At 62.4% G+C, this 57,671-nt stretch carries 51 protein-coding genes and 1 pseudogene (2 of these 52 only partly in view); 22 read left to right on the forward strand and 30 right to left on the reverse strand.

What is annotated here, in order from left to right; all coding sequences use genetic code 11:
• The 4 genes from NKH19_RS03275 to NKH19_RS03290 form a co-directional block, all read left to right on the forward strand.
• Positions 1-1,691: the 3' portion of a serine/threonine-protein kinase gene (locus NKH19_RS03275; RefSeq protein WP_352981787.1), read on the forward strand. 784 nt of this gene lie to the left of the window's left edge; only the last 1,691 of its 2,475 coding nucleotides appear in the window; its start codon lies off the left edge, out of view; the stop codon is at positions 1,689-1,691.
• A 12-nt stretch (positions 1,692-1,703) separates the two neighbouring features.
• Entirely contained in the window at positions 1,704-2,207 is a 504-nt protein-coding gene (locus tag NKH19_RS03280; protein ID WP_502910872.1) for a DUF1036 domain-containing protein, read from the forward strand.
• Entirely contained in the window at positions 2,204-4,573 is a 2,370-nt protein-coding gene (locus NKH19_RS03285; protein ID WP_352981789.1) for a M23 family metallopeptidase, read from the forward strand. Before NKH19_RS03280 ends, NKH19_RS03285 begins: the two co-directional genes overlap by 4 nt.
• A 210-nt stretch (positions 4,574-4,783) precedes the next feature.
• A complete protein-coding gene (locus NKH19_RS03290) occupies positions 4,784-6,412 on the forward strand; it encodes a caspase family protein (RefSeq protein WP_352981790.1) in 1,629 nt (542 codons plus the stop codon).
• A 53-nt stretch (positions 6,413-6,465) separates the two neighbouring features.
• Here NKH19_RS03290 and NKH19_RS03295 read toward each other — a convergent pair whose 3' ends face one another.
• Complete coding sequence (locus NKH19_RS03295) at positions 6,466-6,996, reverse strand: OmpA family protein (RefSeq protein WP_352981791.1); 531 nt, start codon at positions 6,994-6,996, stop codon at positions 6,466-6,468.
• Positions 6,997-7,229: 233 nt separating this feature from the next.
• Here NKH19_RS03295 and NKH19_RS03300 point away from each other — a divergent pair, with 233 nt between their 5' ends.
• Positions 7,230-7,763, forward strand: coding sequence for a DUF6931 family protein (locus NKH19_RS03300; protein WP_352981792.1), 534 nt, complete (start codon positions 7,230-7,232; stop codon positions 7,761-7,763).
• A gap of 52 nt (positions 7,764-7,815) precedes the next feature.
• Here NKH19_RS03300 and NKH19_RS03305 read toward each other — a convergent pair whose 3' ends face one another.
• A complete protein-coding gene (locus NKH19_RS03305; protein WP_352981793.1) occupies positions 7,816-9,060 on the reverse strand; it encodes a caspase family protein in 1,245 nt (414 codons plus the stop codon).
• Positions 9,061-9,067: 7 nt separating this feature from the next.
• Positions 9,068-10,168: an OmpA family protein gene (locus tag NKH19_RS03310; RefSeq protein WP_352981794.1), complete on the reverse strand. Its 1,101-nt coding sequence runs from the start codon at positions 10,166-10,168 to the stop codon at positions 9,068-9,070.
• A 212-nt stretch (positions 10,169-10,380) separates the two neighbouring features.
• Between NKH19_RS03310 and NKH19_RS03315 the strand changes: the two genes are divergently transcribed.
• Positions 10,381-10,707, forward strand: a complete 327-nt coding sequence (locus NKH19_RS03315; RefSeq protein ID WP_352981795.1) for a hypothetical protein — start codon at positions 10,381-10,383, stop codon at positions 10,705-10,707.
• A gap of 347 nt (positions 10,708-11,054) precedes the next feature.
• On the opposite strand, the gene NKH19_RS03320 is transcribed toward NKH19_RS03315, so the two are convergent.
• The 5 genes from NKH19_RS03320 to NKH19_RS03340 form a co-directional block, all read right to left on the reverse strand.
• The gene (locus tag NKH19_RS03320; protein WP_352981796.1) at positions 11,055-12,365 is read right to left on the reverse strand and encodes an HlyD family type I secretion periplasmic adaptor subunit; all 1,311 of its coding nucleotides are present in this window, start codon (positions 12,363-12,365) and stop codon (positions 11,055-11,057) included.
• Positions 12,365-14,110, reverse strand: coding sequence for a type I secretion system permease/ATPase (locus tag NKH19_RS03325; protein ID WP_352981878.1), 1,746 nt, complete (start codon positions 14,108-14,110; stop codon positions 12,365-12,367). The genes NKH19_RS03320 and NKH19_RS03325 overlap by 1 nt, the downstream gene beginning before the upstream one ends.
• Positions 14,111-14,890: 780 nt before the next feature.
• Positions 14,891-15,400, reverse strand: coding sequence for a hypothetical protein (locus NKH19_RS03330; RefSeq protein ID WP_352981797.1), 510 nt, complete (start codon positions 15,398-15,400; stop codon positions 14,891-14,893).
• Positions 15,401-15,982: 582 nt separating this feature from the next.
• Positions 15,983-16,576, reverse strand: coding sequence for a DJ-1/PfpI family protein (locus NKH19_RS03335; protein WP_352981798.1), 594 nt, complete (start codon positions 16,574-16,576; stop codon positions 15,983-15,985).
• A gap of 162 nt (positions 16,577-16,738) precedes the next feature.
• On the reverse strand, positions 16,739-17,437 hold the full coding sequence (locus tag NKH19_RS03340; protein WP_352981799.1) for a GntR family transcriptional regulator: 699 nt from the start codon (positions 17,435-17,437) through the stop codon (positions 16,739-16,741).
• A 176-nt stretch (positions 17,438-17,613) separates the two neighbouring features.
• Here NKH19_RS03340 and NKH19_RS03345 point away from each other — a divergent pair, with 176 nt between their 5' ends.
• The 3 genes from NKH19_RS03345 to NKH19_RS03355 are packed head-to-tail and all read left to right on the forward strand — an operon-like array spanning position 17,614 to position 21,174.
• Complete coding sequence (locus tag NKH19_RS03345) at positions 17,614-18,837, forward strand: iron-containing alcohol dehydrogenase (protein ID WP_352981800.1); 1,224 nt, start codon at positions 17,614-17,616, stop codon at positions 18,835-18,837.
• Positions 18,838-18,856: 19 nt separating this feature from the next.
• Complete coding sequence (locus NKH19_RS03350) at positions 18,857-20,344, forward strand: NAD-dependent succinate-semialdehyde dehydrogenase (protein ID WP_352981801.1); 1,488 nt, start codon at positions 18,857-18,859, stop codon at positions 20,342-20,344.
• Positions 20,341-21,174, forward strand: coding sequence for an alpha/beta hydrolase (locus NKH19_RS03355; protein ID WP_352981802.1), 834 nt, complete (start codon positions 20,341-20,343; stop codon positions 21,172-21,174). Before NKH19_RS03350 ends, NKH19_RS03355 begins: the two co-directional genes overlap by 4 nt.
• Positions 21,175-21,244: 70 nt before the next feature.
• On the opposite strand, the gene NKH19_RS03360 is transcribed toward NKH19_RS03355, so the two are convergent.
• From NKH19_RS03360 to uxuA, 20 genes are all read right to left on the reverse strand, one after another.
• A complete protein-coding gene (locus NKH19_RS03360; protein WP_352981803.1) occupies positions 21,245-21,535 on the reverse strand; it encodes a TOBE domain-containing protein in 291 nt (96 codons plus the stop codon).
• Positions 21,536-21,835: 300 nt separating this feature from the next.
• Positions 21,836-23,149, reverse strand: a complete 1,314-nt coding sequence (locus NKH19_RS03365; RefSeq protein WP_352981879.1) for an ABC transporter substrate-binding protein — start codon at positions 23,147-23,149, stop codon at positions 21,836-21,838.
• Between the two features lie 99 nt (positions 23,150-23,248).
• Positions 23,249-24,097 carry a carbohydrate ABC transporter permease gene (locus NKH19_RS03370; protein WP_352981804.1) on the reverse strand — a complete coding sequence of 283 codons (849 nt, stop codon included), beginning with the start codon at positions 24,095-24,097 and terminating at the stop codon, positions 23,249-23,251.
• Positions 24,094-25,017 carry a carbohydrate ABC transporter permease gene (locus NKH19_RS03375; RefSeq protein WP_502910874.1) on the reverse strand — a complete coding sequence of 308 codons (924 nt, stop codon included), beginning with the start codon at positions 25,015-25,017 and terminating at the stop codon, positions 24,094-24,096. The genes NKH19_RS03370 and NKH19_RS03375 overlap by 4 nt, the downstream gene beginning before the upstream one ends.
• A 13-nt stretch (positions 25,018-25,030) precedes the next feature.
• The gene (locus tag NKH19_RS03380; protein ID WP_352981806.1) at positions 25,031-26,122 is read right to left on the reverse strand and encodes an ABC transporter ATP-binding protein; all 1,092 of its coding nucleotides are present in this window, start codon (positions 26,120-26,122) and stop codon (positions 25,031-25,033) included.
• Positions 26,123-26,170: 48 nt separating this feature from the next.
• Complete coding sequence (gene arfA / locus NKH19_RS03385) at positions 26,171-27,682, reverse strand: arabinosylfuranosidase ArfA (RefSeq protein ID WP_352981807.1); 1,512 nt, start codon at positions 27,680-27,682, stop codon at positions 26,171-26,173.
• Between the two features lie 181 nt (positions 27,683-27,863).
• Positions 27,864-28,790, reverse strand: a complete 927-nt coding sequence (locus NKH19_RS03390) for an ArsR/SmtB family transcription factor (RefSeq protein WP_352981808.1) — start codon at positions 28,788-28,790, stop codon at positions 27,864-27,866.
• Between the two features lie 226 nt (positions 28,791-29,016).
• Positions 29,017-29,853, reverse strand: a complete 837-nt coding sequence (locus tag NKH19_RS03395) for an SMP-30/gluconolactonase/LRE family protein (protein ID WP_352981809.1) — start codon at positions 29,851-29,853, stop codon at positions 29,017-29,019.
• A gap of 7 nt (positions 29,854-29,860) precedes the next feature.
• The gene (locus NKH19_RS03400) at positions 29,861-31,630 is read right to left on the reverse strand and encodes a CoA-transferase (RefSeq protein ID WP_352981810.1); all 1,770 of its coding nucleotides are present in this window, start codon (positions 31,628-31,630) and stop codon (positions 29,861-29,863) included.
• Positions 31,631-31,644: 14 nt separating this feature from the next.
• Positions 31,645-32,661, reverse strand: coding sequence for an aldose epimerase family protein (locus NKH19_RS03405; RefSeq protein WP_352981811.1), 1,017 nt, complete (start codon positions 32,659-32,661; stop codon positions 31,645-31,647).
• Entirely contained in the window at positions 32,658-33,446 is a 789-nt protein-coding gene (locus NKH19_RS03410; RefSeq protein ID WP_352981812.1) for an enoyl-CoA hydratase/isomerase family protein, read from the reverse strand. Before NKH19_RS03410 ends, NKH19_RS03405 begins: the two co-directional genes overlap by 4 nt.
• Before the next feature lie 2 nt (positions 33,447-33,448).
• Positions 33,449-34,654, reverse strand: coding sequence for a CaiB/BaiF CoA transferase family protein (locus NKH19_RS03415; RefSeq protein ID WP_352981813.1), 1,206 nt, complete (start codon positions 34,652-34,654; stop codon positions 33,449-33,451).
• Between the two features lie 21 nt (positions 34,655-34,675).
• Positions 34,676-35,461: an SDR family NAD(P)-dependent oxidoreductase gene (locus tag NKH19_RS03420; protein ID WP_352981814.1), complete on the reverse strand. Its 786-nt coding sequence runs from the start codon at positions 35,459-35,461 to the stop codon at positions 34,676-34,678.
• A gap of 1 nt (position 35,462) precedes the next feature.
• Entirely contained in the window at positions 35,463-36,458 is a 996-nt protein-coding gene (locus tag NKH19_RS03425; RefSeq protein WP_352981815.1) for an ABC transporter permease, read from the reverse strand.
• Between the two features lie 45 nt (positions 36,459-36,503).
• Positions 36,504-38,036: a sugar ABC transporter ATP-binding protein gene (locus NKH19_RS03430; protein WP_352981816.1), complete on the reverse strand. Its 1,533-nt coding sequence runs from the start codon at positions 38,034-38,036 to the stop codon at positions 36,504-36,506.
• Positions 38,026-39,009: an ABC transporter permease gene (locus NKH19_RS03435; protein ID WP_352981817.1), complete on the reverse strand. Its 984-nt coding sequence runs from the start codon at positions 39,007-39,009 to the stop codon at positions 38,026-38,028. Before NKH19_RS03435 ends, NKH19_RS03430 begins: the two co-directional genes overlap by 11 nt.
• Before the next feature lie 71 nt (positions 39,010-39,080).
• Positions 39,081-40,112, reverse strand: coding sequence for a sugar ABC transporter substrate-binding protein (locus NKH19_RS03440; RefSeq protein ID WP_352981818.1), 1,032 nt, complete (start codon positions 40,110-40,112; stop codon positions 39,081-39,083).
• A gap of 26 nt (positions 40,113-40,138) precedes the next feature.
• On the reverse strand, positions 40,139-40,990 hold the full coding sequence (locus tag NKH19_RS03445; RefSeq protein WP_352830887.1) for an IclR family transcriptional regulator: 852 nt from the start codon (positions 40,988-40,990) through the stop codon (positions 40,139-40,141).
• Positions 40,990-42,132 (reverse strand): ABC transporter substrate-binding protein, encoded by a 1,143-nt coding sequence (locus NKH19_RS03450; RefSeq protein ID WP_352981819.1) that lies wholly within the window; start codon positions 42,130-42,132, stop codon positions 40,990-40,992. Before NKH19_RS03450 ends, NKH19_RS03445 begins: the two co-directional genes overlap by 1 nt.
• Before the next feature lie 117 nt (positions 42,133-42,249).
• Positions 42,250-43,434 (reverse strand): mannonate dehydratase, encoded by a 1,185-nt coding sequence (gene uxuA, locus NKH19_RS03455; RefSeq protein WP_352981820.1) that lies wholly within the window; start codon positions 43,432-43,434, stop codon positions 42,250-42,252.
• 166 nt (positions 43,435-43,600) lie between these two features.
• On the opposite strand from uxuA, the gene NKH19_RS03460 reads away from it, so the two are divergent.
• From NKH19_RS03460 to NKH19_RS03470, 3 genes are read left to right on the forward strand one after another with little or no spacing between them, the layout of a single operon-like run.
• Positions 43,601-44,365: a FadR/GntR family transcriptional regulator gene (locus NKH19_RS03460; RefSeq protein ID WP_352981821.1), complete on the forward strand. Its 765-nt coding sequence runs from the start codon at positions 43,601-43,603 to the stop codon at positions 44,363-44,365.
• Complete coding sequence (locus tag NKH19_RS03465; RefSeq protein ID WP_352981822.1) at positions 44,358-45,143, forward strand: SDR family NAD(P)-dependent oxidoreductase; 786 nt, start codon at positions 44,358-44,360, stop codon at positions 45,141-45,143. Before NKH19_RS03460 ends, NKH19_RS03465 begins: the two co-directional genes overlap by 8 nt.
• A 4-nt stretch (positions 45,144-45,147) precedes the next feature.
• The gene (locus NKH19_RS03470) at positions 45,148-46,266 is read left to right on the forward strand and encodes a mannonate dehydratase (protein ID WP_352981823.1); all 1,119 of its coding nucleotides are present in this window, start codon (positions 45,148-45,150) and stop codon (positions 46,264-46,266) included.
• A gap of 259 nt (positions 46,267-46,525) precedes the next feature.
• Here the strand turns inward: NKH19_RS03470 and NKH19_RS03475 are convergent, their stop codons facing one another.
• Complete coding sequence (locus NKH19_RS03475) at positions 46,526-47,422, reverse strand: LysR family transcriptional regulator (protein ID WP_352981824.1); 897 nt, start codon at positions 47,420-47,422, stop codon at positions 46,526-46,528.
• Between the two features lie 268 nt (positions 47,423-47,690).
• On the opposite strand from NKH19_RS03475, the gene NKH19_RS03480 reads away from it, so the two are divergent.
• Both NKH19_RS03480 and NKH19_RS03485 read left to right on the forward strand, forming a co-directional pair.
• The gene (locus NKH19_RS03480; RefSeq protein ID WP_352981825.1) at positions 47,691-48,425 is read left to right on the forward strand and encodes an SDR family NAD(P)-dependent oxidoreductase; all 735 of its coding nucleotides are present in this window, start codon (positions 47,691-47,693) and stop codon (positions 48,423-48,425) included.
• Between the two features lie 148 nt (positions 48,426-48,573).
• A pseudogene (locus NKH19_RS03485) lies at positions 48,574-49,172 on the forward strand (NADPH-dependent F420 reductase).
• Between the two features lie 147 nt (positions 49,173-49,319).
• Here NKH19_RS03485 and NKH19_RS03490 read toward each other — a convergent pair.
• Entirely contained in the window at positions 49,320-49,976 is a 657-nt protein-coding gene (locus NKH19_RS03490; RefSeq protein ID WP_502910875.1) for a GntR family transcriptional regulator, read from the reverse strand.
• A 335-nt stretch (positions 49,977-50,311) separates the two neighbouring features.
• Between NKH19_RS03490 and NKH19_RS03495 the strand changes: the two genes are divergently transcribed.
• The 8 genes in view from NKH19_RS03495 to atzF are tightly spaced (at most 45 nt apart) and all read left to right on the forward strand, a layout consistent with a single transcriptional unit that may run on beyond the window.
• Entirely contained in the window at positions 50,312-51,439 is a 1,128-nt protein-coding gene (locus NKH19_RS03495; protein WP_352879467.1) for a BMP family ABC transporter substrate-binding protein, read from the forward strand.
• 45 nt (positions 51,440-51,484) lie between these two features.
• Positions 51,485-52,582 carry an ABC transporter permease gene (locus NKH19_RS03500; protein ID WP_352981880.1) on the forward strand — a complete coding sequence of 366 codons (1,098 nt, stop codon included), beginning with the start codon at positions 51,485-51,487 and terminating at the stop codon, positions 52,580-52,582.
• Complete coding sequence (locus tag NKH19_RS03505) at positions 52,582-53,508, forward strand: ABC transporter permease (RefSeq protein ID WP_352981826.1); 927 nt, start codon at positions 52,582-52,584, stop codon at positions 53,506-53,508. The genes NKH19_RS03500 and NKH19_RS03505 overlap by 1 nt, the downstream gene beginning before the upstream one ends.
• Positions 53,509-53,524: 16 nt before the next feature.
• Positions 53,525-54,226, forward strand: coding sequence for a biuret amidohydrolase (biuH, locus tag NKH19_RS03510; protein WP_352981827.1), 702 nt, complete (start codon positions 53,525-53,527; stop codon positions 54,224-54,226).
• A gap of 10 nt (positions 54,227-54,236) precedes the next feature.
• Positions 54,237-55,769 carry an ABC transporter ATP-binding protein gene (locus tag NKH19_RS03515; protein WP_352981828.1) on the forward strand — a complete coding sequence of 511 codons (1,533 nt, stop codon included), beginning with the start codon at positions 54,237-54,239 and terminating at the stop codon, positions 55,767-55,769.
• Positions 55,769-56,437, forward strand: coding sequence for a cysteine hydrolase family protein (locus NKH19_RS03520; RefSeq protein WP_352879473.1), 669 nt, complete (start codon positions 55,769-55,771; stop codon positions 56,435-56,437). Before NKH19_RS03515 ends, NKH19_RS03520 begins: the two co-directional genes overlap by 1 nt.
• The gene (locus tag NKH19_RS03525) at positions 56,430-56,780 is read left to right on the forward strand and encodes a cupin domain-containing protein (protein WP_352968728.1); all 351 of its coding nucleotides are present in this window, start codon (positions 56,430-56,432) and stop codon (positions 56,778-56,780) included. The genes NKH19_RS03520 and NKH19_RS03525 overlap by 8 nt, the downstream gene beginning before the upstream one ends.
• Positions 56,777-57,671: the start of an allophanate hydrolase gene (gene atzF, locus NKH19_RS03530; protein ID WP_352981829.1), read on the forward strand. Its footprint extends 923 nt past the window's final position; 895 of the gene's 1,818 nt are visible here — the first part of the coding sequence; the start codon lies at positions 56,777-56,779; its stop codon lies off the right edge, out of view. The genes NKH19_RS03525 and atzF overlap by 4 nt, the downstream gene beginning before the upstream one ends.

Genomic DNA, 57,671 nt, shown 5'->3' on the forward strand with positions numbered 1-57,671 from the left:
CCATGCTGCAACCGGATCCGCGAGACCGGCCAGTCAGCATGGCGGACATCGCCAGAATGACACGTGGCGAAGACGAAGGAACGATGCCGCCGACGTCCAGGATACCCCGGGACCGGCCGGCTTTGCCGCCAGCCGGGCAAACCCTTGCTCCTGATCCCCAGGGCCAGCCCCAGCCGTCCAATGTCGCGGGACACAAGGCGCCGACGGCAACAGGCCCGGGCGAGCAGCGCTTCGTCCCGCATGTCCGGCCCGCGCATTTGTCCGACCCGCGGCCCTCGCCGGTCGCCGGTCCTCCACGCGCGGTCACGGCGGATGTTCCCGGAAAATCCACGAGGACCCGAACCATCGCGATCGCTGCCTTGGCGACGCTGGCTGTCGCCTCAAGCGCGGGCCTGTATCTGAGCGGCTTCATGACGCCTGCTACGCCAACTGTCGGCAAGACATCGCTTTCCGCGCCCGAACCAACAAAGCCTGTACCGGAAACGTCGAAGCCAGCTCCCACGGACAAAGTCGCGAACGCCCCTGAGCCTGCAAAGGCAGTTCCGCCCGCGCAGCCGGAGGCCAGCGTACCGCCGGCTGAAGATCAGCCAGACGCCGCGGCGGCTCAAAAGCCGCAACCGGCCAAGCCCGCCGAAGTCCCTTCGAAGACCGAGGAACCCGCGAAGCCGCCGGCAATGGAAGCGCAATCGCAAACAGAGGCGAATCCGCCGCCGGCTGGAAGCCAGGCAGATGCCAAGGCTGTGCAAACGCCGGAGCTGGCGAAGTCCACTGTCCCCGCGCAAACTAAGGAACCTCCGAAGTCATCGGCAACGGACGCCCAGCAGCCGTTCGAAAAGACACCGCCGGCCCAGCCAGCGGTTGTGGAGAGCCCAAAGCCCGAACCACGGATCAGCCAGCCGGCAGTGCCCAAGATGACCGCGCCGACGCCCAAATCCACTGCAAGCCAGACGGATGCCGCGAACGCAGAGAACCAAAAGGCGATGTCGCCGGAAACCAAACAGCCGAACCCTGTCGTCGCATTGAATGTGCCCAAACCAGCGATCCCCCCGGTCGTCGACGACATCGCGCAACGAGTCTCCTGGGTTCGCGACTTCAGCGGTGGCGACTGTTTCTACGCGACCATGACGTCGGCAACCGACAACGCCGCCGCGATCGAAGGATTTGGAACGGCGGTCCAGCCGTTCGAACAGATGCTGGGCGATTTCCAGGCAAAATTCCATGTCGAGCCGGACATCAGCGTCCGCCTCATTGAGCCGAGCCAATGCGAGGTCACCAATTTTCTGCGCTTTCTGGGGCAGACCGCGGCCGACAAGCCGCGGCTTGTTCTCGACCGGACGTCGGTGCCGAACGGTACGCCGATCAGCGGCACGCTGGTGACGCGTGGCGGCCTCATTTCCAGCGTGCTGCTGATTGATCACAAAGGCATGGCGTTCAGTCTAGACGACCGCATCGTCGCACAATCGGACAAGGCTACCTTCAGCATCCCGATTGGTCTCGGCGCCGCCGACAAGGCCGCGGGAAAGGTCGTGCCGCAGATCATAATGGTGATCACGGGGCCGCAGGATATTCAGGCGGCTGCGTTCTCCACGCCGACGCCAGCCTCGGTGCTGCTGCCCAAAATTCTCGAGGAAATCGAGACCAACGGATCTCAGTTCTCAGCCACTGCCAAGTATTTCCGACTCGGCGGATAGCATGGGCGCCCGATGGAACTTCGCTCGTGTTTGCCCCACTCGTCCGCCGACCTGCCCATAGAGCAGCGTAGTCCGGTTCGAGCCCTGCTTGCGCTCGCGGGCCGCATGAAGCTTGCGGTCATCTCGGGCGCCGCGCTGCTGGCCGTGCTGTCATCTAGCGAAGCGCGCGCCGAATTCACGGTCTGCAATCAGACTCTCGACGTCGTCAATCTCGCGGTCGGCCAGAAGATCGACAATGCGGACCAGACCGACGGCTGGTGGACTATCGGCGCAAATCAATGCGTGAATGTCATCCGGGAGGAACTGACGAACCGCTACATCTACATCTATGCAACGGACGTCTTCGGCCACGCGATCCTGACAGGGTCGACCGAGATGTGCATCGAACGGCGACGTTTCTCCATCCGCGGCATCGACGAATGCTGGCAGCGCGGCCATATCGCCGCGCAATTCCTCGAAGTCGACACGCTTGAGCAGGTGCGGTGGACGTTCTTCCTGACCGGAAGCAACCCGTGACGCACAGTATCGACACGAGCTTCAGGCAGAAGAAGCAGGCCCGCCTTGCCCTTCGAAGACGCAAGTTCTGGCGCCGGCTGCTTGCCGGTCTTGCCGCGATTGTCCTGCTGTTGATCGCCTTGGGCTTCTACTTGACCGCGGACTATTGGTCTTTCGGCGACGAAGACGAAGAACTGCACGCGGTCGAAGGGGTGGACGACGTGCCGGCCGATGCCTCGGTCTATGTGCCTGCCATCATAGACCTTGCCGGGGACCCGATGTGGATTACCCTTGCCCCCGATGCCGACACCACGTCGAAAGGCCATTCGATCGCGAGGCCGGCGGATCTCGATCAGGCCGGGGTTTCTCCGCGGATCGAAATCCTGTCGGATGTGATGCTCAGCGCCAGCGAAAAATTCATGACGACGATACCGTCGACGCAGGAGGACTTCGCATTCTTCCAGGCACAACGGCAGACCGCCTCGCCACCGTCCGACGATCCGCAGGACGATCTTCAGCCACCGGCGGGGGACCTGCAGAACGATCTTCAGCCCTCGCCTGCTCCTAACGAGACCCCGTCTGTCCCGGGACAGCAGATGGACACCGACGATCCCGAAGCAGGCTGGGGTGAAACAATTGATGCAGGCGAGGCAGCCCTTCCCGCATTCCAGAAAACACAGATCGAAAACAACACGAGTGTCGCAACCGTCGCGAATGAATACCAGCGGTTCGAGGCAACAGAAGACACGTTCGTGAAAATCCTCAACGACCGCAGTTTGGATAGTGTCGCGCTCGATGCCCATTTTTCGGCCGACGACGCCAAGCTGGCGGGGGAAGCGATGAAGGCGCTTTTCAACCGGGAAGGCCTGGAACCGGGTTATGTCGTCGCCATGCGCGGTTTCAGGCCGACGCGCGAGACGACATCGATGTCGCTCATGCAGGTGTCGATCTACGCCAAGAACGTCTTTGTCGGCACGCTGACGCGCAATGCAGCGGGCGTTTTCGTATCGGGTGTCGATCCTTGGGTCCGGGAAGATCTGTTCAACTATTCGGGCGCGCCGGAGGAAGGCACGCACAAGCGGCAGTATCGCCTCCTCGACGCAATCTATTCGACGGCGGCACGCAACAAGGTTCCGACCGGCGTAATCGGCGAAGCGATCATGTACCTGTCGAGAGGACAGGATCTGGACGCCTTCGCCAGCGAGGACCAGCGCCTCGTCCTGATCTATTCGCAAACGCCGCGCGGCAAAAGCGAGACCGACGGACGCGTGCTGTATGTCGGTGTGCAGGGTACTGAAAAGAGCCTCGAATGCTTTGTCTTCCAGCAGAGTGACGGTCAGTTTGCATGCGTTACCGGCGATGATCAGGTTCGCTCGCTGACGGTCACCAATGGCATGGTCACGCCGGTCAACGGGGTCATGACATCCACCTTCGGCCCACGCAAGCACCCAATTCTGGGCGTGGTTCGCATCCACAAGGGCGTCGATTGGGCGGCCCCCGTCGGCACGCCGATCGCAGCCGCCTTCGACGGCGAGATCACCTTCCAGGGCGACGGCGGCGGTTACGGCAATTTGGTGAAGATTGCGCATGCCAACGGGCGCGAGACGCGGTACGCGCATATGCAGAAATTCGCAATCGCAAGCGGTGTCGGCACGAAGGTGAAGGCCGGTGACATCATTGGCTATATCGGCACCACCGGCCTGTCGACCGGGCCGCATCTGCATTTCGAACTCTATCTGAACGGCGAGGCGATCGATCCGCTGGGCACGGTGACGGCCGTCGCGGTCGCAACGAACGATACCGCCGTCGAAACGCTGACCGACCGTATCGTTCATGTCGAAAGCGGTGGCAGCGCCCGCGCCAAGAACCCAAATTCTTCAGCAACCGGCGCCGGCCAATTCATAACAAAGACCTGGATCCGGATGATGAACACCTACCGCCCTGAACTTGCACGAACGCTGTCGACGGCCGACCTGCTCGCTCTGCGCTACGACGCCACGATCTCGCGCGAGATGGTGCGAAATCTGGCGCGGGAAGGCGAAGCCTATCTTCGGGCACGCGGCCATCAGATCACAGCCGGCCGGCTCTATCTCTGCCATTTCCTGGGAATGGAAGGCGCGCATCAGGTGCTGTCGGCGTCGGGTGCGGCGCAACTGAGTGCCGTGCTCGGGTCCGCCGTCATTCAAGCCAACCCCTTTCTTACGGGCAAGACCGCCGGCTATGTCGTCGATTGGGCCGAAAGGAAAATGGGCCAAAAAATTGCTCGGGTCACGACTGACGCCAGTCCTCGGACAACGATAACGGAAATCCGCCAGACATCGCCTGAGTTCGAAAAATACAAGCAGGCCGTCACAGCCCTCATAAGCTCAATTCAGAATACGATCTGAGCCGCGCCGTCGCGGCACGGGCCTCTCAGACTATTGGTGCTCCCGTTGCCAAGTGTTAATATAGGCAACTTTTTTGGGCTTTGTGAACCAAAACGGTGGCCGGGGTCACATATGCCCAAGAGCCATTTTTGGCATAAGCGACCTTGTCGCTGACGAAATTTAGCATGCGCAGACATCAATAGTGCGCCCTGGTGGGCGGAGGGTTGGTCCATGAAAGCGTTCGCTGTCTTTCTGAGCGGGATTATCCTGTTTTTCCTTGCCGCGTTCGGCGCCCAGGCTGCCACGCCTGACGCCAAACGCGTCGCGCTGGTGATCGGCAACAGCAAATACGTTCATGCTGTTACCTTGCCCAACCCCGCCAACGATGCCCACCTCATCGCATCGACGTTGCGCAATGCCGGGTTCGAGGTGATCGAGGGGGTCGATCAGGACAATGCAGGCATGCACAGCCTCATCAGCCGGTTCACCGAACAATCCTACGATGCGGACCTCGCGGTCATTTTCTATGCCGGTCACGGCATGCAGGTCGACGGCAAGAACTACATGATACCGGTCGACGCCGAATTGACTTCGCCGGCCTATCTCAAGACCCGTACGATCCAGATCGACGATTTCATGGCCGCGTTGCCGCCGGACCCGGCAATTGGCGTCATCATACTCGATGCCTGCCGCGACAATCCGCTGGCAAGGACACTGGCGGCCTCGCTGCCGAAAAGCCGCTCCACCTCGTTGGGCACCGGCCTGGCGCCAGTCGAAGCAAAATCGGACGGCATTGGAACCGGCGGCCTGCTGATTGCCTATGCAACGGATCCGGGCGCCATCGCATTCGACGGCAACGGGGTCGACAGTCCTTACTCAACGGCGCTTGCCAGGCATCTGACCGAACCCGGCGTGGAAATCCAGAGCGCGCTGACGCGCGTGCGCGGCGAGGTGACCGAAACCACGCAAGGTCGCCAGAGGCCGTGGCACAACGCATCGCTGGGACGCGAGGTTTTCCTGGGAAAGCCCGCCGCGGCAGCGGCGCCTGCTACAAATCCAGTGGCCGACGCGTCGAACGCCGCGGCGGCATCGACACCTGCCCCTGTTGCCAGTGATCCTCCCTCCTGGGAAGTCGAGCAACGCCTTTGGGATGAGGCTTCTAAGCGCAATTCAATTCCGTTCTACGAGGCCTATCTCGACCAGTTTCCCAACGGCCGCTTCGCCACCGTGGCACGGCTGAACATCGACGAATTGAACGACCCGAAAGCTCAAAACCGGCAGGTCGCTGCGCTCGATACGGACCAGGCGAACGCCAGTTCCGGCTCTGCCGTGCGCACCTCGGTGGGCGTTTCGGACGAGATAAAACAAACTCCGGGTACCGAGTTGACGGAAGGTGCGATCGGCCTTGATCGCCAAGGACGTATCGACCTGCAATTGCGCATTGAAGCGTTGGGCAACGAGCTTGGCCGCATCGACGGAAACATAGGCCCGCAGACCCGCGAGGCGATCGGCATCTGGCAAGCAAAGAACGGTTTGCCGCAGACCACCTATCTGACGCGCGAGCAGCTTGCATTCCTCGTGATCCAGACAGATCCGATGATGGAAGCGGTGCGCGCCAGATATGCTGCCGATCAGGCCCGTGCGACGCAGCCGAAGCAGCAGGTGGTAAAGAAGGTCCGCACGCAGAGACAGGTGGCACAGAAACCCCGCAAGCAACAGCAGGTCGTTCAGAGGCGGCGCAATCGCGACACCGTGGTGCGGCAGGATGATCCTCCGCCGCCACAGGACAATAACGACTTCCTGACCAAGGCGCTGATCTTCGGCACCGGTGTGGCTGTGGGCGGCGTGCTCAAGAACTGACTGCCGGCGTACCAAACCCATTGGCACGGTTTCTGGCGGTACTCAGCAGCGCGCTATTGCGTCTTTATCCGCATTTCCACGCGGCGGTTGGCCGGATCGTACGGGTTAGGGCTTCGCGGATTTTTTTCGCCCATGCCGATCGGGTTGATGCGGGTGGCTTCGATACCGCTGGCCGTCAGGTAGGCTGCCACCGATTGCGCCCGTCGTTGCGACAGGCCTTCGTTGTAATGCACCGTGCCGGTGGCGTCGGTGTAACCCTCGACGACGAAACTGAAGGTGCTTAGCCGTTGGTCCTTCAGGGCCGTGGCGAACTGGTCGAGTTCACTACGCGCTGTCGCGTTGAGTTCCGCCGAATCCAGCCCGAAATTGATCAGCATATCGAGGCTGGATTTTTCTGCCGGCGCGTCTTTCGCCTTGCTCTTGCACTCCTCCTCGGTGCCGACACAAATTCCACGCGACTTGCCGAGGTCGGCGGCACCAGCAAAAAACTTCACGATGTCTTCTGATTTCTGAACCGGGTCGGCGTAAGCGTGGGTCGAGAAAAACACGACCGCCAACACAAAGGCTGAACTGCCCCACTGCATAGCGGTTACTCCTGTTTGAGCATCCGATTTCGATGGTCGTGATCATACCAAACTCCGGGGCAATTGTCTGTCGATAAACGCCAGGGGACACGGCGGTGCCGGCAGTTGTTGCAGCGTCACCGGTTGAGACTTGACCCGCGCCGCGCCTGGGGCTTGAGTGGCCAAAGCTCCTCGATGAAAGCGCGGCGGTCATGGCCAACGGGCTCCGATTCAAAACGGCACGGGATCTCTTCATGGCTTGTCCCGCTGTTGCCCGGGACATGGGAACCCTTCCAACCGAACAGCATTCGGTCGCGTTTTGCCGCGACCTGCTCGCCGGGCGCGTTCCCGAGGAAGCGATTACGTTCTGTGCCTACCTGCTTCCCGAGCGGGCCGCGGTCTGGTGGGCGCATGAATGCCTGAGCCACCTGACGGACCTGCTCCATGAGGCCGATCACGAATTGCTTGCGCATGTTCGTGACTGGGTGGGTGAACCGGACAGTCCACATCATCGGGCGACAATCGGCGTAGCCGCGGCGACACCGCCAACGACCCCGGTCGGCTGGATCGCTTTGGCCGCGGGATGGCGTGACAATGGCTCGGCCATGGCGCCGACGATAGTATCGGCCTTGCAGCCATTTCCTGCCGCCCATGCGGTCAATGCCGGTGTTCTTGCCGGGCTGGCGCGTGTCGCACTGGCGGACCGCTTTGCGGTTCTTTCCGCGTTTGTCGAAATGGGCATCCAGATGGCCGAGATCGAGGCGCTGCGCCAATCAGCGGATGCATAATAGATCAGATCATCCCGATAAACCGGATCGAGGATGCCATCACCTTACAGCCCTACTTGCAGCCACCCTGAGCCCATCTGGCGAGCGCCACCTTGAAGCGTGTTCCAAGCGGATGTTGCAGGCGCAAAACAGAGACATCGTTGGCGGCGAAATTTTTCGCCTGATCGCACAGCCGGGCCTCGTTCCATTCATGGCAGCCGTCGCAGTGCTTGCCCTCCCAAACCGACTTGTCCAATCCCTCGACCGGGCTGAACAGGGGCTTGCCCTTGATCAGCTGGGCAATGCTCTTGCCGTCGATTGCCGGATCGCCGAAATCGATCGGATGGTCGAAAAGGATCGGTGCATCCGATGCCAGTTTGGGGATTTTCTGACGCAACACGTCGAGCGCAAGCTGATCGTCGCTCTGACCTGACGCACTTGCCGCGCCGGTGTTGCGCGCGTCGGATCCGCCTTCGGTCTGAGGCGCATTCGCCTCGCCCACGATCAATGGTGCATCGAGATCAACCTTGTGCAGGACGACTTCCCTGGTCAGCGAAAGGTTGATCCAGGGACGCTGCTTGCCGGCGGTTGCATTGAAGACGTCGCTGGCAACTCTGTTCATCGCTTCGGTAATGGTGACATTGGGTGCGCCGATATGCCGGAGCAGCGCCGAGGTGAAAGGCGAATGTTCGCCCGATCCGTCAAACGCCAGTTGATTGGGACTGGCGGCGAAAACGACGAGGGTGCCGGCGCCACCATTCTCGATAGGAATCTCCGCAAGGCCGCTGCTTGCACCGTTGACGCCCCCGGTCTTGGCCAGCACCTCGGCGAGGGGATTGTCGCGGCATGCGTCGAGAAACACCAGCCTTATGCTGGTCTCGCGCGACATCTGGAGCAAGACGAAATCAACCGGCACGGCCTCGAAGTCGAGGGAGGTCTCGTCCTCCAACGCGGCGTCGACCGGAAGCAGGTAGTTCTTGCCCGAAACCTGCAAGCCGTGACCGGCGTAGAAGAACAGCGCGATATCGGCACCACGCACCTGTTTTGCGAACTGGGCGATCGTCGCCTGCGTCCGCGGCTTGGTCAGGTCGAAGCCGGAAACCACCTCGAAGTCGAGCTTCTTTAGGCGCTCGGCCATGGCCTGGGCGTCGCGCACAGGGTTGGCGAGCGGCGGCGCGTGCTCGTACTGGGAGTTGCCGAGGACAAGTGCTACGCGGCGCTCGGCACTGGCGGCCGTCAAAGTCAAAAGCAAGGCGAGCGCCGCAAGGCCGGCGGCGCGAAAGAGGCCACCGCAACGGGCGATCCGATCGCAGCTCACCGGAACCTCAGAGCTTGTTAGCGGAAAACTCGATCCGCCGATTGAGCGCCTTGTTCTTGGACGTATCATTGGCGGCAACCGGCCGCTCCTCGCCATAGCCGGTCGCTGTGATCTGGCTGCGCGGAATGCCCGCGGCAACAATGGCGTCGGCAACCGCCTGGGCCCTCCGCTCCGACAACTGCTTGTTCGCCTCCGGCGATCCATCGGAATCGGTATAACCGGAAACCTCGACCTTGAGGCTTGGGCATTTGCCGACGACACCTTCGACCTCTTCAAGCAGCGGTCGGCTCTTCGCATCGAGCCGCGCGCTGGCCGGCCGGAAGTAGATGGCGCCGGTGCGCGAAAGCACGGCGAACCTGTTCAGGCATTCCTCGTCGCTGAAGTTCGCCTTGGCGGCGTCGGTGGTGACGGGCCCCACTTCGGCCGAAGTCGCCGCGGCGGCCTGGGTGGCGGCCGGCTTGCTGCCGTCGGCGGTGAAGACGAAATCGAACGACACCGACGCGGTCGGCACGATGTTGGTCACATTGGCCGCCTGCTGTAGCTTGTCGACGTTGGGCAGCAGGCCGAAATCCTCCACATGGACAGCGACCGGAGCCTCCGAAGCGACCGACACCATGTTGTCGCTGATCATGGTGACGACGATGCTGGCCTCGAGGTCCTTGTCGACGCCGTGCAGATTGAGACGGAAAGGCAGCGTCGACTTCACCCTGCGCTTTGTCGCGAGATCGGCGAATGCGGCCGGATCCACCTTCGCCGTCAGCTCGGCCGTCGGGTACTTGAATGTCTCGAAGAACAGGAAGCGCATGCGGACATTGCGCAGATCGACACCGGTATCGACCGAATTGAGGTCGAACGTAACCTTGGCATCACCCGCCGAGCTGAGCGTGCCGGTGATGTTCCTGATCTTGTTGGTCTCGACGATCGTGTTCTTCTTGACCGACTGGTAGGTGATGACTGAAGCTGTGGGATCAAGCGTCCAGTTCGGCGCGGCGTTGGCGGCTTGCGATCCGAGCAGCAGCAAGCCGGAAAGCGCGACGATAAGGCCAAGACCTCGTGCGGCGGGGCCTTTCAGCCTCGTCTTCCACCAGAATGCGACGACTTCGAACATGGAACGCCCCTGCCCAGGACCACCGTATCGACACGACACCAAGCAGCAGCATAGAGCACTTGCGATTGCTTGGCGAGCACTCCCGAAGTCCTGGGAATGCTGGAGAACCGGCAAGGACTGGTGTCTGCCACATCGTGGCATGCTGCTCTCAACCGCAGCGGGACCTGGGCATTATGAAACAGTGTGGAAGTCAGCACTGCTATGACCAGAACATGGTCGTAGCTACCGCCAGTACTCGATGCTTGGTCAACCTCCCCAACCGCCGCTGCTGCCGCCGCCGCTGCCACTTCGAAGCCGGCCAGCCGGAACGTCTTGGATACGTCGTCGGCATCCTTGTCGGGATTCTTGAGAGCAGGGATTTCGCGATACTAAGAATTGCCGATCACCAGGGCGACCCGTCGATCGGCCGACGCGTCGAAGGTCGCAAAGGCCGCTACGAGGAAGACCGCGATAAACCCGCAAAGCCGGAGCATGGCAACTGCCTCAATTCGCTACCCGACGACCACAAGCCCCCAGGTTGCGGTATCAAGGTCCGTTGAAGAACTCACAATCCGCCGAGACGACAACAGAGTGAAAAGCCGTCGCCACAGCAGGCACCTTTCCATCCGATTGGGTCTAAATTACCTCAGAGCCGAACCATCCGCAATGAGTGTCAAACTGCGTCCGGGTCCGACGCACTTGCGTATCTTCATTCAGTGAGTCGGAAGGCCTCGTCTTGGAATTGCAAAAGACAGGACGAGCGGCGATTCTATGCCGAACCGCCGGGAACGAGAACGTCGGGGAACAATTCGTCGGCCTGGACATCGGTCCAGACTGACCTGCGGCATAGCAAACAGGCGTCGATGCCACTTCTCCGATGCCCTCGCCCTGAGCCACCCTACGACCGTCACTCTTCCCTGAAAGCCCGCTGGATCTGATCGGCCAGCGGCTTTACGAGGTAGGAAAGCATGGTGCGGCTGCCGGTCGAAAAGAACACTTCGACCGGCATTCCAGGTGCCAGGGTCAGCCCTTTCAGCCTGGTGAGCTCCGTGCGCGGCAGGATGACATGCACGGTATAGAAACCCACGCCGCTTCGCTCGTCGATGCTGAGGTCCGCGGCGATCTTGCTGACCGTGCCATTCAGTTCCGGCGTTACGCGCTGATTGAATGCCGACAGCCGCAGGGTCGCGCTCTGTCCGGGCATCAGTTGATCGATGTCCTGGGGCGCCACGCGCGCTTCGACCGTCAACGCGTCCGCCACCGGGACAATCAGCGTGACCAACTCGCCCGGGGAGATAACGCCGCCGACCGTGTGCACACCGAGCTGATGGACCACGCCAGTCTGCGGGCTGCGTATGTCGATGCGCTTCAGCTGATCTTCGGCCGAGACCTTGCGCTCGACGAATTCGGAAATCTTTCCCTGAACGTCACGCAGCTCGGTGGCAACCTCGCTGCGCAAATCCTGGTCGACCTGGATGATCTGCAGCCGGGTTTCCGCAATGCGGCCCTTGGCCTGGGCGATGGATGCGGTCAGTTGTCCGTGTTCGCCTTCGAGCCGGACCGCGTCACGCTCCAGCGCCGTCATGCGGTCGATCGAGACGAGCTTCTTGAGCCAGAGCGTCCGAATGCTTTCGAGTTCGGTGCCGATCAGCTTGATTTCCTGGCTCTTGGCCGCCCGCTGCTCGGTCAGACCGGACGACTCTTCGGAAAGCTGCGCGATGCGCTCTTCCAGCTGGGCCTTCTGGCCGGCGCGTGCCTGCCGGCGAAATTCGAACAGCGACTCCTCGCCGGCCATGGCGCGCGCGACGACGGCGTCATCCTGCCGTGAGATCAGCGAGGACGGAAAGACGATGCTGTCGTGGCCGTCGCGCTCGGCTTCGAGCCGGGTCAGGCGCGCGTCGAATTCGTCAAGCCCCTTGGTGACGATCGCCAGATTGGCCCGGGTCACGGTCTCGTCCAGACGGACCAGAACCTGGCCTGCTCGCACGAGGTCGCCTTCCCGCACCAGGATTTCGCCGACGACGCCACCGGTTGGATGCTGGACCTTCTTGACGTTGGAATCGACAACCAGCTTTCCCGAAGCAATGACGGCTCCCGAAAGCTCGGTGACGGCGGCCAGGCTTCCTGCGCCTCCGACAAGAAGAATGCAGGCCGCAACGCCGCCAAGCAGGTAGCGTCGAATGGTCCGGTCAATCGTGAATGCCGTGCCCTGCGCCATCAGGATGCAGTCTCCTCAGGCCCGGACACGACCTTCAAGGGAACTCCGCTCGAACGGGTTACCTTGTTCAGGACTTCGCTCTTCGGTCCGAAGGCCTGGACGCGGCCGTTTGCCATCACCAGCACCTGATCGAGGCTTGCGAGAGCGCTCGGCCGATGCGCCACGACCACGGCGATGCCGCCGCGCGCGCGAACCCCCTGGATGGCTTCCGTCAGCGCCGCTTCGCCCTCGGCATCGAGATTGGAATTAGGCTCGTCGAGGATGACGAGGAAGGGATCGCCATAGAGAGCCCGCGCGAGCGCTACCCTCTGCCTCTGACCAGCCGACAGCGCCGACCCGGCCTCGCCGATCCGTGTCTCGTAGCCCTCCGGCAAATGCACGACGAGATCGTGAACACCGGCCGCCCGGGCCGCCGCCAGTATCTTGTCCGAAGCGGCCCGAGGCTCGAAACGCGCGATGTTTTCGGCGATGGTGCCATCGAACAGCTGCACATCCTGCGGCAGATAGCCGATATGACTGCCCAGCTCTTCCGGCGACCACTGGTCGAGCGTTGCTCCGTCCAGCCTGACGGTCCCACGCATGGGCAGCCATATGCCAGCAATCGCGCGCACCAGCGACGACTTGCCCGAAGCGCTCGGGCCGACGATGCCGAGCCCGGCGCCCTTCTCAAGCGCGAAGCTGGCGTCCTGGACGACAAAGCGGCGTTCCCCCGGCGGCGTGACGCTGATGGCTTCGACCTTAAGAGCGGAGGTCGGCGCCGGCAGGTCTACGCTGGTTGCGGTTTCGGGAAGCAGTGCCAACAACTGGGTCAGCCTGGCCCAGGCCTGGCGGGCATTGACGAAGCCTTTCCAGTGCGCGATCGCCAATTCGATCGGCGCCAGCGCCCGGCCCATCATGATCGAGCTGGCGATCATGATGCCGCCCGTCGCCTCCTGATGGATGACGAGCCAGGCGCCGATCGCCAGTATGCCCGATTGCAGCATCATGCGCAGGATCTTCGAGACCGTTCCCAGCGTGCCGGCCAGATCGCTGGCTTTCGCGTTGGTGCTGAGATAGTCGGCGTTGATACCGGACCAGCGCTCGGCGATGCGTGAGCCAAAACCCATCGCCTGCAGAACCTCGACATTGCGGCGCGTCGCCTCCGCAAGTGTGTTGCGCGCGGCCGCCTGGCTGTTGGCTTTTTTGGCGGGCTCGCGCGTGCGGGCCTCGGCAAACAAGGTCAGGCCGAACAGAATGACGGCGCCGGCCAGAGCCGTCATCCCGATCCAGAAATGGAACAGGAAACATATGCCGAGGTAGAGCGGCATCCACGGCAGGTCGAAAAGAGCCGTCGGTCCGACGCTCGACAGAAACGACCGCACCTGGTCGAGATCGCGCAGCGACTGCAAGCCGTCGCCCGCCAGCTTGGTGCGCAAAGGCAAGCGCATGAGGGCGGCATAGATCTGGCCGCTCATGCGCGCGTCGAGTGCCATGCCGATGCGCACCAGCAGGCGCGACCGGATGAGCTCGAGCACGCCCTGGAAGACGAACAGCGTGCCGGCAAACACCACAAGCCCGACGAGCGTCGGCACGCTGCGGCCGGGAATGACGCGATCATAGACCTGCAGCATGAAGAACGAGCCGGTCAGCGCCAGGATGTTGACGACGCCGCTCATCACCGCGATGCCGGAAAAGGCGCGGCGAAACGAAGCCAGAACCGCCGCGAGGGTCGTTCGCGGCGGCTCTGATGGAGGGGACTGCGGCATCGCGTTCAAGTGCATTCCAGTTCGGACATCAAGCTGCGATGGACTGGAAATCGTCCTGGTGCAGGTTCGCCAAAAGCGACGTTCATCAGGGTTCGAGCAAACGGCACGCCAGTTCCGGCCCGCTCAACCCTGACACAGATAAGATCAACACTGCCAAGCGTGGCGCGCCCGATACCATGAGATTCCCCGCCGCTTTTCTGGGTTGAGGCGATCGCCGCACTACCCCCGCAAGCAAAATCGCTAACACGTCCTTGATGGCCTGTTAAGAGCCCGCGAAGAAACGGGTTAAGAAAGTCTTCGCTCTATTCATAAGAAGAATCTTATTTACACTTTTATGTATTGTACATGTATGGACAAGACTCATTTCGGCACGATCAAACCAGACAACCCCCAACCGAGCCAAGTATTATGCCGCCTGCCGTCCGCACGGCTATTGGCGACCCCAAGGGCAGCGGTCTGCCGGATGTTCATGCCGAAGGCTGCAGGGCGACTCCAACCTGCCTGGCAGTGGTGACCGAACTTGGCGAACGGCTGCAGGCCCTCAAGACAACAAAAGCTGTGACGAATCGGCCTGCCGCGCCTTCGCGAATATCCGCATCACCTCGGCATTGTAGAAAGCCTCGGCCGAGAATCAGCCGGGGTGGCGGGAGGCTGGTTGTGACGGCACTCAACGCGCAGGTTCTGGATTTCTTCGACTGGTGGCTCGATGAACTGCGAGGGGTCTGGATTCGGCTTGCCAGCTTGCCACAAACGACCAGTTAGATTTAGATGATTCTTTGATCATTGCTTAATGAACGTGCCGGTGTAGGTCTGGTCGGCAAGCGTAACGGTTCCGGCCAAGGTTCCCTCCGGCAGCATAACAAGACTGACGTCCGCGCCATTCGGTAGGCGCCCAAGTTTCAATGTCCTGCCCAATATTTTTCCAGCGCCGGCTGCCTCCCCCGGATTGTTGTCGCCCAGATTTCCCCACGCAAAGGTGACTGTCACTTGGCCATTCGGAGAAATCGTCTGCACAGCGACTTTGGCTTCAGACGTCCCCTCCAATCGTCCAGCCCACATGCCCGAAAATGCAGCGTACTTTGTCGGAACGCTCTTCGCAGGGGGAGTGATCGTCACGGATTGATCCACGATTGCCGAGTCAGGAGGAACCGTGCCGGGATCCAAGGCGGGTAGAGGAGGAACGGTAACAGCATCCGACGCAGGCTCGAGAGTGGCGGATTGGGGCACTGCGGGAGCCGACTGGCAAGCGGCCAGGGCAAGAGCCAGGAAACCCAGCATCATGTTCCGCATCAAGTTCTCCACCTCGTTCCCAAGCTATCGGTGGCGCCCAGACCCACCGAATTGCACGTCATTCCACGCCACAGCCCGAGGGGATACCGCCGAGTATTCGTTATTGCTCGCAGGCCTCTCACTCACGCTCGACGTTTCAATCCATGATAACCAATTGATTTCGAAAGGCGATCTATTTTCGTTCGGCACAGATACCGCCGAACATACCGTAAAAGTCCCGTCAATCCGGCAACCACTCGACAGCGCCCCTCCTTGGAATTCACGGGCAAAGCGGCATGACCTCGGGCATTTACCCAAACGTCCAAGATGAGAAATCCCGTGTAGCAGCCGCCTGCTAACAGCGACCCGAATTTCGGCGCTATGTGATATGGAGGACATGCAGGTCAAAAGACTCGGGCAGAACCGCTCGACCATCGTTCGCCTTGCCGACCAGATCAGTGGCGGCGGCTATTCGGCTTCCAGGAAGCCACGCCAGCAACCCAAAGGCGCAAGGCCTGACATCCATGTTGGCGGCAGCGCGGCAAGCGTGGCCGAAGCGAGGCCACCGACGCGCCCCCTCTGGAATGCGTCGGGATCAAAGACTTACGCGTGGCGGATTTCCGTTCCCAGCACCTTCAGGCATTCGCGGATGAACGCCGCAAGTGCCGTCCACCCCTTGGCTGAAACCATCGTCCCGTCCACATAGGCATCGGTGGGAGACAGATCGATGTAGGTGCCACCGGCAAGCGTCACCTCCGGCTCACAAGCCGCGAGCGCAGCCACCTTCTTGCCACGAACGACGCCGTCGACCGCGATCAAAATCTGAACGCCGTGGCAGATCGTGAAGATCGGCTTCTTGGTCTCGTGGAAATGACGCACCATCGCCTGCACGCGCTTGTCGGTGCGGATGTATTCGGGGCCACGGCCGCCGGCGCAGTACACAGCGTCGTATTGGCTCAACTGCTTCTCAGCGTCGGAAAAGGTCTTGTTGATCAGCGCATTGTGACCGGGCTTTTCGGTATAGGTCTGATCGCCCTCAAAATCATGCAGCGATGTCTTGATCATGTCTCCGGCGTTTTTGTCGGGGCACACGACATGAACGGTGTGCCCCACCGCTTCCATCGCCTGCTGATAGACGAAGATTTCATATTCTTCGGTGAACTCACCGGTCAGCATCAGGATCTTCTTGCTTGGCATGGCTCTTCCTCTCGGCTTGTCTGGGGGCGAGGTGCACTTCGCGCCTCGCCTCCTCGGGATCGAAATCGGGTCAGAACGGGGAGTCGGGGAAACATTCCTTGGCGTTGGCCTCGATAATCAGCGGCGCGTCGAGCTTGACGGTGCTCAGGCGACTCGCAATGGCTACTCGAATGCAGGCAGGAGCCGGTCCCGCGAATTCTCGATGTGGGCGCGCATGGCTTTTTCGGCGGCGTCCGGATCGCCCGCGGAGAAGGCAGCGAGAATAGCCTCGTGCTCGTCGAGCGCCTCTTCGGTCACCCGCGAGTGATACATCAAGCGGAAGATATGGAAGTGGGTATGCTGATGGTTCAGCGTCTCGCGAATGAGCTCGTTCTGGGCGAACTCGGCGATCTTGTCGTGGAAGATCGCGTCCTGACGGGCGAAGTTCGAATAGCGCAGGCGTTCGTCTTTCCCCACCCGCCGGGCCATGACGCCTGCCGTCTCCCGCAGCACGGCAAGGCGCTCGTCGTCCAGTGTGGCGGTGGCCTTGGCCGCGGCGGCAGGCTCAAGCAGAAGGCGGAGCTCGTAGAGCTCGTCAAAGCGCCGCCGGGTGATTTGCGAGGCGGCCCGATAGCCGATCAGATGGGTCTTCAACACCAGGCCCTCACCCTCCAACCGGCCAAGCGCTTCACGAATGGGGGTATGCGAAACGTTGAATTCCTTGACGAGATTGTCGACGGTGATCCGCGATCCCGGAGCAATTCTCAAAGACATCAGTTGCGCGAAGATTGCCTCGTAGACGTCGCCAGCCAGGCTGTTGGCGCGCTGGATGCGGCCGGTCGCGCGGGCCTCATTGTCGACCGTCAGGTCCGTGTTCTGCATTGTTTTGCCCCTTGACAGAAGCACTCACTAACACGATGCTCCGCACAATTCAATACTATATCCTATACGATTTTATATGAGGGACATCGCATGAGAATGACCCGTAGCGTCGAGGCCGGTCTCTGGAACGAAGCTGATCCTCTTGGCTCCCAATCCATCTTCGAAGGATCATGCGCATGAGCTTGTTCGCAGCGGCACGCTTGCCGCGCGAGATCCTGTTCGGCAAAGGCCAGCGCCATGCGCTGCCTGCCGTTGCCGCCAAATATGGGCGGCGCGCATTCGTCTGTACCGATGAGCGTTTCGCGGCGACATCGCAGTTCGCCGAAATTCTTGCTGGCTTGCACAGCGCGGCGATAGACACGCTGGTCTACGACCGAACGCTGCCGGATGTGCCCCGCGACAGCGTCGCCGCCTGCATTGCGGAGGCGAAGGATTTCAAGCCGGACATGGTAATCGGAATCGGCGGCGGCAGCTGCCTCGACATGGCCAAGTGCGCCGCGCTTCTGCTCAGCCATGGCGGCAGGCTCGAGGATTACTATGGCGAGTTCAAGGTACCGGGCCCTGCCCTTCCCGTGATCGCAGTGCCGACAACGGCCGGGACAGGCTCCGAGGTGACCCCCGTCGCCGTGATCTCCGATCCGGATCGGACGCTGAAAGTGGGCATTGCGAGTCCTCATCTCATCGCCGCCGTGGCGCTTTGCGATCCGGACCTGACGGCGACCTGTCCACCGTCCCTGACGGCGATCGCCGGCGCCGACGCGCTGACGCATGCAATCGAGGCTTTCACGGCGGCCAAACGTGGTGTCGATCCCAATTTGCCGCAACAGCACGTCTTCATCGGCAAGAGCGCTCTGACCGATCATTTCGCGCTTCTGGCTATCAGGCTGCTGGGCCGCGGTCTGGAAAAGACATATCGGGACGGATCGGACGAGACGGCGCGCGCCGACGTCATGATGGGAGCGCTGGCCGCCGGTTGCGCCTTCGGCACGGCGGGAACGGCGGCCGCCCATGCGGTGCAGTATCCCGTCGGCGCGCTCACCCACACTCCGCATGGCCTGGGCGTCGCCACCATGCTGCCATATGTGATGAGCTACAACCTTCCCGCCGCGGCCGCGGAGATTGCCGAAGTCGGCACCGCTCTCGGCCTTTCCCACCAGGGCGATGCCGACGCATTGGCGCACGCCACCATCCGGGAGGTGAGCCGGCTGTTTGGCGCCATCGGCATCACACCGACACTGGCCGAACTGGGTCTTCCAGAAGACAAGATCGACTGGACGGCTGAGCAGGCGCTCGGCATCGACCGGTTGATCAAGAACAATCCGCGTCCCTTCGACCTCGCCACGATGCGACGACTGGTCAGGGCGGCTTATGACGGCGACATGTCCGCCACTATGATGTGATCGACCAGGAGCTGATCCAATGAACATTGCCGCAGGCATATCCGACGAGGATCAAGATATGTTCGATTACGCCACGTTCTCGCACGGTCTCTACATTGGCGGGCGTTGGCGGCCCTCGTCGGAGGGCCGTGTGATCGAAGTGATCGATCCATCGACCGAGGCCGTGATCGCCGCGGTTCCCGATGCCACGCTCGCCGACGCGGCCTCCGCCGTCGACGCGGCCGCGAAGGCAGCGGCCGGCTGGCGGACAACGTCCCCCCGAAAGCGTTCCGAAATCCTCCGACGCTGCTTCGAACTGATAACCGAACGGGCGGAGACGTTGGCTGCGCTGATCTCGCTGGAGAACGGCAAGGCGCTGCGCGATGCGCGCGGTGAAGTCGCCTACGCCGCGGAGTTTTTTCGCTGGAACGCCGAGGAGGCGGTCCGCATCAGCGGCGAGTTCGGCCTTGCGCCCTCGGGCGCGAACCGGATCATTGTCGACTACGAGCCTGTCGGCATTTGCGTGCTCATCACGCCATGGAATTTCCCGGCCGCCATGGCGACACGCAAAATCGCGCCGGCGCTTGCGGCCGGCTGCACGGTGATCCTTAAGCCCGCCAGCGAGACACCGCTGACGGCCTACGCGCTTGCAGCGCTCTACGAGGAAGCCGGCGTACCGCCCGGCGTCGTGAACGTGCTGACGACCTCGACCCCCGGACCGGTGACGGCGGCGATGCTGGCCGATCCACGAGTACGAAAACTGTCATTCACCGGCTCGACCGGCATCGGCCGCGTGCTCCTTGCCGAGGCCGCAAAACACGTCGTCTCCTGTTCCATGGAGCTTGGCGGCAACGCACCGTTCATTGTCTTCGACGACGCCGACCTCGAAGCAGCGCTCGACGGTGCGATGGTAGCCAAGATGCGCAACGCCGGCGAAGCCTGCACCGCCGCCAATCGGCTTTACGTGCAGGCCGGCATCCATGATGCCTTCACCGATGGGTTGAGCAAGCGCATGGCCGCCCTCGCCATAGGCCCTGGCACACACTCGGAAACCGAATGCGGCCCGATGATCACCAGGAAGGCCGTGAACAAGATCGACCGGCTCGTCCAGGACGCGGTTGCCCGTGGCGCCAAGGTTCTGTGCGGAGGGGCGATCGCCGAAGGCAAAGGGTACTTTTACCCGCCGACGGTGCTTCGCGACGTGTCCGCTGACGCCGCAATGGTACATGAAGAGATATTCGGTCCGGTGGCTCCGATCATGCGCTTCGACAGCGAGGCGGATGCCATCGCAAAGGCCAACGACACCGAATACGGTCTGGCGGCCTACATCTACACGCGTGACCTGGCCAAAGGGATGCGTGTGGCATCGAAGATCGAGTCGGGCATGATCGCCCTGAACCGCGGCCTGATGTCGGATCCGGCGGCTCCTTTTGGCGGGGTCAAGCACAGCGGGCTGGGCCGCGAAGGCGGCCAGAAGCACGGCGTTGCCGAGTTCATGGAGGCGAAATACATCGCCGTGACCCTGTGAGCGGACATCACGCCAAAGATCCGTTTCGCATTCGCGATCATGTGGTCGAGTTCGACGACATCGTCGCCGACATCGTTCACAGAAGCGAGAATACCAGGGCGGAGGTTCCAATGGTCGCCGATGTCGCCTACGGCGCCGACGCCACCGAGACTGTCGATCTGTTCTTTCCGGAAGGCAAGCGAGACCGCCTGCCGGTGCACATGTTTGTCCATGGCGGCTACTGGAGAATGTTCTCCAAGCGCGATTACTCATACGTCGCGACGACGATCACCAAGGCCGGGGGCATTGCCGTGATCCTCGATTATGCTTTGATGCCCAAGGTCAGAATGGCGACGATCGTCGACCAGGTGCGCCGCGCCAAGCAGTGGGTTATGGCCAACATCGCCGACCATGGCGGGAACCCGGCAGAGCTGACCGTCAGTGGTCATTCGGCTGGAGCCCATCTTGCAACGTTTCTGTTCAACGGCGAGCACACCCCCTCGAATGTGAGAGCCGCCCTTCTGCTCGGTGGGCTCTACGATTTGAAACCGCTCCAGGATTCCTTTCTCGCCAACGAGATTGGCATCACCGACGAGGAAGTCGCCACGTTTACACCGCTCACCTACCGCCATGATGCTCAAACCAAGGCAACGATCTTGGTCGGTGCCAATGAGACGCCGCCTTTCCATCATCAAGCCGATCGGTTCAAAGCGTGGTTGCTGCGGCACGGCTCGCCGTTAACGTCGCTCGTTCTTGCGAACCGCAACCACATGGACAGCGTCCGAGATCTAGGCGTGCCAGGAACCCAGGCTGGCGATTGCCTGGCGGAACTGATTGCAAACAACCGCTGAGCTATCTGCCGACATGTCGGCGTGACCATCGCGGAACCCTGTGCCACTCCGCTGTCTCTCGGCGTCCGCCTCAAATGTCGATGCGCCGTTCGCTGCCAGGATCGAACAGGTTGACGCTCGCCGGATCGACGGCAAGGAATATTGGCTCTTCTCGCCGGCCTGCAAACCGCGGTGGCAGGCGCGCGATGATCGACTGCTCGCCAACCTGCACCGTCACCATGGTTTCAGGCCCGGTAGGCTCCACCACATCGATGATCCCCGTGACCGAAGCTTCATCGCGCGCAACTGCCTTTAATTCTTCAGGCCTTATGCCCAGGATCACCGGGCGGTCGAAATCGACCTGCCGCTTGCCGGCCGGCATTGCGATCGGCCACGTCACGACCGCCTTCGAGAATCTGAAGCACATCATCCAGCGGCACGAGAATGCCGTCGTCTGGGGACGCTAGCCAGCATTCGCGGCAATTCTCTCATTTCGCGCGGGGCGGACGAATTCCTGCTCTTGCCAACAGGGAATTATTTGGCGACCAGCAGGGAAGTGCTGGATAGAGCAGTCAACGTTTGACCATCTTGGACAAAAAGCAGTGCTGCTTCCATTTGGCAAAAAGCCCCGCGACTGTCTCCAGTCGCGGGGCGTTGGGAGAGTTCTCTGGGAACCCTGTGGTCAAATGTTGGCGAGCAACTCGTTGACGCGGCTTTCCATGTCGGCAAGCGCGGCATCGACGTCCTTCTGGCCAGTGATCGCAGCGCTCATCTCTTCGCCGACAATGTCCTGGATCGCAAACTGACGCTGCACCGCTGACGGCAGCGGCCTGCCTAGATCGGCGACAGCGGCGATCGTGTTGCGATGCGGCAGCGCCTTGAAGGCGTCCGAGGTGATGATGGCCTTGTATGCCGGCAGGTGGCCGGTGCGCGACCATTCGAAATCGTTGTCGGCGAAGAACTTCAGGAACTTGCCGATGGCCGCGGTCTGTTCAGGCGTGCGGTCCTTCTGCGAGACTGCCCAGGTGTGGCCATCGGCATATTGCGCATGGGCGCCGCCAAAAAGCTGCGGATAAGGGTAAACCGCGTAGCCGCCCTTGTTGAGCGCCGTGCCCTTGGTTTCGGACTGGGCGTTGTTGTCGCCGACGACCCATGTGCCGTTGAGCTGAACGCCACCGTCACCGGCAAGAAAAGCGTTGATCGCGCCGCCGTAATCGAGATCCTTGGTGGTGTAGCCCTTGTCGAAGATCGCCTTGTACATCTCGACGACCTTCTTGGCTTCCGGCGTATTCAGCTTCACATGCTTCGGATCGGCAAAGAAGTCGGAATCCTGTTGAAAGAGATAGGTGTAGAGATTGCGCGTGTAGAGTGCCGTCTCATTGGCCAGGTTCTGAACGAAGTAGGGCTTGCCGGTCTTCTGCTTGAACTGTTCGGCCTGGGCGAGCAATTCCTCGGGCGACTTCGGAAGCATCGGCGTGCCGTCGGCATTGACGAGGCCGGCCTGTTTGAAGAGATCCATGTTGATGTGATAGAGCATCGTCCAGCTGTCGATCGGCAGGCCGTAGATCTTGCCATCTTTGGTGGCGCCGTTGCGCGCTGCATCCGTGAAGGCTTCAGGTGTGACGCCGACGGACTTCAAGAGATCGTCGAGCGGCATCAGCAGCCCCTTGGACTGGTAGTCCGACAGCGCGGATTCATGGATGGTGACGATGTCCGGAGCATCACCCGAAGCGAATTGCGCGGTCAGCTGATCGTAGCCCGGCCATTCCACGGTGCTGACGCTGACATGCACGTCGGGATTGTCGGCGTTGAACTTGTTGATCAGCGAGGTGATGATGCCGCATTCACCAACAGCCTTGGTGACATCGGTGTTGGTGCCGAAATCGGCATCGCAGGCACCGAAAAAGCGCTGTACCGTCAGCTCCGTTGCTGCAAAGCCTGGGCTTGCGAGCATCATTACCCCCGCGGAGACCGCGGCAAACAGTATTTTCTTCATTTTCATGTCAGTTCCTCCTACTGAGTTTCCGCCACTCCACACTGGATTGGCGTCATGCTTTCCATCGCTGCGGCGCACTCCCCCGCCCTGCAATTTGCGTTATCGGACCGCCGCGCCAGAGACGGCGGTGACGATGTATTTCTGGAAAAAGAGGTAGACGATCAGGATCGGCGCGCCGGCGAACACCGCCTGCGCCATCAGGAAGCCGATGCCTTCGGACTGGGCGAAATTGGTCTGTGTCGAGGCCATGCCGACGGTCAGCGTGTACATGTCCTTCCTGGTTGCCGAGATCAGCGGCCACAAATAGTCGTTCCAGGCGCCGAGGAAGGTGAAGATGCCGAGGGTTGCCTGTGCCGGCACCGTGAGTGGCAGAAGCACCTTCCAGAAGGTCCGGAACCGGCTGGCATTGTCCAGCATGGCGGCTTCGTCCAGCTCCTTCGGGATGGCCTTGAAATATTGGGTCATCAGGAAGACGCCGAACGAAGCCGACAGGCCGGGGAGAATGAGCCCGTGATAGGTGTTGTGGAACTTCAACATGCTGAAGATCTGGTGGCGGGCGACGAGCACGGCCTGTTCCGGCACCGCCAGACCGAAGAGCACGATCACGAACAGGATGTTTTTGCCGGGGAAATTCAGACGTGCAAACCCGTAGCCGGCGAGCGACGACAGGATCAGCGTACCGAGTGTCAGCCCGCCCGAGACGATGATGCTGTTGAGCACCCAGAGAAATACCGAAGAGGTGCCGATGGTGTTGATGTAGTTCTTGAGCGTGTAGGGTGCGCGAAAAACCGAATTCGGATCGGCCATCAGCTCGGCATTTTCCTTGAGCGACAGGCCGATGACCCACAGAACCGGCGCGATCATGGCGATCGAAAGCAGGATGACGAGGGCCAGCAACACGCGGTCGCCAAATGCGCGTCCTCTGATGGAACTGGCTGGCGAGCTCATGCCTGATCCGCCTTGTTGCGTGCGACGAGGTACTGGGCCATGGCCGCGATCAGGATAAGAATGAACAGAATTTCCGATGCCGCGGCGCCCATGCCCAGATCCCAACGACGGAATGCGGTGTCATAGATGTAGAGCACGATCGGCTTGGTGAGATTGTTCGGGCCGCCGCGCGTCATCAGCCAAGCCTGGCCGAACAGCTGAAATTGCAGCACGATCTGGATAATGATCACCAGGATGAAAGTGCGTTTGATCGACGGCAGCGTAATCGAGCGCAGCGTCTGCCAGCGATTGGCATTGTCCAGGGCTGCGGCTTCGTAAATATCCTGCGGAATCTGCTGCAGGGCCGAGAGAAACAGCATCATCGGCAAGCCGATGCACCACCAGACAGTGGCAATGGCGATACCGATCATCGCGAGGCTGGGGTCGGAAATGAAAGCCGGGGCGGTTGCGCCGAACCATCCGTAGATCGTCGACAGAAGGCCAACATTCGGAATGAACACGATGCGCCAGATCAGTGTGACGATTGTGACCGACAGCACCGAGGACGAAAAGAAGAGGGTCCGCAGCACAGCGGCGGTACGCGTGCGGCGGTTGAGGCAAAGCGCGAGAAAAAGGCCGATCAGCGCCAGCGTCGGCACTGTCAGAAGCACGAAGTAGAAGGTGTTCCAGACCGATTGCAGGAAGACCTTGTCGTGAAACAGCCTGACATAATTGCCGAGACCGACAAAATTTCCGGACGAGAACGTGTCGGCCTTGTGGAAGCTCAGCCACATTCCCCAGAGGAGCGGAAAGATGAGCAGCGTCGTGAAGAAGAACAGGAACGGCGCGACGAAAACGAAGTTTCGCCATTGCGGCGCATAGATATCGACGCTTGGAGCCCTGACGCTCACGGCCGGCGTCGCGGTCCGCGGCATCGTCATCCGGTCGGCCATATCAAGCCTCCCTCGCGTGCCAGGCGCGGCCGGCCGCGTTGAACAGATGCGACTTCTGGCCGTCGAAGGCGAGCCCTACCTTGTGGCCGACAGCGACGCGGCTGTTGCCGACATCCGAGCCGACGATCTGCTGGCCATCGCCGAGACTAATGTAGATCAAGGTGCGCTCGCCAAGCCGCTCGAGCACATCGACCACGCCATCGGCATTGCCCTGTCCGGCAGGAACGATGCGGACATCTTCCGAACGGATGCCGAAGCTATACTTGTCGTCGGTCAACAGGTCGGAAGAAATCGCGGTCCGAACCGATATACCGTCCGAAAACTTGACCGTGGCGTTGCCACCCGATCTGTCGAGTATCGCCTCGACAAAATTCATCGCCGGTGCGCCGACGAAGCCGGCAACGAATCTGGTCGCGGGGCGCTCGTAGATTTCCATAGGAGAGCCGATCTGCTCGATCCTGCGATTGTTCATGACGACGATGCGGTCGGCGAGCGTCATAGCCTCGACCTGATCGTGGGTGACGAAGATCATCGTCGATTGCAGGCGCTGGTGAAGCTGGGCAAGTTCGAGGCGGGTGCGGGTGCGCAGGGCCGCATCGAGATTGGAGAGCGGCTCGTCGAACAGGAAGGCCTTCGGCTCTTTCACGATCGCACGGCCGATGGCGACACGCTGGCGCTGGCCGCCCGAGAGCTGGCCCGGTTTGCGTTCGAGCAAATGCGGCATTTCGAGGATGCGGGCGGCTTCGTTGATCCGCGCGTCAATGACCTCGCGCGACATGCCGATATTCCCAAGCCCGAAGGCCATGTTGTCGCGTACGGTCATATGCGGATAGAGCGCATACGACTGGAACACCATGGCAATGCCGCGCTTGCCCGGCGGCAGGTGATCGATGCGCTCCTTGTTGATGGCGATTTCGCCGCTATCAACAGTTTCGAGGCCTGCGATCATTCGCAAAAGCGTCGATTTCCCGCATCCGGATGGACCGAGAAACACGATGAATTCGCGTGCCTTGATGGAGAGCGACAGATCCTCCAGCACCGACATGGCACCGAAGTGCTTGCTCACATTCCTGATTTCGATATCGGCCGTCACTTCGACGCTCCTCCTCAGCGCATGCACTTTCCGACAACACGCCCGAGGTCAGAGCTTCAGGCGTATCATCTGGTAGGAATAGGCCGGCAGCGACAGGCTCAATCTGCCGTCAGTCACCCAGGCGCCCACTCCCTTCCTGGGGCCTACATTGCCGGGATTCCCGGCTGAATTGACGGCTTTCAGATCCGCGTGCGTCATCAACTGGTGATCAACGATGTCAGCCGCGCCGAAACCGGTGATGTCGATCACGGTTTCGATCGCCTCGCTCGAATGGCGGTTGACGGCGAAGAAGGTGACATGGCCGGTTTTGGTGTCGTGCACGCCGGCCACATCGACATAGGAAACGTCGCCAGCGACGGTGGACTTGTAGGTCGGGCATTCCACCTTGAGATCCAGCGCATTGCCGCGGCCGTAGATCGAAGCATAGAGATAGGGATAGTAGATCGTCTGGCGCCATGCCGGGCCGTTGGGAACGGTCATGATCGGTGCGATGACGTTGACCAGTTGCGCCAAGCAGGCGATCTTGACCACATCGGAACGACGGATGAAGGTGTTGAGGATCAAGCCGACCTGCAGCACGTCCTCGAAATTGTAGATGTCCTCGAGCAGCGGCGGGGCGAAGGGCCAGCCGTCATTGCCGCCGAGGATCTTCTTGTCCTGCTCCTTGGAATGGTACCAGACGTTCCATTCGTCGAACGAGATGTAGACCTGCTTGCTGGAGCGCTTCTTGGCCTTGATGTAGTCGATGACGCCGGCGACCGAGGCGATGTAGTCGTCGAGCTTCTCGCTCATGGCGAGATAGTTCGGCGCGTCATTGGCTTCGTTGTCGAAATACATGTGCAGCGAGATGTAGTCGACCTCGTTGTAGGTGTGGTCGAGAACGGTCGCTTCCCACTCGGGATAGGTCGGCATCTTGGCATTCGAAGAACCGCAGACCACCAGTTCGAGCGACTTGGAAAAGGCGCGCATGGCCTTGGCGGTCTCATGGGCCAGGCGGCCGTACTCATCGGCGGTCTTGTGGCCGATCTGCCAGGGGCCGTCCATTTCGTTGCCGAGGCACCACAGCTTGACGTCGAAGGGCTCCTTGCGGCCGTTGGCGATACGCTTGTCGCTCCACTCACTTCCACCTGGATGATTGGTGTATTCGAGAAAGTTGCGGGCTTCATCGAGGCCACGCGAGCCGAGATTGACGGCAAGCATCATCTCGGTGTTGGCGGATGCGCACCAGTTGGCAAATTCATGCAGGCCGACTTCGTTGCTTTCCGACGTATGCCAGGCGAGGTCGAGGCGCACCGGGCGTTCTCCCTTGGGGCCGACACCGTCCTCCCAATTGTAAGCGGACACAAAATTGCCGCCGGGATAGCGGACGATCGGAACGTTGAGTTCCCTGACCAGATCGATAACGTCTTGACGCATGCCATTGGCATCCGCTGTCGGGTGGCCCGGCTCATAGATGCCGGTGTAAACTGCCCGCCCCAGATGCTCGATAAAGGATCCATACAGCCTCGGATCGATTTCCGAGACAACATAACGCGGATGCGCCGTAACGGCTGCCTGCATGCATTCCTCCCACAATATCACAAATGATGATTTAAATCACCTTACCCGATATCAAAGGCGACTTGGCAGCCTTCGTCAAGTCAAAATAGCCAAAAGTCTGACAATTGAACGATGATTCCGGCTATAAGTGATTTCATATGATTGAAATTGCTGAGTTATTTTAAAACCCGGTTTGATGATATCAACCGGTTTTGATCCTAAGCAGGATGTCCTGGTCGTAATTTCCAAACCCCTTGCCAAAAATATTGATCCCACCGGGACGCTTGGCGTCGTCCTTGACGCCAATACGGACGCGGATTGAATGATGGCTCTTGAGGTCGAGCGCGGAGAGGCTGGTTTCGGAAATCCTGAGGCCATCGACATAGGTGCCGTCTGTGGAAATTCGCCAGTTCTTCAGCTTGCCATATTGCGAGCCCTTGAGCTTCCACCAGGAGGGCGTGAAAACGCCACGCTTGTCGCCGAAATCGCCGGGTGACGTCCAGGTGCCGACATCGACGCCATTGATGGTCAACGTGATGTCGGAGGGCCAGTCGGCGCTGGTGCCCGGCACCTCCGAGGACAGTTCCATTGCCACTTCGAGTTCGGTGATCTCGGCGTTAGCGAGCTTGGCATTGTTGGGGAACTGATATTCGACAAAGCCGCGCGTGAACCACAGCAGCCCGGCTTTCATACGGTCCGGATCGAGGAACGTGTTCGGCACATCGAGCAGACCGATGATGCCATCCGGAGAACACAGGCCGCAGGGCGCCGTGACCTCGAAACCGCTGTAAAGCCCGATCGGCATCGACACTTCGATCGCGTTGTTCCTGACCGCGCGATATTCGCTCTTGAATACCACGAGCACTTCCTCGGCGGTCGGATAACAGATCTTCTGGCTGCCTTTCTTCGCCTTCTGGTTCTCGGTGCGGATCAGGCCAGCATCCTCGAGCACCTGGATATTGGTCGAGACCGTCGATTGCGGCAGCGACAGCACGGCGGCGATGTCATTGACATTCATCGGCCCCTTCTCATGCAGCAATTTCAGCATGGAGATGCGTGCCAAAGAGGCCAGCCCCTTGAGGACGGCAATGTCCTTCTCGGGTTCGATCACAAGAAAATTGCGACTCATGAATTTGCCAGCCCTGTGCGAAATCTATATCCGAAATCACCTTGTATATCGGGATAATTGATTTAATCAATGCGCTGGCCGGCTCCATTTCTGCTCAAACCGCGGAGGAGGGCTGACCAACATGCCGAGCCGCACGTGGAGACCGCGCGGTACTGGCGACAATCCACCCACAAGGTCTGGTCGAATTTGCACATGTCACCACGAGCATTTGAAGCCGTGCGTCGGTTTATCGACCGACCAAGGTCAAATCGATCTCGGTAATGTGCCAGCGGCCGAGATTGGCGGTGTAGAGTTTGTTACCCTTGAACGCGATATTGGTGGGATGCGCGAGCGTCGTCGCGGCCGAATCCTCGATCAATGTCTCGAGTCCTCGGTCCTTGCGCCAGCAGTAGATCCGGCTGGGCTCATAGCATGAAATGAACAACGAGCCGTCCGGAGCGAAAGCTAGGCCATCCGGGACGTTATGCACGCCTTCGACAACGACCCGTCGCGGCCCAGCCGCACCGTCGGCAAGGATCGGCACGTAGCTGACACACGACGCATTGCTTTCCACCACATAAAGCCCGCTTCCCTCTGGCGCCATGGCCATGCCATTGGCGAAGGACATCGCCTCTCGGCACCACAGACGACCCTCGCCCGTCTTGAGATCATAGCGGAAGATGCCGGAGCGATTGTCCTCGCCAACGCTATCCGACACGTAAAGCCAGCCTCTCGCCTCGTCGACGATGGGATAATTCGGCACGCGGATGCCGGACGACGCGAAGCGCTCCATGCGCCCTGTCGCGGCATCCCATCGAAAGATCGCGGCGTGCTTCAGGTCACAGGCAAAACAGTTGCCGGCGCTGTCGAAGGCAATGCCCAGCAGAAAGCCATCCGTGCCGCCCATGCGTTCGACCGAGCCGCCGTCGGCGGCAAGCCGCAGGAGGTCACCGGTTTCGGTGCCGCACCAGATCGATCCGTCACAGTGGACGGCCAGGCCCTCCGGGTGCGCGACGCGAGGGCTGGTGAAGATCCCGTCGAAGAAAACGCGCGCGGCGGACATGTCGAGCAACGGCTTTACCATGGGGTCCTCAGCTTGCGATGTACGATCTCTGTGCGACGATGCAGCGCTCGACCATCGCGCGGTCGGCGGCGAGGATCTCGGCGATCAGCGCACCGCGCTCCTTGGCGCTGACAAATTCGAGGCGACGCAGGCCGAGCGGGTCGATGCGATTGCGCAGAACAGCGAGCGCATCGCTGGAAGGCAACGGGACCTCTCGGCAATCGGCGTCGAAGGTCACCGCAAACCCGGTGGCGTCGCGGATCTGCTGCTGCATGATGCCTGGCATGGTCTCGATGACGATCAATTCCCGGGATATCCGGTCGAGCCGGAAGACGCAGAGATCGGTGAACACCAGCGCCTTGCCGGTGCGATAGCCCATCGGCTCGCGCTCGGCCGGCATCAGCAGCCCGCGGGCGGAACTCGCGATCTCCACCTCGTCCACCAGCGACTGGACCGAATGACGTGGAATGTAGAGCAAATAGTCGCGGTGCATGTTGGCGACATCGGCCATGCCGCCTTGCCCTGGCAACCGGATCAGGCCGCCGCTCGGTTTGCGCAGCGCGATGGTGTTGACGCGGCCGCGTCGGTCGACCTGCGCCGCGCCAACGATCTCATGCGTCACGGCACCCGCCTGATAGTAGGTCGAGTAGGTGTCGTCGCCGCCGGCATGCGTCACCGCCGTCTCGCAATCCAGGCTTTCGATCAGCGACAAGATCATCGGGCTCGGCGCGATGTCGAGATGGCCGCAGCTCATCGTCGCGATGATCATGTCGGGCGCATGCGTTGCCTTGGCCAACCGGTAGGCGACGTTGGCCAGCGGCGAGACAGCGCCGGCACTGGCAAAGCTCTCATTGTCGAGTTCGGCGGCGATGCGGGCGGCAATGATCTCGTCGATGGATGCTTTCTCCTCACCATGTGCGAGCGCCGGCATTGCGAGGGCCGTTTTGGCGCGAACCTTCGCGGCCTTTTGCAGCGGCTTCGGCACGCCATCGGAGGGCAGCCGTAAACTATCCGCCAAGGGCGTTTCGCTGGCCGCCAATCCCTGCGCAAGCGCCTGATAATCGGTGACATAGAATGGCAGGCAGGACGCCGGCCAGGCGCCACCCGGCGCCAGCGCTATGGCCGAAACCTGGTTGCGGGTCAGCACGCTCTGGCGTCCGTCCTGCCGCAACGCCCCGACCGGGACGACCTCCTCGACCGTGACCAGCACCTTGCGCGCGGCACCCGCCATCGCGAAGTCCAATGCGCGCGGCCCAACGATTTGCACATTGCCGCTTTCATCCGCGCGCTGGGCGTGGACGACGAACGTATCGAGGCGCAGCGGCGGGATGAAACCGGTGTCGGTCCCGGCGATCGGATCAGGCCTGGCGCTCGCCCCCGGCACGCGCGCCAGCATGTCGGAACCCAAGGGCAGTTGAAACGGCATTGACGGCAGGTTCTGCTGCGCTGCCCGTAGCGCCTGGATCATGGCCAGCGCTGTCCAGTCGCGAACCGGTATCGCACCAGTTTCGGCGGCAGCGCGGAAACGCGGCGGCAGGCCGAAAATATCGAGACTGGAGAAGCAGAGGTCGATTTCCGCCACCGCATCCGCTTCGAGCAGCAGTTCGAGCGGCAAGCCGCCGGCCCAGCAGACGTAACGCAAATCCTTGACGCCCGAATGGGCGATCGCGCGCAGCAGTGCGATCGGCAACCGAGCGAAATGGTGACCGCCGACGCCAAGCGAGTGGCCTTGGCCGACCATCGCGGCCAGGCCTTCGACATCAGTGAAGCGCGGCCGGTTCGACTTGACCAGGGACATTGCGGCACGATCATTCACAGCGCGGACGCCTCGATGCGGTAGCGGGTCACGAACGGCTTTTCGGCTGAGAATTCCAGTGCCGTCGCAATGCCGGATTGGGCGATGGGGTTGTCAGCCAGCGCGGTCGCCGGGCCGAGCCCGAAGGCTGAGCAGATCGGCTCGATGCCGATGGCGACATGACGCCCATTCCAGGGAGCCGCCTTGCGGCCGCGATTGGAGTACCAGAGCAGAAGGCTCGGAAAATGCTCCGTCTGCCAGGAGAGCTCTACCCGGTAGCCGTCCTCGTGGTTGGCAAGCGCCGCCACACCGTCGACGCCCTCGATCTGCAGCAACTCCTCCGTGTCGGCGGCCAGAGGAAGCAGCGAGGCATCGATCGCACCCCCGCTGCGCGATGGCACGGCGCTCAGTTCGAAGAAGGTTTTGTTTCTTGCAAACAGCGCTGCGCCCGGTTCCACGTCGTGTGGATAGGTGCGGCCTTCATCGAAACCGCCGAGCTCGAGCGCGGCGGCGCCTGTCTCGAACGGCAGCCGGAATACCGGGTGCAGGCCGATCGGCAAGCGGCAGGCTTGGCGGACGGCGATCTTGAATTCAATGTCGATGGCCGGCGCCGATTGATCGGGCGTAATCGTCCGTTCAACACGCTCGACAGGACTGCCTTTGGGATAGTCCAGTACCAGCGACAGCGACCCGCTCTCGCTGTCGCGCCAAGCCCAGTCATGGTTGGAGCTGTGGCCATGGACTTCTTCGTCAAGCTCCGGCGGCCCCATCACGCGCGTCCAGCCCTCGGGCCATCCACCGGCAGGCACTGAATAGCCGAAGGGCACGCAGGGCCACTCGCCGCGCAACCGGCGCAGGATGCCCGGCAAGGCTTCCGCCCCCGGCTCGTGCGACCAGGGTGCGATGTGCATCGGCGAGATTTGCCGGCCGTCCGCCAGGAGGAACGTGATAGGCGCCAGCATCGCGCCGAGCCGCTGCACGGTCAGCGCGCCATGCGCCCAACCCAGCCCACGATAGTCATCATCGACGCTCACGGCCCGGCCTTCTTCACCTGCGCTCCGCTCTTGTCGGCAAACGCCTTGACGCGCTGCTGGCCGATCTCGCCTCGATAGAGGTCACCCAGCATGTCGCGCTCCATGGCGAGGCCATCGGCCAGATTGCCAGACTCGGCGTGCGCCGTCAGGGCCTTCAACCCTTCGATCGCCTCGGCCGGTTCGGCGGCGATCATCTGCGCCAGCTCCAGCGCGCGCGGCATCAGCCTGTCGACATCGACGACCTCGTTGACCAGGCCGGCAGCGATGAATTCGGAAGCCGGCACGATGGCACCGGTCATCAGCAGAAGGTTGGCACGGTTGCGGCCGAGCTTGGTGACGCTGCGTTGCGTGCCGCCACCGCCGGGAACCAGCCCCAGCTTGATCTCCGGCAGGCCGAGTTTCGCGAACTGGTTGGCGATCACGATGTCGCAGCACAGCACCAACTCCATGCCGCCGCCCAAGGCAAAGCCGTTGACCGCCGCGATCACCGGCTTGCTGTTGTTCTCGATCGCCGCGTACATGCGCATGCCGGCAGCCTGGAACGTGTCGAACTCGGCGGCCGTCTGCGCGGCGTATTCCTTGATATCGGCGCCGGCCATGAAGCCGCGACCTTCGCCGGTCACCACGATCGCACCTACACCCGCATCGCCTGACAGGGCCTCGAAGGCGTCGGTGATCTCGCCTTGCATCATCCGGTTCATGGCGTTGAGCTGGTCGGCGCGGCGGAAGGTGACGACCGCGACGCGCCCCAGGATTTCGACCGTGAGTGTCTGGTAGACGCGCATTGTCAGGCCGCGTCCACGGTCATGTCGCCGGATGCCTCCAATGCTGCGATTTCCTCCTTGGAGAGGCCGAACTCGGCCAGGATCTCGCGGCCATGCTGGCCGACCAGCGGCGCCGGCCGCTCGATGGTCGCGGGCGTCTCGCTCATCTTGACCGCGGGTGCCACCACCCGCACCTTGCCGCCGCGCGGATGATCATAACTGGTGATCATGCCCATATGCTTGACCTGCGGGTCCTCCGCCGCACGGCGGATATCCTTCACCTCGGCGCACCAGATGTCTACCGCCAGCAGCCGTGCCAGCAGCTCCTGCGTGGCGAATTTCTTCGTCTCCGCATTGACCTTCTCGAACACCTCGTCGCGCTTGTCGAACAAGGTCTTGAGGTCGTCGTAGACGGCAAGCTGCGGCGCCTCCAGCACCTCGAAAAGCGTCTTGAACGGGCTCATCGCGAGCGAGATGTAGCCGCCGTCCTTCGTCTCATAGATGCCGAACGGCGCCTGCATGCCGGGATGACCGATGCCAGAATTGGGCCGCACGAAATCCTCGCCGAGGTTGAGCACGGCGACATATTCCTGATTGAGATGCGCCAGCAGGCCGGCCAGAAGATTGACCTCGATCTTCTGACCTTTGCCGGTCTTCTCGCGATAATAAAGCGCCGAAAGGATGCCGTAGACCATGTTCATGGCGCCGATCTGGTCGGCGAGTCCGGCGCCGGCCGGAACCGGCGCCTGATCGCCGCGGCCGGTGTTGGCAATCAACCCGGCAAGCCCCTGGATCAGCATGTCCTGGCCGGGGCGCTCGACATAGGGGCCTTCCTCACCATAGCCGGAACCCGAACAATAGATGATGCGCGGATTGACGGCCTTGAAGTCCTCATAGCCGTAGCCGAGCTTGGCCAGCACGCCGGGGCGGAAATTCTGCACCACCACATCGGCGCTCTTGGCCATCTCCATGAGGATGGCGTGCACTTTGCGGCTCTTCAGGTTGAGGGCAATCGAGCGCTTGTTGCGGTTCCAGGCGAGGAAATTCGGACTCTCGGAGCCGCCCACCCATTTTGCGAAGAAGGTCATGCCCCGGAACATGTCGCCGGCGCCGGCGCGCTCGACCTTGATGACATCGGCGCCCATGTCGCCGAGCAGCTGCGTGGCGAACGGCCCCTGCAGCAAATGGCTGAAATCGAGGATGCGGACGCCTTCGAGGGCCTTGTTCATTTCATGTCTCGTTTCGTGTTTTCAAAGCAGTTCGGGAACGTAGCGCGGTGCGGCGGTCAGCCCGCCATCCACACGCAGATCGGTGCCCGTGGTGAAGCCCGCGGCATCGGAGGCGAGATAGATGGCGGCCTCGGCCACTTCGGAAGGTTCGCCGATGCGGCCGAGCGGATGCATCTTGACCCAGGCCTTGGCCAAGTTGCCGCCGATCTCCTTGATCAGCCTGTCATTCATCGGCGTGTTGATGGTGCCCGGCGAGATCGAATTGACGCGGATGTTCACCGGCCCAAACTCGACCGCCATCTGGCGCGTCATCGCCATCACCGCGCCCTTGGCGCCGGCATAGGCGGTCCAGCCGTCGAGACCGATATGACCCTGCGCCGATGCCATGTTGATGATCGAGCCGGACTTCTGCGCGATCATGTGCGGCAACGCGTATTTGCAGCCGCGAAACACGCTGGTCAGGTTGACCGCGATCAGCCGGTGCCATTGCTCATCGGTCATCTCGTGCACCGGCATGCCGCCAATGGCGATGGCGGCATTGTTGACCAGGACGTCGAGGTGCCCAGTCCTGGTGACAGCGCTGTCGATGAGGCCGGCGATCTCGGCCTCTTGAGAGACATCGCAATGCACGTAATCGGCCTGACGGCCGGCGGCGCGAAGCGCGGTCGCGAATTCCTCGCCCGCGCCGTCGGCTATGTCGCCGAGGAAGACATGCGCGCCTTCACGCGCCATCGCTTCAGCGATCGCGTGCCCGATACCGTCGGCGGCACCGGTGATGACGGCGGTTTTCCCTTCGAGACGAGCCATGTCAGCCTCCATTCGCGCGCCGGCGTTTCGCCTCGTCGAAGGCGACCGCGGCGATGATGATCATGCCGGTGATGACCAACTGCCATTCGGTCGGCAGCCCGAGGCCCCGCAGGCCGTTGGACAGGAACTGCAGGATCAGCACGCCCAGCGCCATGCCGGTCAGGCTGCCGATGCCGCCGGCAAGGCTGACCCCACCGAGCACCGTCGCGGCGACGACCTGGAATTCGAAATTGAGCCCCGCCGTATGCTGCGCCGAGCCGACGCGTGCGGCGAGAATAATGCCCGCAACCGTCGCCAGCAGCGAGCTGATGATGAAGCAGATGAACTTGACGCGCCGCACATCATAGCCGGCCAGCCGCGCCACTTCCTGATTGCCGCCGACGGCGTAGATCTGCCGTCCGAACGGCCGATGCCGCATCATGTAGGCGAAGGCGGCGAGCAGGACGATGGCAATGACAGCCGAATAGGGGATGGTGTTGAACAAGCGGCCATCCGACAGAGCGATGAAGCTGTCGAGGCTGGCATCGTCCGGGATGGCACGCTGGCCGGTATAGAGATAGACACCGCCGCGCATGATAAACATCGTGCCCAAGGTCATGATCAGCGAGTTGATGCCGGCATAGGCGGTGAGATAGCCGTTCACCATGCCGATGATCAGCCCAAACAGCAGCGCGCAACTGACGCCGAGCCACAGCGAATTGGTGTCGTTCATGACGATGATCAGCGGCAGGGCAATGGTCGCGAGCAGCGAGCCGATCGAGATGTCGACCTCGCCGGAAATGAAGACGATGGCGCAGCCAATCCCGGCGATCAGCGGCAGCGACGCCTGACCAAGCACATTGGTCAGATTGCGCACGGAGAAGAAATTCTCGACCGTGAAGGAAAAGAACGCCAACACCAGGATAAGGCAGACGAGCAGCGCCAGTTCCTGCCGGGCAAAGAGCCGCACCAACATGGATGGTTGGGCCCTTGCGGAAGCCGTGGCTGCAAAGCTCATCGCATGCTCCCTTCGAGGCGGCGCTGATCGCTGGATGTCATCATCTTAGCCGATCGCCGCATTGAGGATCTTCTCCTGTGTGGCTTCCTCGCGCGACATGATCACGGTCAGGCGGCCTTCGCACATCACCGCGATCCGGTCCGCAAGACCGAGCAGCTCCGGCATCTCGGACGTCATCATGACCACCGCCAGGCCCTCGCCGGCGAGCCGGTCGATCAGCGCGAAGATTTCCGACTTGGCACCGACATCGATGCCGCGCGTCGGCTCGTCGACGACGATCACTTTCAGGCCCCGCATCAGCCAACGCGCGATCAGCACTTTCTGCTGATTGCCGCCCGACAGGTTCTTCACCTGCTGGAACAGGCTGGGCGTCTTGATGCGGAAACGGTCGACATAGTCCTGCACCGCTTTGTGTTCCTTCGCCTTGTCGACGAACCCCAGGCGGGCGAAAGCACCAAGCGAGGCCAGGCTTGCATTCTGGTAGACAGGCAGTTCGCCCATCAGCCCTTCGCTCTTGCGGTCCTCGGTAAGCAGGCCAATGCCCAGCTTGACGCCGGTGCGCGTATCGTGCGGCGCGAGCCGGCTGCCGTCGACGGTGATCGTCCCCGCGGTGATTGGGTCGTAGCCGACGATCGCCTTGGCGAGTTCGGTGCGGCCCGCGCCCATCAACCCGAAGAAGCCGAGCACCTCGCCGGCGCGCGCCTCGAAGGAGACGTCGGTCAGCTTCTTCGCCGTGCTGAGGTTCTCCACCGACAGCGCGACCTTGCTGCCCGCCGCGCCGCGCTGGCGGGGAAACAGATTGTCGATGCGCCGGCCGATCATGTCCTGGATCAGCGTGTCGTTGGTGTGCTCGCCGATCGGCCTAGTCGAGATGTGGCGCCCATCGCGCAGCACGGTCACCGTGTCGGCGATCTCGAAAACCTCGTCGAGCTTGTGGCTGACATAGACCACCGCGATGCCAAGGCTGGCCAGCCGGCGGATGACTGTGAATAGCAGCGAGACCTCGTTCGGCGTCAGCGAGGATGTCGGTTCGTCCATCACCACGACGCGGGCTTCATGGGCGAGCGCACGGGCGATCTCGACCATCTGCTGCTGGCTGACCGGCAGCGATCCCGTGCGTGCCGCCGGATCGACGTTGAAGCCGATGCGGTTGAACAGCGCGGCAGAATCGGCACGAATCCTCTTCCAGTCGATCGAGCCGGCTCTGCCGGTCGGATAGCCTTCCAGGAAGATGTTCTCGGCAACGGTGAATTCGGAGATCAGCGCGATCTCCTGAAACACGACCTTGATGCCTTCCTTCAAGCTGTCGCGCGGCGACTTGATGTCGACCTCGCGCCCGCGCATGCGGATGGTGCCGGCATCCTTGCCGTAGACACCAGCCATGATCTTGATCAGCGTCGACTTGCCGGCGCCGTTCTCGCCCATCAAGGCATGGATCTTGCCGGGCTCCAGGCTGAAGTCGACATTGTCGAGCGCCACGACGCCGGGGAAGCGCTTGTCGATGCCGCGCAGTTCGAGCGCCGGCACGCTGGTGTCGATGGCCGCGCCTTCGCCAGGGTGAAGGAAATCAACGGACATTGGCTCTGTTCCGGATGATGTCGAGATAGGTTGCAAGGATGATGACGACGCCCGGCACCACCATCTGCAGGTCCTGGTTCCAGCCGAGAATGATGATGCCGTTGTCGATCACCTTCAGCACCAGTACGCCGAGCAAGGTGCCGAACAGCGATCCACGGCCGCCGAGCAGGCTGGTGCCGCCGAGGATGACGGCAGCAATGACCGTCAGTTCGAAGCCGCGGCCGGCGGTCGGCTGGCCGGCATTCATCAGCGACGACAGGATCATGCCGGCAACGCCGACGCAGAGCCCGGTGAGAACGAAGGCGAACAGCTTGAGGCGCTCGGAGCGAAGGCCGGACAGGCGCACCGCCTTTTCATTGGCGCCAACGGCATAGAGGTAGCGGCCGAGCGTGGTGAAACGCAGCGTCACATAGGCAAACACGAAGATCAGCGCCGCCAGGATGACGGGGACCGGCACCGCGCCGACGTAGCCGGCGCCGAGATCGGTGAAGCTCGCGAGCTGATTGTGGTTCTGCACCGCCTCGCGCGTGAACAGATAGACGCCGCCTTGCAGCATCATCATCGTGCCGATGGTGGCAATCAGCGAGTTGACCCGGAGCCTGGTAACGACCAGCCCATTGAACAGGCCGACCCCGCCGGCAAAGGCAAGTGCCGCCAGCAAGCCGAGCGTCAGGCTCTGTGTAGAATTGAGCACCGCCATGCCGATGCAGCCGACAAAGGCGAGTGAAGCGCCGACCGACAAATCGACCTCGGCGGTGATGATGAGCATGGTCATGCCCGAGGCAACGATCAGCACCAGCGCGCATTGGCGCAGAATTGCGATGATGTTGGCCTCCGAATAGAATTGCGGCGCCGCGATCGAGATGGCGATGCACAGCACAGCCAGGATGACACCCAGCACAAGCTGGCTGCTGCCCAGCAGCTGGCCGCCGACAAGGCGCTTCGGCGCGGAGGCGTGTATAAGCTCGCTCATCTCAATCCATTCCGGGCCGCCGTGGTTCAGGCGCCCTTCCCGCAATGCGGGAAGGGCAAAGTCGGTCGGCTTTATTTCTTCAGGTCGGCGGAGGTCTTCATGCACTTTGCCGGCGGCTGCAGTGCGTTGACGGCATCCCATTTGATGGTTCGGGTGGTGCCGTCGTAGTCGTAGAACTTCTTCCAGTCCTCGCCGTTCATCGGCGCGGTCGGGCTGACGATGTGCTCCGGCACTTCCTCGCTGTTGAACAGTTTCACCGCGGCATCGATGGCGGTAAAGCCTTCCTTTTCCGGGAACATCGCGGCCTCGATACGATACGATGGCTCGTTCTGCATCGCGTTGATGAAGGCAAGCCCCTCGCCGCCGGTGCCGACGGTCAACAGGCCGTCCTGCGGCTTGCCGGCCGCCTTCCAGGCTTGCAGGCCGCCCAGCGACGACGAGTCGTTGATGCCGTAGATGATGTTGATGTCGGCATTCTTGGCGAGTGCCGCCGAAGACACTTCGAGCGCGCGGTCCGGATTGCCGCCGCCGTCGAGGTCGTGGACCATGACCGCGTCAGGGATGACGGTCTTCAGCCCGTCCATGAAGCCGTGCGAGCGCAGCACCGTGGCGGAAAGCAGCGGCAGGCCGACATTCATCACCTTGGCAACGCCGCCGAGCTTTTCCTTGGCATATTTGCCGGCCTCGACCCCGGAGAAATAGCCGGTGTCATAATCGCAGATGGCGACCATCGTGGTCATGCCCTTGACCGGATTGCCCTCGAGCACAACCGGAATGTTGGCGGCTTTGGCCTGACGCAGCAGCGGCACCACACCTTCTTCATTCACCGGCGTGATGATCAGCACATCGACGCCTTTGGCAATGAAGTCTTCGGCCGCGGCGACCTGCTTGGATATGTCGAGATTGGCGTCCTGCACCTCGACCTCGATGCCGAGTTCCTTCCCGTGAGCCTTCATGCCCTTGATGACGTTCTGGTACCATTCATGGGTGGCGTAATTGGTGACGTAGCCGATGCGCTTGGGCATGTTCTCGGCATATGCAGCCGCCGCGCTCATGGCCAGCGCGGCCGCGGACGCAAACAGGATTGACTTGGACCAGTGCATTTTCTTCTCCCAGGTTATCGCTTTTGTTAATCGCTGAACGGGTAGTCCCGCCGTTCCGGGTCGGCACGTAACGAAGAGTTGGATTCCCCCCAACCGAGCTCCGCCGATATCTTCTCGGCGGCTGCCCGGGTGCGTTCGAAGACGGTCTGCCGGTCGAACCGTGCGGCCTTCTGCGGCAGCAGCGGGACCGTGAGTGCGGCGATGACGGCGCCGGTGTGGTCGCGCACCGGCATGGAGATATTGGTGCAGGCTTCGACGGCCAGTGAGGCACGCATCTCGTAGCCGAGCCTGGCCACCTCGTTCAGCCGTGCCTCGATTTCGGCCCGCGTGCCCTGTCCTTCGCCGGCGGTCACGATGCGATCGACAATGCGGTCGCGCTCGGCCCGGTTCGAATGGGCGAGCAAGACCGCGCCTGAACTGGTTTCGAGGATCGGGAAATGCGACCCCAAGGCAACCGAGTAGCGCATCGGCAGCGGTGAATCGATCTGCAGCACCACCAGCGCGTTCTGGCCTTCGCGCACCACGAGGTGGCAACTCTGATCGGCATTGGCGGTCAACTCACGCATCACCGGCAGCGCGCATTCGACCAGCCGGTTTACCGGCGGGTGCATGTGCGCCAGCTCGAACAGCTTCAGCGACAGGCGGAAGCGGTCCGACTGCGTGCGAAAGATGTATCCGCGCTTTTCCAGCAGGAGCAGGATGCGGTAGATTTCGTGAATGGAGCGTCCGAGGCCGGCCGCGATCTCGGTCTGGGTCAGCGTTTCGGCGCTGGCTGCCATGAACTCAAGGACGTCGAGCGCCTTGTCTACCGCCGGTACACGATAGCCGTTGCGGCCGCTTTCGCTGTCGTCGAGCGTCTCGGTAACGCTGGCGGCCATCACGCAATGCTCCGTTCCGGTTGCCTGGTTTCGCGGTAGAGGCGATTCACATGGTCGGCGAGTTCGGCAGCCGAAATGTCGCCGGCGATGGCGGCCGCCGCATGCGGCGCGCATTCGCGGAAGAAGGCGATGAAGCCTGAATGCGTCGGACGCAGATAGGACGAGCTGATCGTCGCAAGCGTCGAGCTGAAGAAATTGCCGGTGAGATGGTTGACCTCGACATCCATCCAGGCCGCCAGCGATCCCGGCTGTCCGCCCGACTTCACATAGTCGCCGCGCTGGTATTCGGGCGAGCACAGGAACACCGCGTAGTCGATCGCGGCCTGCTTGTGTTTCGACCGGGCGCTGACGCCGATGCCGGCACCGCCGAGCAAGGCTCCGGCGGAGTGCGGCGTCGGCACGTCGGCAAAGCGCAGACACGGCCTGTCACTCCTGGAGGCATAGTTCACATAGCCGAACGCGAAAGGCACATAGACCACGTCGTCATGCGCGATCATGTGGTCATAGCAGCGGATTGGGTTCCATTTTGATGAGTTCGGATGCGACAGCGCCGCAAGCTCTCGCAATTGAGTGATGGCCTGCTCGACCGTCTCCCTGGCAATGAATTGCCCACCGTTCTCCTGTGGGCGGCCAAGCGTCAGAAGCATGCACATGGCATCCGTCGGTACCGAGGGCAGGCCGAGCCACTTGCCGTTCTTGCGGGCGCGCCGACCAAGCTCGACCACCTCGTCATGTACGCGCGGCACCGGCCCGTAACGCTCCAGGAGATCCGGGCGATAGGACGCGACCTGACAAGCGGCATCGATCGGCAACGCCCATTGGCGTCCGTCCTTTGCGTAGGAGCGCCAGGACGCACCGACCGAATCGTGTTCGAAGAAACGGATTTGTTCGGCCGACAGATAGGCGTCGAACGGCACCATCAGTTCATCCTTCGCGATGTCGCCGATGAAGGGATGGTCGAGCACGACCAGATCGTAAGTGCCTAGCACCGAACCGAGAGCACCCTCGCCGAATTCATAGAGGCTGCGGCGGTCCCATTCGATTTCAAGGCCTGGATTGCCGGCGCAATACGGCGCCACGCTGGCGTCGAGCGGACCCCAGCAGCGTCGATGATCCCACGCAAGACCGCGCAGTCTTGTCATTTCAGGCAATTCCTCCCTGGCAACCGAGCCCGCCCGGCCCGCAGTCGTAGCAGGTATTTTCACATAGACAAGTAACTTTTACATATGCAAATGGCCGGTTTGACTTCCTGACGAGCTTCAAGCCAGACCGAACCGCTCGACGGCGCGCATGATGCCACGCAGCTCGGCGAGGCCTTTCAGCCGCCCGATCAGCGAATAGCCGGGATTGATCCTGGTCTTGCCGATATCGTCGGCGAGCAGATGGCCGTGGTCTGGCCGCATCGGAATGCGCCAGTCGGCGCGGCCCTCCTTCCGGCGCCGCGTCTCCTCCTGCATCAGAGCGAGGATGACATGCGCCATATCGGTGCCGCCCTCCAGATGCTCGGCCTCATAGAACGAACCATCATCCTCGATGGTGATGTTGCGCAGATGGACGAAATGGATGCGATCGGCGAACTCCTTGACCATAGCGACGATGTCGTTGTCGGCGCGCGTGCCGTAAGAGCCGGTGCAGAACGTCAGGCCGTTGGCCGGACTGTCGACGGCGTTGAGGATGAAACGCGCATCCTCGGCGGTCGAGACGATGCGTGGCAGGCCATAGAGTGAGAAGGGCGGGTCGTCTGGATGGATGCACATGCGCACCCCCTCTTCTTCGGCCACCGGAATGATCTCGCGCAGGAACCAGGCAAGGTTGTCGCGCAACTCCTTCGGTCCGATCGCGTCGTATTCCGCCAGGGCCTCGCGAAAGCTGTCCCTGTTGTAGCTGCGCTCCGTCGCCGGCAGGCCGGCGATCAGGTTGCGCTCGATCCTGTCGATCGCCTCGCTGCTCAGTGCCTTCAGTCGCGCTTCCGCTTCGGCGATGCGGGCGGCACTGTAGCCGGCCTCGGCATTCCTGCGCTTCAGCACGAACAAATCGTAGGCCGCGAAATCGACCGCGTCGAAACGCAGCGCATAACCCGTTGTTGGAAGCCGATAGGCCAGGTCCGTGCGGGTCCAGTCGACCACGGGCATGAAATTGTAGCAGACCGTCTCAATGCCGGCCTTGGCAAGTGCGCGGATGCTGTCGCGATAGAAGCCGGCGTAGCGCTCGCGTTCCGGTGCGCCGATTTTGAAGGAATTGTGGACCGGGATGCTCTCGACAACCGACCAGGTCAGCCCTGCCGCCTCGATGATACGCTTGCGCTCCAGAATGCTCTCGAGCGGCCAGGCGCGCCCGTCATAGATATCGTGCAAGGCCGTCACCACGCCCGTCGCACCCGCCTGCCTGACATGATCGAGAGTTACCGGGTCGCTCGGTCCATACCAGCGCCAGCACTGTTCCATGAAGCCTCCTCAATGTTAGCAAGGCGACCATATTGTTGGACCACAGAGCTGTCAACAAGCTGAATTCTTCTTGAATTAGCCATCGATGCGCCTGTCTATCCGGTATCAATTGATTTTCTATCCGATTAGCCCTATGTTTGGTCCAACAAATAAGGAGGATAACGCCTTGGACCAAGAAGCGGCGGACGATACCGGGGTCAGCAGTTCGGCCGTCGACCAGACAGTGCGGCAGATCCTCGACCTCATTCGCAACCGCGCCATGTCCGTAGGCGACGTCCTGCCAACCGAACGGGAACTTGGCGAACTGTTCGGCGCCAGCCGCAACACGATACGCGAGGCGCTGCGCACCATCCGCACCTACGGCCTGATCGACCCCAAGCCGCGTGTCGGCGCGGTACTGGCCGACCGCCAGAATATCGCGATCCAGAACTTCTTTGCCGCCCAGATGGATATTTCGAAGACCTCTTTTCACGATATACAGGGGTTTCGCCGCATCATCGAAGTGAGCATCGGCGACCACATCATCCTCAATGCCAGCGCCGCCGAACTCGACGCCCTGGACGAGGTCAACGGCCTGATCGAAGCCAGCAAGGACGTCCAGGAAGCCGCGCGGCGCGATTTCGATTTCCATCTGGCGCTGGTGAAGCTTGCCGGCAACCGCATGCTGGTGCAGACCTATCAATTCCTGTCGCCGGTCATCCTGCACATCATGACCGTCGGCAAATCCATCCGTCCGGTGCTGAGCAAAACACGCCACGCCCATGGCGAGATCATCGCGGCTCTGCGGGCGCGCGACCGCATCGCCTACAGCTACCTGATGAGCCGACATCTCGATTTCGGCCTGCGCTTCGTTCCCGACGACCTCGAAAACGCCCGCACCTCGCCGGCGCTGCCGGACCCGACATCTTCCAAGGATTCGCACCATGTCTGAGTTTGAGAACAAGGTTGCGCTGATCATCGGCACGACCGGCATCGCGCTCGCCACCGCGAGACGCCTGGCGCAGGGGGGTGCTGCGATCGTCGCCTGCGGCATCGACCGTGCAGCCAATGCGGCCATGCAGGAAAGCCTTGCCGGAGCCGGAGCGAATGCGCTGGTGCAAACGGTGGATGTTTCGGTTTCCGACCAGGTTCGCGACGCGGTCGCGACCGGCGTCGCGAAATTCGGCGGCATCGACATCATCGTCAATTCCGCGGCGGTGCATCCTTACGGGACAGCGACGACAACCGACTGGGAAACCTGGAACCGCGCGATGACGGTCAATGTCGGATCGATCTACCTGACAGCCCATTTCGGCATCCCGGAAATGATCAAGCGTGGCGGCGGCGCCATCGTCAACGTCGCTTCGGTGCAGGGCTTCGCCTGTCAGCAGAACGTCGCCGCCTATGCCACGACCAAGGGCGCCATCCACACGCTGACGCGATCGCTGGCGCTGGACTACGCGGCGGCGGGTATCCGGGTCAATTCGGTCAGCCCAGGCTCGATCCGCACGCCGATCCTCGAAAAGGCCGCACGCGGCGACAATGGCAGTGATGCCGATGTCGAAGAGGCCTATCGGCGCTTCGGCGCGGCCCATCCGCTTGGCCGCATCGGCGAACCGGAGGAGGTGGCGGAACTCATCGCCTTCCTGTGTTCGTCGAAGGCCGGCTTCTGCACTGGCGCGGACTACAGAATAGACGGTGGTCTGACCGCCGGCATCGGCGTGAAGTAAAGCCATGAAGATCGGTCTTGGCCTTTACCGGGAGTCGCTGACCCCTGATAATTTCCGCTTCGCCCGCCAGGCAGGCGCCACCCACATCGTTGCCCACCTCACCAACTATTTTCGCGGCCGCGATCCTTCGCTGTCCGCCGGCAGCGAAGCCGAGGGTTGGGGCGATTGCTCCAGCGATGAGCTTTGGGATTATGAGGATTTCGTCGGTCTGGTGAAGACCGTGCGCGACAACGGCCTGGAAATCGCCGCGATCGAGAATTTCTCGCCGCGTTTCTGGTCGGACGTGCTGCTCGGCGGTCCTGACAGGGCAAAACAGATCGAAGGATTAAAGCGCCTTGTTCGCGATGCCGGACGTGCCGGTATTCCCTGTATCGGCTACAACTTCTCGATCGCCGGCGTCTGGGGCTGGTCGCGCGGCCCATTCGCTCGGGGCGAGGCGATGTCGGTGGGGCTCGATCTCGCTGCCATCGATCCCGATCTGCCCCTCCCCGACGGCGTGGTCTGGAACATGCGCTATCGTGCCGGGCGGCCGAATGCCGAAACGGTAAAGGTCAGCAGCGATGAGCTTTGGCGGCGGCTCGACGTCTTCCTTCGCGAGATCATACCGGTGGCCGAAGAAGCTGGCGTTGTGATGGCGGCGCACCCCGACGATCCGCCGGCCGAGGCGCTGCGTGGCGCCGCGCGGCTCGTCAACCGGCCAGAGAAATACGATCGGCTGATGGACATCGTCGACTCGCCGTCCAATGGGCTGGAGCTCTGCCTCGGCTCGCTGCAGGAGATGCCCGGCACCGACGATATCTACGGACACGTCCGGCGCTTCGCCCGAAGCAAACGCATCGGCTACATCCACTTCCGCAATGTGCGTGGCAAGGTGCCTAACTATCATGAGACTTTCGTCGATGACGGCGACATCGACATGGCCGAGATCGTCCGCATCCTGCGCGACGAAAACTATGATGGCGTGATGATCCCGGACCATACGCCGGAGATGTCCTGTGACGCGCCCTGGCACGCCGGAAAGGCCTTTGCCTTGGGCTACATGCGTGCGCTGGTCCAGAACGCTGCGGCGCTGGGGCCTTCTCGGACCGCCCAAGCCACCAACATCCGGATGCAAGCCTCATGACAAAATCGACGCCCCTCCATGATCTCAAGCCTGGTGAGATCCACGTCGCCAGTGGCGCGTCGCCACGCTACGCGTTGGGGGCGAACTGATGCCGACCTGAGCAACGACCCTCGGTGAAGTCCGTACCCCGCCAGTAGTGTGGCCCTCACGCCGGTTGCGATACGGCGCAACATTCGCGGACTGAACGACGCCGCTTCAAACGATCGCAGCTCGGCTTCCGACCGGATTACGGCAAGCGTCGCCGGCGACCTGCCGGGCGTCAGTCGCGCGATAGGGACAGCCCCGCGAGAAGCGGCGCGTACGCGGCGAGCCTGCGGGATACGAACTCCGTGAAGAGCCGCACGCGCTTCGTCTTGCGTGTTTCCCCCTGTGTGAGGAGCCCAACCGTTCCGTACATGTGCAGGTCGGTGCCCGGCACCCTCACCAGTAGGGGGTCGGCATCTCCGACGAAGCACGGCAGTGTCGTGATCCCGAGCCCTTGCCGTACGGCAACGATCTGCGCCTCGGCGTCCGAGGTCCTGAATGGAACCCCCGTGGCGCGAACCTCACCCTCGCTGGCCCAGTCCGGGATACCATGAATGCTTATGACGATCCACCGGATGGGATCAGGCGCGCCCGCACGCCACGCGGCTAGTCGATCGCAGGACATGTAGACGCCGCCGAACAGCTCCGGTCCCTTCAGGCCGTGAAGATTGAGCGGCAGGGTTTTGCGGTCGTAGACGACGCGGATCGCCACGTCGGCCTCTCGATTGGTCAGATTTGCCAGCTCGCCGGACGACAAGATTTCCATCTCGATGTCCGGATGCAGACGCGCGAAATCGGCGAAGTCCGGCATGAGCAGATGTGTCGCGAGGGGCGGCGCCAGCGTCACCCGCAGAAGCCCGCGCACGCTCTGGTCGCGCCCGAAGACGCGCGTCTCCAGCTGGTGCGACGAGGCTTCCATCTGGTTCGCGAGCTCGAGGACCTCCTCGCCCGCGGCCGTCAGGCGGTAGCCCGAAGGCAGCTTTTCGAACATCTGCGCCCCTAGGCGTTCCTCGAGCTGAGCGATGCGTCGCAGCGCGGTCGAGTGATTCACCCCGAGGCGCTCGGCGGCGGCCCGCACTGAGCCTGCGCGCGCGACGGCAAGAAAGTAGCGGACGTCATCCCAGTCGATCATGGTGCAATCCAGCACCGCGCGGTGCGCCTTCCAAAGCCCGTATCTAACACGTCGAACAGCAGTACGGGTGGTCATAATAGCCTATGTCGACGAGTGCGGCCCAATTCCGAACGGCGGACACCGATCGTCGCGGCCGGCGTCAGTCGTCCAACCGGATCGATTTCGCACCACCGATGTGCGCGCTTCCGCACTCAACAACTGACGCCGGCGGACCCATTTCGAGGTCCTCGGAGGCAGATGCTGTCTCGACACCACGAAAGGAGAAGTTATGGGAAAGCTTGAGGGTAAGGTTGCAGTCATCACGGGCGGATCGAGCGGCATGGCGCTGGCGAGCGCCAGGCGGTTCGTTGAAGAAGGCGCCTATGTTTTCATCACGGGCCGGAGACAGGAGGCGCTCGACGAGGCCGTCAAGCTGATCGGCCGGAACGTGACCGGCGTGCGCGGCGACGCGTCCAATCTCGACGACCTCGACCGCCTGTTCGATACAGTCAAGCGGGAAAAGGGCAAGATCGACGTCCTGTATGCGAGCGCCGGCACCGGCGAAGCCGTCCCACTGGGCGAGATTACCGAGCAGCACTTCGATGCGGCCTTCAACCTGAATGCGCGCGGCACGCTGTTTACGGTTCAGAAGGCGTTGCCGCTGTTCAACGATGGCGGATCGATCTTCATGACCGGGTCGGTTGCTTCGATCAAAGGGTTTCCTGGTTACAGCGTGTATGCGGCGAGCAAGGCGACGTTGCTCGCATTCGCACGCGGATGGCTCAACGAACTCAAGGGCAGGAATATCCGGGTGAACGTGCTGCACCCAGGGCCGATCGCCACACCGATGCAGGACCAAGTTCTCACCGAGGAGGCGAAGCAGATGTTCGAATCCCTGATCCCGCGGGGAAAGATGGGGCGTCCTGAGGAAATTGCGGCGGTCGCGCTGTTTCTTGCTTCAGACGATTCGAGCTTCGTGAATGGGGTGGAGTTGTCTGTCGACGGCGGCTTCTCGGCCATCTGAAATCGCGCCGGATCGCGAGAAGCGGCTGACCGGCGGGAACTAGCGTGTCCATGGTGGAGCACTACGCAAAGGTCGCCACACAGCGGAACGGATAACCCAGCGCCGTTGAGGCTGGGGAAACAATACCAACACGGATCGGAGAAGCATTATGAACTACGCGATTGTAGGATTCGGTAAGATAGGCCAGGCCCTCGCCCACGCCTTCGCCCGTAAAAACATCGACGTGACCGTCGCGAGCCGCCGGCCGCCCGAGGCGTTGGCGCCGCAGGCTCGGGCGATTGGACCCTCGGTCGTCGCCAAGTCGCTGCGGGAAGCACTCGAGGCCGACACAATCATCTTGGCGGTCCCTTTCGGGGAGCATCGCGAGGTTGCGAAAGCCCTGCCGAGTTGGAAAGGCAAGACGGTCATCGACGCGATGAACGGTTTCCTGTGCCTGAAGAGCTGGACGGCCTCCCGTCCTCCGCCTTCGTTGCGAAGTCGTTCACCGGCGCCAAGTTCGTGAAAGGCTTCAATCACCTGGTTGCGGCCACCCTGGCTACCGATCCGGTCGTCGGAGGCGGCCACCGGGTCGTCTTTCTGTCGAGCGACGACGAGGACGCGATCGCACCCGTGGCGGCCTTGGCCAAACAACTCGGGTTCGCACCCGTCAAGCTGGGAAAGCTCAACGAGGGTGGCGCGCTGGTGCACGCACGCGGCCGCACTTGGGGCCAGCTCATCTTCCAGGATTTGTTCAAGAAGGAGCAGTAATCGATCTACGACCGTGTGTGATCGACGCCGAGAACTGGTCGCGCGCTAACCTCTTCGAGCAGCGACCGAATATTTGAAGGCCACAAAGTCGCGCAGCCAGATCCGTATCTTCGGCGCTATGTGCCGGTGCTGCAACCAGTTGGTTTCTCAGTCGGCGGTGACCGGCGTCGTGCTTGCGGCTTTCGGCTGGTCACCGACGGCAAAGACGGCACTTGCCTCGCTGACAATCGAGACGTGATTCTTGGCCGCGGTTCCGGCTGCGGTACCATCGCCGCGCAGGATGGCGGTGACGATGGCGTCATGCTCTTGCCAGGACTTGGCCAGGCGGCCGGCTAGCCTGAACTGCGCGCGGCGGAAGGGGGCGAGGCGGCTGCGCGTCGTCGCGGTCAGCTCTTGGATGTGCGTGCTATGGGCGCCGCGATAGAGCCGGCTGTGGAATTCGGTGTTGAAGTATTCATAGTCTTCCTCGGCGCCCAGCCGCACCAACCGGGCCGAGGCTTGGTGTTCGATCTCGAGCGTGCGACGCTCGCCGCCGGTCATGCGTTCGGCGCAGAAGCGGGCGCAGATGCCTTCCAACTCGGCCATGCTTTCGAACATCGAGGCGAGATGCTCCTGCGTCACCACGGCGACGATCGCGCCCCGGTTAGGTCGCCTTTCGACAAGGCCCATGACGCTGAGCTGGCCAAGTGCCTCGCGTACCGGCGTGCGTGACACCTCGAAGCGGGCGGCGAGCGAAGCCTCGTCGAGCTTTTCACCAGGGCGCAGCACGCCGGTGACGATGCGGTCGCCGATCGCCCTCACCATCTGATCGACGGTCGTGCCTGACCGGATCAGGCTGCGCTTTCCCGACAAATCTGCTTCGCCTTCCGTGCTTCTACGTCCGAACCATGAAATCAGCGCCGAACGGCGTGACCCGACTCGCCTCGCATCCTCTATGCCTATATTTTAATCCGCCTGTCAAATTGGCTTCATTTAAGGCAGCAAGTGTATGCAATTGCCTTTCAATTGTGCAGCGCAAAAGATATTCATTCCTGATTTCATTATATAAATCTTCTGTTTTGAACTGGCACAGCGATTGCATGCACTTTCTTGAAAAGGCGTTAACCGACCCGGAAAGGGTCCTACAGGGGAGCATTCACATGACCGACCGATTCATGCTTAGCCGTCGCCAATTGCTCAAGACCACCGCCGCGGGAGCCGCACTCGGGCTTGCCTCCGCGGCCTTTCCCATCAGCAAGGCGTTCGCCGCGAGCGCCACGGTCGGCTTCATCTATGTCGGCCCGAAGGATGATTACGGCTACAACCAGGCGCATGCCGAGGGGGCAGCGGCGCTGAAAGGCATCGAGGGCATCACCGTCGTCGAGGAGGAGAACGTACCGGAGACGGTCGATGTCCAAAAGACGATGGAATCGATGATCAATCTCGACGGCGCCTCGCTGATTTTCCCGACCTCGTTCGGCTATTTCGACCCCCACATGCTGGCCATGTGCGCGAAATTCCCCGACGTTCAGTTCCGCCACTGCGGCGGCATGTGGAACAAGGACAAGCATCCGATGAATGCCGGCTCCTACTTCGGCTATATCGGCATGGGTCAATATCTCAACGGCGTCGTCGCCGGCCACACCTCCAAGACCAAGAAGCTCGGCTTCGTCGCGGCCAAGCCCATTCCGCAGGTGCTGCTCAACATCAACTCCTTCCTGCTCGGCGCGCGCTCGGTTGATCCGACGATCACTTGCCAAGTCATCTTCACCGGCGAATGGTCGCTGGCGGTCAAGGAGGCGGAAGCCACCAACGCACTGGTCGACCAGGGCGCCGATGTCATCACCTGCCATGTCGACAGCCCGAAAGTGGTGGTCGAGACGGCAGCCGGCCGCGGCGCCTTCGTCTGCGGCTACCACGCCAACCAGAGCCCGCTGGCACCCGAGAAATACCTGACCGGCGCCGAATGGAACTGGGCCAAGGTCTACAAGATGTTCGTCGACGATCTCGTCGCCGGCAAGCCTTTGCCCAACTTCACGCGCGGCGGTCTGGCCGATGGTTTCGTCAAGATGAGCCCGCTCGGCCCCGCCGTCTCCGAGCCGGCGCGCAAACAGTTCGACGCCACACTGGCCGAAATGATGAAGGGCGGCTTCGCCGTCATCAAGGGTCCGCTGAACAGCAACAAGGGCGCTGTCGTGGCCACAGAGGGCCAGGCTTTCCCCGAGAACGCGATCGAACTCGAAAGCATGGACTATCTGGTCGACGGGGTCGTCGGCTCGACTGCCTGACCGAAAGAGAGCGGGGCGATGGCGGAGATAGTGACAGAAGCCGGCATGCCGGTGACATTCGGCGCCAGGGGTCATCCGGCAGCGCTGGAATGGATGGCGCGGCGGGCGGAAGCATTCGTCATTCCGCTGGCGGCGCTGGTCGTCGGCATGGCCCTGTTCAGCCTGTTCATCCTGGCTGTCGGCAAGTCGCCGGTCCAGCTCTATGAAACGATGTGGCGCGGCGGCTTCGGCTCGTGGTTCTCGGTGCAGAACTCGCTGTCACGCGCCGCACCCCTGTTGCTGGCGGCGCTCTGCGTGGCGCTGCCGGCGCGGCTCGGCCTCGTCGTTATCGGCGGCGAGGGCGCCATCGTGCTCGGCGGCGTCGCCGCCGCGGCAGCAGGCACGGCGCTCGACGGCGCCCCCTCCTTCATCGTCATTCTCGTCATGGGCGTAGCGGGCATGGCCGCCGGCGGCATCTGGATAGGTGCCGTCGGCGCGCTCCGCCATTACCGCGCCGTCAACGAGACCATCTCCAGCCTACTGATGGCCTATATCGCCATCGCCCTGATGAACCAGCTGGTCGAAGGGCCGCTGCGCGACCCAGCCTCGCTCAACAAGCCCTCGACCCAGCCGCTGGCCGATATCTACCGCATCGGCAGCATGCCGGGCATGGAGGTACATTGGGGCCTTGCCGTCGGCATCATTGCCTGCGTTCTGTCCTGGGTGCTGATCGAAAAGACCCGCTGGGGCTTTGCCGCCCGCATCGCTGGCGGCAATGTCAGAGCCGCCCAGGTGCAGGGGCTTGCCGTCGGCTCGCTGATCGTCGGCTTCACCGGGCTGGCCGGCGGCTTCTCCGGTCTTGCCGGCATGCTGGAGGTCGCGGCGGTGCAGGGCAGCGCCAACGCCTCGCTTGCCGCCGGCTATGGCTATACCGGCATCCTCGTCGCCTTCCTCGCCCGCCACAATCCGCTGGCCATCATCCCTGTCGCCTTCCTGCTCGGCGGCATCGACGCCTCCGGCGGGCTGATCCAGCGCCGCATGGACCTGCCCGACGCCACCGTGTTGGTGCTGCAGGGCATGCTGTTCATCGTCATCCTGTTCAGCGAGACCCTCTACGGCCGCTTCAAGGCCTTCAATCCCGATCTCTGGCAAAGGAACAGTTGATGGACGCCAGCGGGATCGGTCTCTGGGGCGTACCGCTTGCCATCCTCGGCGGCGCCATCCGCGTCTCCACGCCCTTCATCTTTGTCTCGCTCGGCGAAGCCATCACCGAGCGTTCGGGCCGCATCAACCTCGGGTTGGAAGGCACGCTGGTGTTCGGCGCCATGGCCGCGTATGCCGTGGCGGTTATGACCGGCTCGCCCTGGCTCGGCCTCATCGCCGCCGCCTTCGCCGGCCTGTGCTTCGGCCTCTTCCACGGCTGGATCTGCAAATTCCCGAAGGTCAACGACATCGCCGTCGGCATCGCCTTGATGCTGTTCGGCTCGGGCCTCGCCTTCTTCTTCGGCAAGCCGTTCATCCAGCCCTCGGCGCCCGACCTGCCGGCCATTCCGTTGGGCGCCTGGTCGGACATTCCGCAGGTGCAGGCAGCCCTCGACGTCAACGTGCTGTTCCTGATCGGCGCCGCACTTGCGGTGTTCCTATGGTGGGCCTTCCGCAACACCCGCGCCGGCCTCATCGTGCGCGTCGTCGGCGACAGTTCCGACGCCGCGCGCGCCATGGGCCTCAATCCGAACGCCGTGCGCCTGATCGCCACCGGCGTCGGCGGCGCGCTGGCCGGCATCGGCGGCGCCTATCTGTCGCTCTATTATCCCGGCAGCTGGACCGAACGCATCTCGTCGGGCCAAGGGCTGATGGCGGTGGCGCTGGTCATCTTCGCGCGCTGGAACCCGCTCGGCTGCTTTGCCGCCGCCCTTCTGTTCGGCGGGGCAGGAGCGCTTGGTCCTGCCCTGCAATCGGTCGGCGTAACGCAGGGCTATTACCTCTTCTACGCCGCCCCTTACATCCTCACCCTGATCATCATGATCGCCACCTCGTCGCCGAGCCGCTCGCTCGCCGGCGCACCGGGCGAATTGTCGATCACCAAATGAGACCGGAGTTTTTGCCATGAACGCGAGAGCCGGTGTCACCCAGCGCTATATCGACGCCGATCCCTATCCATGGCCCTACAACGGCGAGCTTCGTCCCGACAACACGGCGCTGATCATCATCGACATGCAGACCGACTTCTGCGGGCCGGGCGGTTATGTCGACCATATGGGCTACGATCTGTCGCTGGTGCGCGCGCCGATCGAGCCGATCAAGTCGGTGCTGTCGGAGATGCGGGCCAAGGGCTACACCATCATTCACACCCGCGAGGGCCATCGGCCCGACCTCGCAGACCTGCCGGCCAACAAGCGCTGGCGCTCGCGTCGCATCAATGCCGGCATCGGCGATCCCGGCCCCTGCGGGCGCATCCTGGTGCGCGGCGAGCCCGGCTGGGACATCATCCCCGACCTCTATCCGGCCGAGGGCGAGCCGATCATCGACAAGCCGGGCAAGGGCTCCTTCTGCGCCACCGACCTGGAGCTGATCCTCAACCAGCGCGGTATCGACAACATCGTGCTCACCGGCATCACCACCGACGTCTGCGTCCACACCACCATGCGCGAGGCCAACGACCGCGGCTTCGAATGCGTGATGCTGGAGGATTGCTGTGGCGCGACCGACTACGGCAACCATCTGGCCGCCATCAAGATGATCAAGATGCAAGGCGGCGTCTTCGGCGCGGTGTCGAACTCGGCGTCATTCGTCGCCCAACTGCCGTGAGGAACCGGGGATGAGCAAAATCACCGGCAAGAAGGCCGTCGACGTCGAAACCATCGGCATGACCATGCGGTTCGGCGCCTTCACGGCGCTGGGCGATGTCTCGGTCAAGGTGCCGGCGGGATCATTCCACGCGCTGCTCGGCGAGAACGGCGCCGGCAAGTCGACGCTGGTCAAATGCATGATGGGTTTTTACCATCCGACCTCCGGCGACATGCTGGTCGACGGCCGCGAGGCGGCGATCGCCAGCCCCAAGGATGCCTCGGCGCTCGGCCTTGGCATGGTCTACCAGCATTTCACCCTCGTGCCGTCGCTGACCGGCGCGGAAAACCTGGTCATTTCGCGCGAAAAGGTGCCTGGCATCATTGACTGGCGCAAGGAGCGCGGCGAGCTTGCCGTGTTCATGGACCGGATGCCCTTCAAGCTTCCGCTCGACGTCAAGGTGGCCGAGCTTGCCGCCGGCGAGAAGCAGAAGCTGGAGATCGTCAAGCAGCTCTATCTCGGCCGCTCCTTCCTGGTGTTGGACGAGCCGACTTCGGTGCTCACCCCCGGTGAGGCGCAGGAGGTGCTGGGCCTGGTGCGCGCCATGACCAGGGCCGGCGACCTCACAGTGCTGATGATCTCGCACAAGTTCCACGAAGTGACGGCGTTCGCCGACGACGTCAGCGTGCTGCGCAAGGGCAGGCTGACCGGCACCGGCCGCGTAGCCGACCTCGACCACGGGCAGATGGCGGCGATGATGATCGGCGACCAGCCGATCGCGGCGCTCGACAGTCGCGCCGAGCCGAAGCCGGACGCCGAGATCGTACTCAAGGTCAAGGCGCTGAAGGCGCCGGACCGCACCGGGCTGAAGTCGATCCGGATCGAGGATCTCGGCGTGCGCTCCGGCGAGATCGTCGGCATCGCCGGCATTTCCGGCAACGGCCAGAAGGAATTCCTCGAAGTGCTGGCCGGGCAGCGCCCGCGCGATGCCGGCGAAGTGATGGTGCGCGGCACCGCCTATGCGGCGACGCGCGCCGAGGCGCGTGCGCTCAATGTCCGCCTCATCCCGGAGGAGCCGCTGAAGAACGCCTGCGCGCCGAAGATGACCGTGGCCGAAAACATCTCCTTCCGCACCTTCGACATCGACGGCAACGGCAAGCCGGTGAGCTGGATCAGCGCCGGTGCCATCAGGGCCTTCAGCGCCCGTCTGGTCGAGCAGTTCAAGGTCAAGACCGCCTCGCTGTCCTCGCCGATCGCCTCGCTGTCGGGCGGCAATGTGCAGCGCGCCGTGCTGGCCCGCGAACTCACCGGCGAGGTCGACCTTCTGATCGTCTCCAACCCGTGCTTCGGCCTCGACTTCTCGGCAGTGGCCGAAATCCGCGCCCGCATCATGAAGGCGCGCAATGCCGGCGCCGCGGTGCTTTTGATGTCGGAAGATCTCGACGAGCTGCTGGAACTGTCGGACCGCATCTTCGTCATGTCGGACGGCGCTCTGGTCTATGAGACGCCGATCGCCGGTGCGAGTGTGCAGACCATCGGCGAGCATATGGCGGGGCATCACTGATGGCCGAAATCGATGCGCAGCCGTTTGCCTTTGCCTTTAAGCCGGAGTCCCTGGCGCTGGTCGTCATCGACATGCAGCGCGACTTCGCCGAGCCCGGCGGTTTTGGTGCCAGCCTCGGCAACGATGTCAGCCGGGTCGTGGCAATCGTGCCGACGGTGAAGCGGCTGATCGAGGGATTTCGCGCCGCCGGCCTGCCGGTGATCCACACGATGGAGTGCCATCGTCCGGACCTTTCGGATCTGCCGCCGGCCAAGCGCAATCGCGGCAATCCCTCGATCCGCATCGGCGATGTCGGCCCGATGGGCCGCGTGCTGATCGTCGGCGAGCCGGGTACGGCGATCCTCGACGAGCTGGCGCCGCTGCCCGGCGAGATCGTCATCGAGAAGCCCGGCAAGGGGGCCTTCTACGCCACCTCCTTCAACGAGGACCTCAAGAGGCTCGGCGCTGGGCAGCTGGTCTTTGCCGGCGTCACCACCGAGGTCTGCGTGCAGACGACGATGCGCGAGGCCAACGACCGTGGCTATGAGTGCCTGCTCGCCGAGGACGCGACGGAAAGCTATTTCCCCGAGTTCAAGGCAGCGGCGATCGCCATGATCAGGGCGCAGGGCGCCATCGTCGGCTGGACGGCGACCACCGACCAGGTACTCAAGGGAATTGCCAATGCCTAATCTTGCCTTTGCCGGCCTGCTCGACGGCGGCTGGCGCGATCTGGCGTTCGAGCCTTTCCGCGACGGTATCAGTGTGCACTGGCTGCTGAAGGGCGGGCCGGTGGAGCCGTCGGTCGCCATCCTCAGCTACCGGCCCGGTGCCGGCGTGCCGCGCCACCGCCATGTCGGGCTGGAGACGATCGTCGTGCTGGAAGGAACGCAGAGTGACGAGAATGGCGACTATTCCACCGGCAGCGTCGTGCTGAATCCGGTCGGCACCGAGCATTCGGTGTGGACGAAAGACGGCTGCGTCGTGCTGATCCAGTGGGACCTTCCGGTGATCATTCTGGGAGAGTCCACATGAGCGAGGTCCGCTTCGACATAGGCAGTCTACATGCTGCCTATGCAGCCGGCGTCAGTGTTACCGCCATGATCGATGCCGTTCACGCCCGCATCGCGGCGGCCGACGATCCCGGCATCTTCATTCATCTGCCCGGCAAGGCGGACATGCTGGCGCAGGCGCAAAAGCTCGGACCGTTCGATCCGGTGGCCAAGCCGCTGTGGGGCGTGCCGTTCGCGGTCAAGGACAACATCGATGTCGCTGGCATGCCGACAACCGCCGCCTGCGCCGAATATGCATATATGCCAGAGGCGGACGCTACCGTGGTGGCCCGGCTGAAGGCAGCCGGCGCATTGGTGGTGGGCAAGGCCAATCTCGACCAGTTCGCCACCGGCCTTGTCGGCGTGCGCACGCCGTATCCGATCCCGAGGAACGCGGTCGATGCCAGCCTAGTGCCGGGCGGGTCCTCGTCGGGGTCCGCGGTGGCGACGGCGCGCGGCATCGTCTCCTTCGCGCTGGGCACCGACACCGCCGGGTCCGGCCGCATTCCAGCCGGCCTCAACAACATCGTCGGGCTGAAGCCGACGGTCGGCACGCTGTCGGCCGCCGGCGTCGTGCCGGCCTGCCGCACGCTCGACTGCGTCTCGGTGTTCGCATTGACCGTCGACGACGCCTATCGGGTGTTCTCGGTGGCGGCGGCGCGCGCCGCCGCCGATCCATATTCGCGCGACATCGCCGTCCAGCCGCTCGCCGTACGCCCGCCGATGCTGATCGTCGGCATTCCGGCAAAAGCCGATCTGAAATTCTTCGGCGATGCGGCGATGCAAGCCGGCTTCGAGGCCTCGCTTGCCATGCTGTCGCGGCTCGGCTGCCGGCTGGTGGAAATCCCCTTCGGCGATTTCTACGCCACCGCCA

This window comes from Mesorhizobium sp. M1338 (genome assembly GCF_040318045.1).
GTDB lineage: Bacteria > Pseudomonadota > Alphaproteobacteria > Rhizobiales > Rhizobiaceae > Mesorhizobium.

What these genes read in the sequence shown, in the direction of transcription:
- NKH19_RS03515 (WP_352981828.1), top strand. Translation starts at nt 54,237, where the DNA reads ATGAGCAAAATCACCGGCAAGAAGGCCGTCGACGTCGAAACCATCGGC.
- arfA (WP_352981807.1), bottom strand. Translation starts at nt 27,682, where the DNA reads ATGCAGGCAGCCGTTACGGCGCATCCGCGTTATGTTGTCTCGGAAATC.
- NKH19_RS03420 (WP_352981814.1), bottom strand. Translation starts at nt 35,461, where the DNA reads ATGGCTCGTCTCGAAGGGAAAACCGCCGTCATCACCGGTGCCGCCGAC.
- NKH19_RS03465 (WP_352981822.1), top strand. Translation starts at nt 44,358, where the DNA reads ATGTCTGAGTTTGAGAACAAGGTTGCGCTGATCATCGGCACGACCGGC.
- NKH19_RS03440 (WP_352981818.1), bottom strand. Translation starts at nt 40,112, where the DNA reads ATGCACTGGTCCAAGTCAATCCTGTTTGCGTCCGCGGCCGCGCTGGCC.
- NKH19_RS03450 (WP_352981819.1), bottom strand. Translation starts at nt 42,132, where the DNA reads ATGACAAGACTGCGCGGTCTTGCGTGGGATCATCGACGCTGCTGGGGT.
- NKH19_RS03350 (WP_352981801.1), top strand. Translation starts at nt 18,857, where the DNA reads ATGAACATTGCCGCAGGCATATCCGACGAGGATCAAGATATGTTCGAT.
- NKH19_RS03410 (WP_352981812.1), bottom strand. Translation starts at nt 33,446, where the DNA reads ATGCGCGTCTACCAGACACTCACGGTCGAAATCCTGGGGCGCGTCGCG.
- uxuA (WP_352981820.1), bottom strand. Translation starts at nt 43,434, where the DNA reads ATGGAACAGTGCTGGCGCTGGTATGGACCGAGCGACCCGGTAACTCTC.
- NKH19_RS03310 (WP_352981794.1), bottom strand. Translation starts at nt 10,168, where the DNA reads ATGTTCGAAGTCGTCGCATTCTGGTGGAAGACGAGGCTGAAAGGCCCC.
- NKH19_RS03415 (WP_352981813.1), bottom strand. Translation starts at nt 34,654, where the DNA reads ATGAACAAGGCCCTCGAAGGCGTCCGCATCCTCGATTTCAGCCATTTG.
- NKH19_RS03290 (WP_352981790.1), top strand. Translation starts at nt 4,784, where the DNA reads ATGAAAGCGTTCGCTGTCTTTCTGAGCGGGATTATCCTGTTTTTCCTT.
- NKH19_RS03345 (WP_352981800.1), top strand. Translation starts at nt 17,614, where the DNA reads ATGAGCTTGTTCGCAGCGGCACGCTTGCCGCGCGAGATCCTGTTCGGC.
- NKH19_RS03330 (WP_352981797.1), bottom strand. Translation starts at nt 15,400, where the DNA reads ATGCGGAACATGATGCTGGGTTTCCTGGCTCTTGCCCTGGCCGCTTGC.
- NKH19_RS03365 (WP_352981879.1), bottom strand. Translation starts at nt 23,149, where the DNA reads ATGAAGAAAATACTGTTTGCCGCGGTCTCCGCGGGGGTAATGATGCTC.
- NKH19_RS03480 (WP_352981825.1), top strand. Translation starts at nt 47,691, where the DNA reads ATGGGAAAGCTTGAGGGTAAGGTTGCAGTCATCACGGGCGGATCGAGC.
- NKH19_RS03370 (WP_352981804.1), bottom strand. Translation starts at nt 24,097, where the DNA reads ATGAGCTCGCCAGCCAGTTCCATCAGAGGACGCGCATTTGGCGACCGC.
- NKH19_RS03435 (WP_352981817.1), bottom strand. Translation starts at nt 39,009, where the DNA reads ATGAGCGAGCTTATACACGCCTCCGCGCCGAAGCGCCTTGTCGGCGGC.
- NKH19_RS03525 (WP_352968728.1), top strand. Translation starts at nt 56,430, where the DNA reads ATGCCTAATCTTGCCTTTGCCGGCCTGCTCGACGGCGGCTGGCGCGAT.
- NKH19_RS03325 (WP_352981878.1), bottom strand. Translation starts at nt 14,110, where the DNA reads ATGCCGCAGTCCCCTCCATCAGAGCCGCCGCGAACGACCCTCGCGGCG.
- NKH19_RS03445 (WP_352830887.1), bottom strand. Translation starts at nt 40,990, where the DNA reads ATGGCCGCCAGCGTTACCGAGACGCTCGACGACAGCGAAAGCGGCCGC.
- NKH19_RS03315 (WP_352981795.1), top strand. Translation starts at nt 10,381, where the DNA reads ATGGTCGTAGCTACCGCCAGTACTCGATGCTTGGTCAACCTCCCCAAC.
- NKH19_RS03395 (WP_352981809.1), bottom strand. Translation starts at nt 29,853, where the DNA reads ATGGTAAAGCCGTTGCTCGACATGTCCGCCGCGCGCGTTTTCTTCGAC.
- NKH19_RS03425 (WP_352981815.1), bottom strand. Translation starts at nt 36,458, where the DNA reads ATGAGCTTTGCAGCCACGGCTTCCGCAAGGGCCCAACCATCCATGTTG.
- NKH19_RS03375 (WP_502910874.1), bottom strand. Translation starts at nt 25,017, where the DNA reads ATGACGATGCCGCGGACCGCGACGCCGGCCGTGAGCGTCAGGGCTCCA.
- NKH19_RS03500 (WP_352981880.1), top strand. Translation starts at nt 51,485, where the DNA reads ATGCCGGTGACATTCGGCGCCAGGGGTCATCCGGCAGCGCTGGAATGG.
- NKH19_RS03400 (WP_352981810.1), bottom strand. Translation starts at nt 31,630, where the DNA reads ATGTCCCTGGTCAAGTCGAACCGGCCGCGCTTCACTGATGTCGAAGGC.
- NKH19_RS03320 (WP_352981796.1), bottom strand. Translation starts at nt 12,365, where the DNA reads ATGGCGCAGGGCACGGCATTCACGATTGACCGGACCATTCGACGCTAC.
- NKH19_RS03505 (WP_352981826.1), top strand. Translation starts at nt 52,582, where the DNA reads ATGGACGCCAGCGGGATCGGTCTCTGGGGCGTACCGCTTGCCATCCTC.
- NKH19_RS03470 (WP_352981823.1), top strand. Translation starts at nt 45,148, where the DNA reads ATGAAGATCGGTCTTGGCCTTTACCGGGAGTCGCTGACCCCTGATAAT.
- NKH19_RS03280 (WP_502910872.1), top strand. Translation starts at nt 1,704, where the DNA reads ATGGAACTTCGCTCGTGTTTGCCCCACTCGTCCGCCGACCTGCCCATA.
- NKH19_RS03490 (WP_502910875.1), bottom strand. Translation starts at nt 49,976, where the DNA reads ATGGTGAGGGCGATCGGCGACCGCATCGTCACCGGCGTGCTGCGCCCT.
- NKH19_RS03430 (WP_352981816.1), bottom strand. Translation starts at nt 38,036, where the DNA reads ATGTCCGTTGATTTCCTTCACCCTGGCGAAGGCGCGGCCATCGACACC.
- NKH19_RS03295 (WP_352981791.1), bottom strand. Translation starts at nt 6,996, where the DNA reads ATGCAGTGGGGCAGTTCAGCCTTTGTGTTGGCGGTCGTGTTTTTCTCG.
- NKH19_RS03390 (WP_352981808.1), bottom strand. Translation starts at nt 28,790, where the DNA reads ATGAGTCGCAATTTTCTTGTGATCGAACCCGAGAAGGACATTGCCGTC.
- NKH19_RS03300 (WP_352981792.1), top strand. Translation starts at nt 7,230, where the DNA reads ATGGCTTGTCCCGCTGTTGCCCGGGACATGGGAACCCTTCCAACCGAA.
- NKH19_RS03475 (WP_352981824.1), bottom strand. Translation starts at nt 47,422, where the DNA reads ATGATCGACTGGGATGACGTCCGCTACTTTCTTGCCGTCGCGCGCGCA.
- NKH19_RS03360 (WP_352981803.1), bottom strand. Translation starts at nt 21,535, where the DNA reads ATGCCGGCCGGCAAGCGGCAGGTCGATTTCGACCGCCCGGTGATCCTG.
- NKH19_RS03495 (WP_352879467.1), top strand. Translation starts at nt 50,312, where the DNA reads ATGACCGACCGATTCATGCTTAGCCGTCGCCAATTGCTCAAGACCACC.
- NKH19_RS03340 (WP_352981799.1), bottom strand. Translation starts at nt 17,437, where the DNA reads ATGCAGAACACGGACCTGACGGTCGACAATGAGGCCCGCGCGACCGGC.
- NKH19_RS03520 (WP_352879473.1), top strand. Translation starts at nt 55,769, where the DNA reads ATGGCCGAAATCGATGCGCAGCCGTTTGCCTTTGCCTTTAAGCCGGAG.
- biuH (WP_352981827.1), top strand. Translation starts at nt 53,525, where the DNA reads ATGAACGCGAGAGCCGGTGTCACCCAGCGCTATATCGACGCCGATCCC.
- NKH19_RS03335 (WP_352981798.1), bottom strand. Translation starts at nt 16,576, where the DNA reads ATGCCAAGCAAGAAGATCCTGATGCTGACCGGTGAGTTCACCGAAGAA.